Source organism: Nonomuraea sp. NPDC005501 (assembly GCF_040605905.1).
In the GTDB taxonomy this organism is placed as follows: domain Bacteria; phylum Actinomycetota; class Actinomycetes; order Streptosporangiales; family Streptosporangiaceae; genus Nonomuraea.
Genome location: NZ_JBEXDT010000043.1, coordinates 1 through 55,713 on the forward strand (window position 1 = coordinate 1; position 55,713 = coordinate 55,713).

At 70.3% G+C, this 55,713-nt stretch carries 55 protein-coding genes and 4 pseudogenes (1 of these 59 only partly in view); 36 read left to right on the plus strand and 23 right to left on the minus strand.

The genetic code is table 11. The features are described from left to right. The 3 genes and pseudogenes from ABZS51_RS21310 to ABZS51_RS21320 all read left to right on the plus strand — a co-directional run. Window positions 1–373: pseudogene (locus ABZS51_RS21310) on the plus strand (hypothetical protein); the annotation flags it as partial. 73 nt (window positions 374–446) lie between these two features. Continuing rightward, complete coding sequence (locus ABZS51_RS21315) at window positions 447–1,001, plus strand: helix-turn-helix domain-containing protein (protein WP_355443578.1); 555 nt, start codon at window positions 447–449, stop codon at window positions 999–1,001. 11 nt (window positions 1,002–1,012) lie between these two features. Then, a complete protein-coding gene (locus ABZS51_RS21320; RefSeq protein ID WP_355443581.1) occupies window positions 1,013–2,302 on the plus strand; it encodes an MFS transporter in 1,290 nt (429 codons plus the stop codon). Window positions 2,303–2,330: 28 nt separating this feature from the next. Here ABZS51_RS21320 and ABZS51_RS21325 read toward each other — a convergent pair whose 3' ends face one another. The 6 genes and pseudogenes from ABZS51_RS21325 to ABZS51_RS21350 form a co-directional block, all read right to left on the minus strand. Further along, complete coding sequence (locus ABZS51_RS21325) at window positions 2,331–2,645, minus strand: hypothetical protein (RefSeq protein ID WP_355443584.1); 315 nt, start codon at window positions 2,643–2,645, stop codon at window positions 2,331–2,333. Between the two features lie 227 nt (window positions 2,646–2,872). Continuing rightward, window positions 2,873–4,459: pseudogene (locus ABZS51_RS21330) on the minus strand (FAD-dependent monooxygenase). A gap of 154 nt (window positions 4,460–4,613) precedes the next feature. Next, window positions 4,614–5,507, minus strand: coding sequence for an RNA polymerase sigma factor SigJ (gene sigJ / locus ABZS51_RS21335; RefSeq protein ID WP_355443587.1), 894 nt, complete (start codon window positions 5,505–5,507; stop codon window positions 4,614–4,616). Beyond that, entirely contained in the window at window positions 5,504–6,703 is a 1,200-nt protein-coding gene (locus tag ABZS51_RS21340) for an FAD-dependent oxidoreductase (protein WP_355443590.1), read from the minus strand. Before ABZS51_RS21340 ends, sigJ begins: the two co-directional genes overlap by 4 nt. A gap of 104 nt (window positions 6,704–6,807) precedes the next feature. Continuing rightward, complete coding sequence (locus ABZS51_RS21345) at window positions 6,808–7,767, minus strand: acyltransferase domain-containing protein (protein ID WP_355443594.1); 960 nt, start codon at window positions 7,765–7,767, stop codon at window positions 6,808–6,810. 160 nt (window positions 7,768–7,927) lie between these two features. Next, the gene (locus ABZS51_RS21350; RefSeq protein WP_355443597.1) at window positions 7,928–8,653 is read right to left on the minus strand and encodes an alpha/beta fold hydrolase; all 726 of its coding nucleotides are present in this window, start codon (window positions 8,651–8,653) and stop codon (window positions 7,928–7,930) included. A 161-nt stretch (window positions 8,654–8,814) separates the two neighbouring features. On the opposite strand from ABZS51_RS21350, the gene ABZS51_RS21355 reads away from it, so the two are divergent. The 6 genes from ABZS51_RS21355 to ABZS51_RS21380 all read left to right on the plus strand — a co-directional run bounded on the left by ABZS51_RS21355 (window position 8,815) and on the right by ABZS51_RS21380 (window position 17,824). Then, the gene (locus tag ABZS51_RS21355; RefSeq protein ID WP_355443600.1) at window positions 8,815–9,633 is read left to right on the plus strand and encodes a helix-turn-helix transcriptional regulator; all 819 of its coding nucleotides are present in this window, start codon (window positions 8,815–8,817) and stop codon (window positions 9,631–9,633) included. A 288-nt stretch (window positions 9,634–9,921) separates the two neighbouring features. Further along, the gene (locus tag ABZS51_RS21360; RefSeq protein ID WP_355443766.1) at window positions 9,922–13,119 is read left to right on the plus strand and encodes a Tn3 family transposase; all 3,198 of its coding nucleotides are present in this window, start codon (window positions 9,922–9,924) and stop codon (window positions 13,117–13,119) included. Window positions 13,120–13,702: 583 nt separating this feature from the next. Beyond that, entirely contained in the window at window positions 13,703–15,124 is a 1,422-nt protein-coding gene (locus tag ABZS51_RS21365) for an MFS transporter (protein ID WP_355443602.1), read from the plus strand. Between the two features lie 72 nt (window positions 15,125–15,196). Continuing rightward, window positions 15,197–16,411: a cytochrome P450 gene (locus tag ABZS51_RS21370; protein ID WP_355443605.1), complete on the plus strand. Its 1,215-nt coding sequence runs from the start codon at window positions 15,197–15,199 to the stop codon at window positions 16,409–16,411. Between the two features lie 19 nt (window positions 16,412–16,430). Beyond that, on the plus strand, window positions 16,431–16,628 hold the full coding sequence (locus tag ABZS51_RS21375; RefSeq protein WP_355443608.1) for a ferredoxin: 198 nt from the start codon (window positions 16,431–16,433) through the stop codon (window positions 16,626–16,628). After that, a complete protein-coding gene (locus ABZS51_RS21380; RefSeq protein WP_355443611.1) occupies window positions 16,625–17,824 on the plus strand; it encodes an FAD-dependent oxidoreductase in 1,200 nt (399 codons plus the stop codon). The genes ABZS51_RS21375 and ABZS51_RS21380 overlap by 4 nt, the downstream gene beginning before the upstream one ends. 410 nt (window positions 17,825–18,234) lie before the next feature. Here the strand turns inward: ABZS51_RS21380 and ABZS51_RS21385 are convergent, their stop codons facing one another. After that, window positions 18,235–18,699, minus strand: coding sequence for a MarR family transcriptional regulator (locus ABZS51_RS21385; protein ID WP_355443614.1), 465 nt, complete (start codon window positions 18,697–18,699; stop codon window positions 18,235–18,237). 58 nt (window positions 18,700–18,757) lie between these two features. Between ABZS51_RS21385 and ABZS51_RS21390 the strand changes: the two genes are divergently transcribed. The 3 genes from ABZS51_RS21390 to ABZS51_RS21400 all read left to right on the plus strand — a co-directional run bounded on the left by ABZS51_RS21390 (window position 18,758) and on the right by ABZS51_RS21400 (window position 21,769). Then, window positions 18,758–19,102 carry a VOC family protein gene (locus ABZS51_RS21390; protein WP_355443617.1) on the plus strand — a complete coding sequence of 115 codons (345 nt, stop codon included), beginning with the start codon at window positions 18,758–18,760 and terminating at the stop codon, window positions 19,100–19,102. Beyond that, entirely contained in the window at window positions 19,099–20,319 is a 1,221-nt protein-coding gene (locus ABZS51_RS21395; protein WP_355443620.1) for an MFS transporter, read from the plus strand. The genes ABZS51_RS21390 and ABZS51_RS21395 overlap by 4 nt, the downstream gene beginning before the upstream one ends. A gap of 508 nt (window positions 20,320–20,827) precedes the next feature. Continuing rightward, a complete protein-coding gene (locus ABZS51_RS21400) occupies window positions 20,828–21,769 on the plus strand; it encodes a site-specific integrase (protein WP_355443622.1) in 942 nt (313 codons plus the stop codon). 669 nt (window positions 21,770–22,438) lie between these two features. Here ABZS51_RS21400 and ABZS51_RS21405 read toward each other — a convergent pair. Beyond that, the gene (locus tag ABZS51_RS21405) at window positions 22,439–23,641 is read right to left on the minus strand and encodes a helix-turn-helix domain-containing protein (RefSeq protein ID WP_355443624.1); all 1,203 of its coding nucleotides are present in this window, start codon (window positions 23,639–23,641) and stop codon (window positions 22,439–22,441) included. Between the two features lie 236 nt (window positions 23,642–23,877). On the opposite strand from ABZS51_RS21405, the gene ABZS51_RS21410 reads away from it, so the two are divergent. Both ABZS51_RS21410 and ABZS51_RS21415 read left to right on the plus strand, forming a co-directional pair. Further along, entirely contained in the window at window positions 23,878–25,398 is a 1,521-nt protein-coding gene (locus ABZS51_RS21410) for a serine hydrolase domain-containing protein (protein WP_355443626.1), read from the plus strand. A gap of 34 nt (window positions 25,399–25,432) precedes the next feature. Beyond that, window positions 25,433–26,674 (plus strand): serine hydrolase domain-containing protein, encoded by a 1,242-nt coding sequence (locus tag ABZS51_RS21415; protein WP_355443629.1) that lies wholly within the window; start codon window positions 25,433–25,435, stop codon window positions 26,672–26,674. Window positions 26,675–26,855: 181 nt separating this feature from the next. Here the strand turns inward: ABZS51_RS21415 and ABZS51_RS21420 are convergent, their stop codons facing one another. After that, the gene (locus ABZS51_RS21420) at window positions 26,856–28,001 is read right to left on the minus strand and encodes an epoxide hydrolase family protein (RefSeq protein WP_355443632.1); all 1,146 of its coding nucleotides are present in this window, start codon (window positions 27,999–28,001) and stop codon (window positions 26,856–26,858) included. 52 nt (window positions 28,002–28,053) lie between these two features. Between ABZS51_RS21420 and ABZS51_RS21425 the strand changes: the two genes are divergently transcribed. Continuing rightward, window positions 28,054–29,019, plus strand: a complete 966-nt coding sequence (locus tag ABZS51_RS21425) for a WYL domain-containing protein (RefSeq protein ID WP_355443635.1) — start codon at window positions 28,054–28,056, stop codon at window positions 29,017–29,019. Window positions 29,020–29,034: 15 nt separating this feature from the next. Here ABZS51_RS21425 and ABZS51_RS21430 read toward each other — a convergent pair whose 3' ends face one another. After that, entirely contained in the window at window positions 29,035–29,895 is an 861-nt protein-coding gene (locus ABZS51_RS21430) for an NAD(P)H-binding protein (protein ID WP_355443638.1), read from the minus strand. Window positions 29,896–30,001: 106 nt separating this feature from the next. Between ABZS51_RS21430 and ABZS51_RS21435 the strand changes: the two genes are divergently transcribed. Continuing rightward, window positions 30,002–30,445 carry a MarR family transcriptional regulator gene (locus ABZS51_RS21435; protein WP_355443641.1) on the plus strand — a complete coding sequence of 148 codons (444 nt, stop codon included), beginning with the start codon at window positions 30,002–30,004 and terminating at the stop codon, window positions 30,443–30,445. A gap of 42 nt (window positions 30,446–30,487) precedes the next feature. Next, entirely contained in the window at window positions 30,488–31,069 is a 582-nt protein-coding gene (locus ABZS51_RS21440) for a DinB family protein (RefSeq protein ID WP_355443644.1), read from the plus strand. A gap of 64 nt (window positions 31,070–31,133) precedes the next feature. Here ABZS51_RS21440 and ABZS51_RS21445 read toward each other — a convergent pair whose 3' ends face one another. Then, window positions 31,134–32,081 (minus strand): zinc-binding alcohol dehydrogenase family protein, encoded by a 948-nt coding sequence (locus ABZS51_RS21445; RefSeq protein ID WP_355443647.1) that lies wholly within the window; start codon window positions 32,079–32,081, stop codon window positions 31,134–31,136. Between the two features lie 91 nt (window positions 32,082–32,172). Between ABZS51_RS21445 and ABZS51_RS21450 the strand changes: the two genes are divergently transcribed. The 3 genes from ABZS51_RS21450 to ABZS51_RS21460 are packed head-to-tail and all read left to right on the plus strand — an operon-like array spanning window position 32,173 to window position 34,974. Next, a complete protein-coding gene (locus ABZS51_RS21450; RefSeq protein ID WP_355443650.1) occupies window positions 32,173–32,637 on the plus strand; it encodes a MarR family transcriptional regulator in 465 nt (154 codons plus the stop codon). A 35-nt stretch (window positions 32,638–32,672) separates the two neighbouring features. Continuing rightward, a complete protein-coding gene (locus ABZS51_RS21455; RefSeq protein ID WP_355443653.1) occupies window positions 32,673–34,058 on the plus strand; it encodes a serine hydrolase domain-containing protein in 1,386 nt (461 codons plus the stop codon). A gap of 10 nt (window positions 34,059–34,068) precedes the next feature. Continuing rightward, complete coding sequence (locus tag ABZS51_RS21460; RefSeq protein ID WP_355443657.1) at window positions 34,069–34,974, plus strand: MerR family transcriptional regulator; 906 nt, start codon at window positions 34,069–34,071, stop codon at window positions 34,972–34,974. On the opposite strand, the gene ABZS51_RS21465 is transcribed toward ABZS51_RS21460, so the two are convergent. The 3 genes from ABZS51_RS21465 to ABZS51_RS21475 form a co-directional block, all read right to left on the minus strand. Then, a complete protein-coding gene (locus tag ABZS51_RS21465; protein ID WP_355443660.1) occupies window positions 34,962–35,867 on the minus strand; it encodes an NmrA family NAD(P)-binding protein in 906 nt (301 codons plus the stop codon). The two genes, ABZS51_RS21460 and ABZS51_RS21465, sit on opposite strands and share 13 nt — an antisense overlap. 130 nt (window positions 35,868–35,997) lie before the next feature. Beyond that, a complete protein-coding gene (locus tag ABZS51_RS21470; protein ID WP_355443768.1) occupies window positions 35,998–36,237 on the minus strand; it encodes a hypothetical protein in 240 nt (79 codons plus the stop codon). Further along, window positions 36,234–37,073 (minus strand): SDR family oxidoreductase, encoded by an 840-nt coding sequence (locus ABZS51_RS21475; protein WP_355443663.1) that lies wholly within the window; start codon window positions 37,071–37,073, stop codon window positions 36,234–36,236. Before ABZS51_RS21475 ends, ABZS51_RS21470 begins: the two co-directional genes overlap by 4 nt. 115 nt (window positions 37,074–37,188) lie before the next feature. On the opposite strand from ABZS51_RS21475, the gene ABZS51_RS21480 reads away from it, so the two are divergent. Both ABZS51_RS21480 and ABZS51_RS21485 read left to right on the plus strand, forming a co-directional pair. Continuing rightward, complete coding sequence (locus ABZS51_RS21480; RefSeq protein ID WP_355443666.1) at window positions 37,189–37,737, plus strand: helix-turn-helix domain-containing protein; 549 nt, start codon at window positions 37,189–37,191, stop codon at window positions 37,735–37,737. A 154-nt stretch (window positions 37,738–37,891) separates the two neighbouring features. Continuing rightward, window positions 37,892–38,191: a hypothetical protein gene (locus ABZS51_RS21485; protein ID WP_355443771.1), complete on the plus strand. Its 300-nt coding sequence runs from the start codon at window positions 37,892–37,894 to the stop codon at window positions 38,189–38,191. 21 nt (window positions 38,192–38,212) lie between these two features. Here the strand turns inward: ABZS51_RS21485 and ABZS51_RS21490 are convergent. After that, window positions 38,213–38,383 (minus strand): annotated as a pseudogene (locus ABZS51_RS21490) (hypothetical protein); the annotation flags it as partial. A gap of 278 nt (window positions 38,384–38,661) precedes the next feature. Here ABZS51_RS21490 and ABZS51_RS21495 point away from each other — a divergent pair. Genes ABZS51_RS21495 through ABZS51_RS21505 form a run of 3 tightly spaced genes read left to right on the plus strand, consistent with a single transcriptional unit; the run spans window position 38,662 to window position 40,902 of the window. After that, complete coding sequence (locus tag ABZS51_RS21495) at window positions 38,662–39,591, plus strand: alpha/beta fold hydrolase (RefSeq protein ID WP_355443669.1); 930 nt, start codon at window positions 38,662–38,664, stop codon at window positions 39,589–39,591. 33 nt (window positions 39,592–39,624) lie between these two features. After that, entirely contained in the window at window positions 39,625–40,080 is a 456-nt protein-coding gene (locus ABZS51_RS21500; protein ID WP_355443672.1) for a transcriptional regulator, read from the plus strand. A 9-nt stretch (window positions 40,081–40,089) separates the two neighbouring features. Further along, a complete protein-coding gene (locus ABZS51_RS21505) occupies window positions 40,090–40,902 on the plus strand; it encodes a class I SAM-dependent methyltransferase (protein ID WP_355443675.1) in 813 nt (270 codons plus the stop codon). A gap of 196 nt (window positions 40,903–41,098) precedes the next feature. Here the strand turns inward: ABZS51_RS21505 and ABZS51_RS21510 are convergent, their stop codons facing one another. Beyond that, a complete protein-coding gene (locus tag ABZS51_RS21510) occupies window positions 41,099–41,395 on the minus strand; it encodes a Tn3 family transposase (protein WP_355443678.1) in 297 nt (98 codons plus the stop codon). A gap of 26 nt (window positions 41,396–41,421) precedes the next feature. Between ABZS51_RS21510 and ABZS51_RS21515 the strand changes: the two genes are divergently transcribed. Both ABZS51_RS21515 and ABZS51_RS21520 read left to right on the plus strand, forming a co-directional pair. Next, window positions 41,422–41,745 carry a metalloregulator ArsR/SmtB family transcription factor gene (locus ABZS51_RS21515; RefSeq protein WP_355443681.1) on the plus strand — a complete coding sequence of 108 codons (324 nt, stop codon included), beginning with the start codon at window positions 41,422–41,424 and terminating at the stop codon, window positions 41,743–41,745. Next, entirely contained in the window at window positions 41,711–42,097 is a 387-nt protein-coding gene (locus ABZS51_RS21520) for a VOC family protein (protein ID WP_355443684.1), read from the plus strand. Before ABZS51_RS21515 ends, ABZS51_RS21520 begins: the two co-directional genes overlap by 35 nt. Window positions 42,098–42,292: 195 nt before the next feature. Here the strand turns inward: ABZS51_RS21520 and ABZS51_RS21525 are convergent, their stop codons facing one another. After that, window positions 42,293–42,964 carry an enoyl-CoA hydratase-related protein gene (locus ABZS51_RS21525; RefSeq protein WP_355443687.1) on the minus strand — a complete coding sequence of 224 codons (672 nt, stop codon included), beginning with the start codon at window positions 42,962–42,964 and terminating at the stop codon, window positions 42,293–42,295. A gap of 324 nt (window positions 42,965–43,288) precedes the next feature. On the opposite strand from ABZS51_RS21525, the gene ABZS51_RS21530 reads away from it, so the two are divergent. From ABZS51_RS21530 to ABZS51_RS21540, 3 genes are all read left to right on the plus strand, one after another. Then, window positions 43,289–44,005 (plus strand): alpha/beta hydrolase, encoded by a 717-nt coding sequence (locus ABZS51_RS21530; RefSeq protein ID WP_355443691.1) that lies wholly within the window; start codon window positions 43,289–43,291, stop codon window positions 44,003–44,005. A gap of 122 nt (window positions 44,006–44,127) precedes the next feature. After that, a complete protein-coding gene (locus tag ABZS51_RS21535) occupies window positions 44,128–44,520 on the plus strand; it encodes a VOC family protein (RefSeq protein ID WP_355443695.1) in 393 nt (130 codons plus the stop codon). Further along, window positions 44,517–45,392 (plus strand): sigma-70 family RNA polymerase sigma factor, encoded by an 876-nt coding sequence (locus ABZS51_RS21540; protein WP_355443698.1) that lies wholly within the window; start codon window positions 44,517–44,519, stop codon window positions 45,390–45,392. The genes ABZS51_RS21535 and ABZS51_RS21540 overlap by 4 nt, the downstream gene beginning before the upstream one ends. An 83-nt stretch (window positions 45,393–45,475) precedes the next feature. Here the strand turns inward: ABZS51_RS21540 and ABZS51_RS21545 are convergent, their stop codons facing one another. Next, entirely contained in the window at window positions 45,476–46,177 is a 702-nt protein-coding gene (locus ABZS51_RS21545; protein WP_355443701.1) for a 2-phosphosulfolactate phosphatase, read from the minus strand. Window positions 46,178–46,381: 204 nt separating this feature from the next. Between ABZS51_RS21545 and ABZS51_RS21550 the strand changes: the two genes are divergently transcribed. The 4 genes from ABZS51_RS21550 to ABZS51_RS21565 are packed head-to-tail and all read left to right on the plus strand — an operon-like array spanning window position 46,382 to window position 49,899. Then, window positions 46,382–47,296: an ATP-binding cassette domain-containing protein gene (locus ABZS51_RS21550; protein ID WP_355443704.1), complete on the plus strand. Its 915-nt coding sequence runs from the start codon at window positions 46,382–46,384 to the stop codon at window positions 47,294–47,296. Beyond that, window positions 47,293–48,105: an ABC transporter permease gene (locus ABZS51_RS21555; protein ID WP_355443707.1), complete on the plus strand. Its 813-nt coding sequence runs from the start codon at window positions 47,293–47,295 to the stop codon at window positions 48,103–48,105. The genes ABZS51_RS21550 and ABZS51_RS21555 overlap by 4 nt, the downstream gene beginning before the upstream one ends. 10 nt (window positions 48,106–48,115) lie before the next feature. After that, window positions 48,116–49,264 (plus strand): histidine kinase, encoded by a 1,149-nt coding sequence (locus ABZS51_RS21560; RefSeq protein ID WP_355443710.1) that lies wholly within the window; start codon window positions 48,116–48,118, stop codon window positions 49,262–49,264. Next, window positions 49,255–49,899 carry a response regulator transcription factor gene (locus ABZS51_RS21565; RefSeq protein WP_355443714.1) on the plus strand — a complete coding sequence of 215 codons (645 nt, stop codon included), beginning with the start codon at window positions 49,255–49,257 and terminating at the stop codon, window positions 49,897–49,899. Before ABZS51_RS21560 ends, ABZS51_RS21565 begins: the two co-directional genes overlap by 10 nt. Window positions 49,900–49,984: 85 nt before the next feature. On the opposite strand, the gene ABZS51_RS21570 is transcribed toward ABZS51_RS21565, so the two are convergent. Beyond that, entirely contained in the window at window positions 49,985–50,614 is a 630-nt protein-coding gene (locus ABZS51_RS21570) for a response regulator transcription factor (protein ID WP_310711291.1), read from the minus strand. Next, window positions 50,554–51,672, minus strand: a complete 1,119-nt coding sequence (locus ABZS51_RS21575) for a hypothetical protein (protein WP_355443718.1) — start codon at window positions 51,670–51,672, stop codon at window positions 50,554–50,556. Before ABZS51_RS21575 ends, ABZS51_RS21570 begins: the two co-directional genes overlap by 61 nt. A gap of 120 nt (window positions 51,673–51,792) precedes the next feature. Here ABZS51_RS21575 and ABZS51_RS21580 point away from each other — a divergent pair, with 120 nt between their 5' ends. Beyond that, complete coding sequence (locus tag ABZS51_RS21580; protein WP_355443721.1) at window positions 51,793–52,815, plus strand: hypothetical protein; 1,023 nt, start codon at window positions 51,793–51,795, stop codon at window positions 52,813–52,815. Window positions 52,816–52,867: 52 nt separating this feature from the next. On the opposite strand, the gene ABZS51_RS21585 is transcribed toward ABZS51_RS21580, so the two are convergent. Together ABZS51_RS21585 and ABZS51_RS21590 are read right to left on the minus strand one after the other, a co-directional pair. After that, complete coding sequence (locus ABZS51_RS21585; protein ID WP_355443724.1) at window positions 52,868–53,257, minus strand: zinc-binding dehydrogenase; 390 nt, start codon at window positions 53,255–53,257, stop codon at window positions 52,868–52,870. 332 nt (window positions 53,258–53,589) lie between these two features. Next, window positions 53,590–53,826, minus strand: a pseudogene (locus tag ABZS51_RS21590) (alcohol dehydrogenase catalytic domain-containing protein); the annotation flags it as partial. A gap of 116 nt (window positions 53,827–53,942) precedes the next feature. On the opposite strand from ABZS51_RS21590, the gene ABZS51_RS21595 reads away from it, so the two are divergent. Beyond that, window positions 53,943–54,308, plus strand: a complete 366-nt coding sequence (locus ABZS51_RS21595) for a helix-turn-helix domain-containing protein (protein ID WP_355443726.1) — start codon at window positions 53,943–53,945, stop codon at window positions 54,306–54,308. Between the two features lie 24 nt (window positions 54,309–54,332). Here ABZS51_RS21595 and ABZS51_RS21600 read toward each other — a convergent pair whose 3' ends face one another. Continuing rightward, window positions 54,333–55,713 carry the 3' portion of an NACHT domain-containing protein gene (locus ABZS51_RS21600; protein ID WP_355443729.1) on the minus strand. The gene runs 587 nt beyond the window's last position, so only the last 1,381 of its 1,968 coding nucleotides appear in the window; the start codon falls outside the window, past its right edge — the gene reads right to left on this strand; its stop codon occupies window positions 54,333–54,335.

Consider the following 55,713-nt stretch of genomic DNA (forward strand, 5'->3'; position numbering starts at 1 on the left):
CGTGGGTGGTCTGGGAGACGCCGCCCGGCAGCATCCGCAGGTCGGAACCGGAGCGCTCCGGTGGGAGGCGGCGGAGGCCCGGCGGGAGCGCGAGCGGGCCGAGAGCGAGCTCGCCGCCGTGACCGAGAGCCTGGAGGCGGCACGTCGGGAGGCGTCCGCGGTGGCCGAGAGGGAGTCGGCGCGGCGCGCCGAGGCTGTGGCGGCCGAGCGGGAACGGGTCGACACCCTGGCCGGCGAGCGTGACGAGTTGCGGGTGGAGCTGCGGCTGGAGCGGGCGCGGTTGGACGACGTACGGGCGCAGTTGGAGGCTGTCCGGGCCGAGGCGGCGGAGCTGCGGGAGCGGGCGGTGGCGGCGGAGCTGCGCGGCAGGTGAGGGCGACCCCCCGGCGCGGGGGAAAGCGCCATATTGCTCGGCCCAGAACCCTTGCGCAAATGGTCAAGAATCGTTGACCATTGTTCGCGTGTCTACCGATGATCTCCCCGAGACGTTTCACGTCACCACTGACGAGCAACTACGCGCCGTCTCCAATCTCACGCGTCACCGGATCATGGCCATGCTCCGCTTCGAGCCGGCGACGATCACGCAGATCGCCCAACGGGTGGGCCTTGCGAAGGGGAGTTCCAGCTATCACGTGCGGCTGCTGGAGCGGGCCGGCCTGGTGAAGGTGGTACGGACGCGGAAGGTGAGAGGGGTCACCGAGCGGTACTACGCGATGGCCGCGCGGTCGATCGAGCTGCCGGATCCAGGGCCGGGGCAGCCGGACGTGCTGCTGCGGAACGCGGTGGCGGACCTGGAGGCGTCGCCGGCGGATGGTGAGCGGCACGTACGCATGGCACATCTGCGACTCACCGCGGAGCAGTTCACGGAGCTGGGGGCGCGCCTGGAGGCACTGGCGGATGAGTACCGGGCGCTGTCTGATCCATCGCTTCCTGACGTGTCGTTGATCTTCGCGCTGTTCCGGCCGGCTCCGCGCCAGCAGGTCGAGGAGGACGCCGAATGACCCCAGATCCAGTGAACGATGTAGCGAAGCTGCCGGCCGGCTTCGGGCGAGTGTGGACCGCGCAGACGGTGTCCTCGCTCGGCGACGGCGTGACGCATGCCGCGCTGCCGCTGCTGGCATTGACGTTGACCCGGGATCCGATGGCGCTGGCCGTCGTCACGGCTGCCGGGACGCTGCCCTGGCTGCTGTTCGGAGTGCTCGGCGGTGCGCTGGTGGACCGCTGGGACCGCCGCCGCACGATGTGGGTCACGGACGCCGCGCGTGCGGTGCTGCTCGCCATACCCGCTGTGGCGGCGGCGCTCGACGTGCTGAGCATCCCGCTGCTGGCGGCCCTCGCGTTCCTGCTCGCCCTCGGCGGGCTGTTCTTCGACACGGCCGCCACGGCGTACCTGCCGGATCTGCTCGGCCGCGACCCCGCCCAGCTGGAGCGCGCCAACGCTCGCCTGCGCGGCGCCCAGACCGCAGCGTCCGGCTTCGCCGGGCCACCTGCGGGCAGTGCGCTGCTCGCGCTCGGACGTTCGGTTCCGCTGCTCGCCGACGCGGTGTCGTTCGCGCTGTCCGCGCTGCTCGTCCGGTCGCTGCCCGCCGTGCCGCGCCCGGCCGCGAGCGCCCGCGAGTCGCTGCTCCGGCAGGCGCGGGCCGGGGCCTCCTACGTCTTCCGGGACCGGCTGCTGCTCGGGCTCGCGCTCCGTCCGGCGGTCGGGAACGTCGCCTTCATCGCCGTGGAGACCGTCCTGGCCCTGTTCGCCCGCGAACGTCTCGGCGTCGGCGCCTTCGGCTTCGGCCTGCTCCTCACCGCCGAGGCCACCGGCGGCCTGCTCGGCGCGGGCATCGCCTCCCTCCTGGGCCGGCGCCTGGGCACCGGCGCCGCGCTGACCTGCACCGCCACAATCGAGGGCCTCGCCATCCTGGGACTCGCCTCCGCCGCGAACCCGTACGTGGCCGGGCTCGCGCTCGCCGTCTGCGGGGCGGGCATGGGCGCCACGATGGTGCTCGGCCCCTCCCTCCGGCAGGCCATCGTCCCGGCCCACCTGATGGGCCGCGTCGCCTCCACCTCCCGCATGCTCGCCATGTGCGCCGCCCCCTTCGGCGCCTTCGTCGGCGGCTGGCTGGCCACCACCTACGACCTGCGCACCCCGCTCTACGCCGCCGCCGGCCTCCTGCTCACGATGACCGCCGTCACCGCGACCATGACCAGCAACCGCCGCGTCGAGACCGCACTGCGCAGCGCGCGCCTGCAAGCCGACCCGGCCGACCAGGACCCCGCCAAAGAGATCGTTGCGCGAACCACACCCAGCTGACGGTCATCGCTTGCAGGTCACAACACCTCTACCCGCATCGGGACGGTGAAGGCCGTTGCCCCGCCGGGCGACGGCCTTCACCGTCGTCGGCGAACGGCCGGCCGTCCCAGATGCGTTGGTAGAGGTCCAGCGCACGGGTGGCCTTGGCGGCGACGTCGGGATCACGGATGAAGACCCACGACCGGTATTGCCAGGGTTTGAGCGCGTCGGCGGCCAGGATCTGGTGGAGCGCCTGCGCAGCCTCGGCCACCCGGTACTTGCCACGCGCGGCGCCGCCGTACGCGTGATCGAGGAGTTCAACGACACCCGCCGCCGGGACGGCGACGAGTTCGCAACCCCGCAACAGCCGGCGACGTGGTCGCGCACCCGAGGTCTCATGCGGCCGACACGGTGGTGAACGCCGAGCAGCCCGACCGTGCCGAACGGATCCGTGAGGGACTACGCGCGCTGATCGCCGAGAACAACGCCGAGCCGGTCTCCAGCCCGCACCCTGACGGCCTCAACCCCGCCGCTCGCGCCGAACTCGCCGACCTCACCTGCGACTTCCCGCTGATGCTCGACGTGACCGTCTCACCGCCCCGGCTGGTCGCCCGCGCCCCGGAGCCGGTGGAGGCGGCGCTGGCGAGCCTGCTCGCCGTCGTGGCCGAGGCCGTCGCGGGAGGCACGTGGACGCGGCTGAAGGCCGGCCGGGCCGAGCCACGTCGTGAGGGCGGTCCGGAGCGCGTCGAGGTCTGGCCGCTCGCCGACGCGGGTGACCCAGGCGACATGTCCGTCGGGACGGATGAGTACGGCGTCCGCGCCCAGATCGGAGCCCTCGGCGGGACGGGCGCGAACGACATCGACTCAGTCCGCCCAGCCGGTCACGACGGTGTCGAGCGATGGGAGACCGCCGAGATCCAGCAGAACCGCTTGGGCGCGGTGCAGGAGTTCGTAGACGCGGCCGCGGCCGCGGTCGAGGTCGAGATCCGGGATCCGGCGGCCGAGAAGGTCATCGGTCCCCTCCATCGGGTACCGGAGGTCGGTTGCCGTGATCATGCCCGCCAGGCGCAGTCGTACCTCGTCGATGCCGATGAGGTCGTCCAGCGTCTGGCGTAGAGCAGAGGTGTGGTCGTCCACCCGCCAGAGGGCGGTCTGGGCGCGGGTGTTGTGCAGGACGCGGGCGGCGACCGGGTGGCGTTCGGCGTGGTAGGTGTCGAGCAGCGGTTCCGGGGCGTGGCCGCGGACGACGGCGGCGAGCTTCCAGCCGAGGTTTACCGCGTCCTGCACGCCGGTGTTCAGGCCCTGGCCGCCCGCCGGGAAATGGATGTGGGCGGCGTCGCCGGCCAGGAGAACCCGGCCCACGCGGTAACGGTCGGCCTGGCGGGCCGCGTCGCCGTGCCGGGAGAGCCAGCGCGGTGAGTGCATGCCGTAGTCCGTACCGGCGATCTTGAGCATGGCCTTGCGGAGGGTCTCCAGGGTCATCGGTTCGTCCCGGCCGGCGACGTGATCGAACTCGTTGGTCAGCACCCGGTACCAGCCCGGACCGTACGACAGCACCGAGAATCTGCCGTGCTCGCGCCGCTCCTGGAAGATGTCGGCCGCGGGCGGCTCGGCGAGCTCGACGTCGCCGAGCATCGCGGTCATCGTGGCCGGGGTGCCGGGGAACCCGATGCCGGCGAGCCCGCGCACGGTGCTGCGGCCCCCGTCGCAGCCGACGAGGTAGTCCGCCCGGACGCGCGACCCGTCCGCGAGCTCCACCGTGACACCCGTTCCGTCCTGGGTGAGCCCCGTCACCTCGGCGTCGCGGCGCAGCCGTACCCCCAACTGCGCCGCGCGCTCCTCCAGCAGCCGTTCCACCTCGGCCTGCAAGATGAGAAGAGCGTACGGATATCGCGTCGCCATGTCGGACAGGTCGATACCGAGCCCGGAGAAGTGCACGTCCTGCCGCGGCCGTCCGCGCTCGAGGAACCCGTCGAGCAGACCCCGCTGGTCGAGCACCTCCATCGTGCGGATGTGCAGGCCTCCGGCCCGCGATTCCACCGTTCGAGGCTCCGGGAGACGCTCGAGCACCAGCACATCGATCCCGGCGAGCCCCAGCTCGCACGCGAGCATCAGCCCGGTCGGCCCCGCTCCGGCGATCACTACCTGTGTATCGGTCATGGTCAACTCCTTGGTCATCCTTCAGTCGAATGGGTCGACACACGCAAAGGGGCGGAGACGCGTTCGTCGATCGCCACAGGACGTGTCACCTGCCGCGCCGCATCTGCAGCGGCGACTCCGCTTGCGCCAGACACGCGCGATCGCGACCTGCTGCGCTGCGGCTTGCCGGCTCCTACCGGCTGATCCGACGCGGAACCGTCAGCGCGAGGAGTTTGTCCGGGTTGCGGATGACGTAGAAGTTGGTGATCTTCCCGTCGCCGACCTCGAACAGGCAGACGCCTACCAGGTGATCGCCGTCGTAGGCGGCCATCGCGGGCGCGTTGTTGCAGTTGACCATCTCGATCCGCGAGTCCGGCAACCGCCCCACGCGGAACAGTTCCATGACAAGGGCGGCCACCTTCTCCGCGCCCACCACCGGCTGGCGCGCCGCGGTGACCTTGCCGCCGCTGTCGGCGGTCCACGTGGCGTCCGGCGCGAGCAGCGAGAGCAGCCCCGCCATGTCACCGGTCGCCGCCGCGGACATGAACTGCTCGGTGACCCGTGTGGTCGTCCCAGCGTCGACGGGGTCGAAACGTCTACGCCGCGCCTGTACGTGCCCGCGGGCGCGGTGCGCCATCTGGCGCACCGTCACCACGGACCTGCTCACCGCTGCAGCGATCTCGTCGTAGTCGAACCCGAACACCTCGCGCAGCACGAACACCGCGCGCTCATCGGGGGTGAGCGTTTCGAGCAGCACGAGCATCGCCATCGACACCGACTCGGCGAGCACCACATCGGCCGACGCGTCGTTCTCCTCCAGCAGCAGCGGCTCGGGCAGCCAGGAGCCGATGTACTCCTCGCGACGGCGCGTGCTCGCCCGCAAGGCGTTGAGCGCCTGACGGGTCACCAGCCGCGCCAGATACGACTTGGTGTCCCGCACCGCCGCGAGATCCACCTTGGCCCACCGCAGATAGCTCTCCTGCAGCACGTCGTCGGATTCGGTCGCCGAGCCGAGGATCTCGTACACGATGGTGAACAGCAGCGGCCGCAACACGGTGAATCGCTCGGCATGCTCGTCGGCGCTCACGGGGAGGTGGCCGCCCGCGCGGCGGAGGCCGGCTGTCCGGGGCGCGGACCACCCTTGGGCCAGCTCATGGAACCGGGCTTGCGCGCCTCGCCGCGGATCCTCTTCGACACCACGAATTTGCAGGTCACTTCCTTGATTATCGCGCCCATGCGGCCGGGGATGTAGATGTTCACCGCGGTGTCATCCTTACCGGCTATCTGTCTGATGCCGGCGTGCCGGCCGAGGCTGACGCACGCGCCCGTGAAGGCCAGGTTGATCACCGCCGGTTCGGTCCCCGCGATGCGGCTCAGCACGGTGTCGGCGGCCTGCGCCCCGAGCGGCCCCGCGGCGTAGCCGCTCATCCGCAGCGGCTGGCCCGACGGTGCGGCGGCGTCGCCGGCCGCGACGATGCGGTTGTCGTCGATGCTGGTCAGCGTCTCGTCGGTGAGCAGCCGGCCGAGCGTGTCGGTGCGCAGTCCGCTCGCCGCCGCCAGCTCCGGCAGGCCGAACCCGGCCGTCCAGACAGTCAGTGCGCTCGGACGTACCACGCTGTCGGCAGAACCGTCGGCCAGGACGACCGCGTCCGGCCGGACCTCGGTCACCGCGCCGCCCTCGAGCACGGCGACACCATGGCGGGTCAGCCATGTGGCGACGTATCGGCGCCCCCCTGCGCTCAGGTAGGGCGCCAGGGTCCGGCCACACACCAACGTGACCTTGCGCCCTTGTTCGGCCAGCTCGGCGGCCGTCTCGACGCCGGTCAGCCCGCCGCCGACCACGGTGACCGGAGCGTCGAGGGGCAGCTCCTCCAGCCTGGCGCGCAGCCGCTGCGCGGACTCCCATTCCGCGATGGACCAAGCGAATTCGGCCGCGCCCGGCACCGAGGGGACCGCGCCGGTGCTGCCGACGGCGTAGACGAGGTAGTCGTAGTCCAGCGCGCGGCCCGACGCCAGCCGCACGGTGCGGGCGGCGGTGTCGATGCGAGTTGCGCTGTCGACGACCAGGTGGATGCCCTCGCCGAGCAGCGTGGCGTAGTCAATCGTGACGTCGCCGGTACGGGCCACGAACTGGTGCAGCCGGATGCGTTCGACGAACTCCGGGCGCGGATTGACCAGAGTGACGTCGACGTCGTCGCGCATCCGCAGACGGTTGGCCGCCAGCGTTCCGGCGTAACCGCCACCGATGACCACGACCTTGTGGAATGTGTTGTGTTCGGTCATGCCCTCAGGACACCGGGGATCGCAGCGGTGTGACAGGACGCGACGTGAGGTGCGTCACTTCACTCAGGAGCGCGGAGCACGTGCACGCGGCAGAGCCGGGCCGGCTAGGTCGGGAAGCGGCCGCGGCGCCAGTGCCAGTGGCGGCCGGCCTTCAGGTGGTCGATGATCGCGCGCTGGAGCACGGTGCGGCGCGGGAGCTGGTCGAGCGGCGTGGTCAGGGTGCGGAACACGAACCGCAGCACCTCCACGTCGGCGTCCAGCCCTTCCGGCTCCTCGTAGGGCTCCAGCTCGAACCTCCGCTGGAACCGGACGATGTTGGAGTGATCGGGCAGGTACTCCAGCAGCTGCGGGTCGAGCAGCCACGAGCCGCAGGAGAACGCCGTGTAGCGCTCGTCGGGAAAGTGGCGCGGGAAGAACGCGCGGGCCTCGTCGAGCGACGCCGCGACCGCCTCCGGGGTCATCGGCCCCGACTCGGGGATGTGCAGGTCGATGGCGGTGCCGCCGCGCTGATACTGCAGCCGGCCCAGCTCGTAGACGCCGCCGCGCGCGTGCAGCGTCAGCCAGCTCTGCATGACCGGCCAGCCTTCGCGGCGCATCCGCCGGTCGATCGCGAGGTTGCGGCCCAGGTCCGCGAGGGTCGCCCACGACGCGGCATCGGCGATGCCGTGGTCGCGGTGGTACCCCGTGACGACGTCGACCAGGGCCAGGTACGCGTACACGTAGAGATGCCGCCAGGCGGGGCCACGTTCGCGCGGCAGCTCCGGACCGGGTGACAGCCAGCCGTGACCCCCGAGATCGGCGCGGACCAGGGCGATCGAGCGGTCGAGCAGCCAGCGCAACTCCGGAGTCCACAGGGGGGAGCCGGGGTCGGGCCAGCCCGCCATGATCTCGGCGGCGTCGTTGGGCCGCACCGCGAGCCGGTCGAGGATCGCGGGCGCGTCGGCCTTGGCGGGCAGCGGAGCGGACGGCCGGTCGCCGGCGAGCCGGTGCACGCGGTCGACGTCCTCGACGGGTACCCCGAGCCGGGCGGCGGTGTCGTCCAGATCCACGTCATCCAGATCCACGCGGACGATCCTACTCACCTCGGGTCCTCGTTGATCTCCTGCTCTCTTCGGCGCGATCCACGACGGGTGAGATCACCGCTCCGGCGTTGCGAGATCGCAGGAACCGGGAGCTGCGCCCCGGGACGCCCCTCGACCGAGCGGGTCAGCTCGACCGAGCAGGTCAGCCGAGCTTGAGCAGCAGCTCCGTGAGCTCCGCCGGCATGGTGATCATGCAGTCGTGGCCCGTCTCCAGTTCCCACACCTGTGCCGGGCTGCCGTTGGGCTGTATCGCCGGGACGGGCCGCCGCTCGATGCCCTCCGGTACGCCGGCGACGCAGTGAATGTGCGTCCGCGGAATCGTGCGCACGAGCGGGTTGTCCAGTCGGACCGGTTGCCGGAGGCAGAGCACCGGCTGATCCGACAACATCGCCCGCAGCCACGCCACGTCCGCCGGGTCGGTGACCCCGAACAGGCCCAGGGGCGGGGGCAACTCGGGCATCGGCGGGATCCGCCAGGCGATCTCGGACTCGGCGGCGCGGTCGATGAGGGCCTGGGTCACGGGATGCACATCCACCGCGCTCTCGCCGTCCTCCGGGACCATCGCGTCGAGATAGACCAGCTGGGCGATCCGATCCGGGATGCGGTTGGCGGCGGACGAGATGACCAGCCCGGCGTAGCTGTGGCCCACCAGGATCACGTCGGTGAGGTCCTCGTCGGTGATCAGCCTGACGATGTCGTCGACGTGCGTGTCCAGCCCTACTTCGGGGCCGAGCAGATGCGCCTTGTCGCCGAAGCCGGTCAGCGACGGCGCGACCCCCCGATGCCCCGCCGATGCCAGCAACGGGACCACCCGCTCCCAGCAGTGCCCGCTGTGCCAGGCCCCGTGTACCAGCAAATATGTCGACATGGTGTAGCTCCTTGCTCGCGGAAGGGAACCACCGGCCGATTTCGACGGTGTTCGTCCCCGAAGTGAGGTTTCCGCTCACCCGCTGACGGAGCCAGAGCCCCCGCGATCCTGGGGGTCACAGGACCAGGCACGCACGAAGGTCCGCGAATTACAGTGGGGACATGAGCGACGAAGTCAACCTGCTGGGCGAATACGTACGCGCCCGCCGGGAGCTCGTCACTCCTGACCAGGCCGGCATCCCCTCCGTCGGCGTACGGCGCGTGCCGGGCCTGCGCCGCGAGGAGGTCGCGATGCTCGCCGGCATCAGCGCCGACTACTACCTGCGCCTGGAGCAGGGCCGCGACCGCAACCCCTCCGCGCAGGTCCTCGATTCCCTCGCCCGCGTGCTGCAGCTCGACGACGACGCGACGGCCTACCTGCTGCGCCTCGGCGCGGGAAGACCCCGGCGGAGACGGCGGCCCCGGAAGCAGACCGTCCCTCCGGGCGTCGCCAAGCTCGTCGCCACGCTTCCGCTGCCCGCGTACGTGGAGGGCCGCTACTTCGACGTCCTCGCCGCGAACGCGCTGGCGACCGCTCTGTCGCCGCGACTCGTGGCGGGGGGCAACCGCCTGCGGGACGTGTTCCTCGACCCCGCCGAGCAGGCCCTTTACCCGGACTGGGAGGACGCCGCCCAGGGCATGGTCGCCGGCTTCCGCGAGTCCGTCGGCATCGACACGGACGACCCCCGCTTCATCGAACTCGTCGGCGAGCTCGCCCTCGCCAGCCCTCGATTCAGCAGGCTCTGGGCCCGCCACGACGTGAACACGTGCGAAGGCACACCCAAGCGCATCGACCACCCCCAGGTCGGCGGCCTGTGGCTGAACCGGGAGAGACTGGGCGTCAGCGGCGCGACCGGCCAGACGCTCGTCGTCCTCCACCCGGACCCCGGCACCGACAGTGCCGACAAGGTGGCGCTCCTCGCGTCCATCGTGCGGACATGACCCCGCCCGTGCTGAGCCACCCGGCCGGTGGCCCAGCACGGGGAACGGCCGAGGAATGCGTGGGAGCTGGAGGACCTCATCGGGTGCTGGACGCTCGATGAGGCCGAGGTCGATCTGCTGGCGAACAAGGGGGTCAGCCCACATAAGCCCGAAACCCACATTGAGATGATCTTGAAAGGTGAGCGGGTGGGTTTGATGAAGCTGTGATCTTCTTCGTCTGTTGTGTGCGTGTTCGTCTCGCTACGGTGTGTCTCGTCCGTTGGCGGGTTGAGCCGGGAGGCACGTGCGGTGACGTCGGTCGAGCGGACCGCGTATCGGGTGTTCCCGCGCTTGATGATGACGCGCGAGTTGTACCTCTTCTACTCCCCCTCGCAGGAGGAGATGGCGTGGGCGCGGGAGAAGACCGACACCGATGAGCACCTGCTGGCGTTGACGCTCGCGCTGAAGTGTTTTCAGCGGCTGGGTCGTTTCGCCAAGGCCCGCGAGGTGCCGCCTGTGGTGGTGGAGCACGTACGACGGTGCCTGGAGCTGGGCGAGGACGTGGCCCCGGTGTATGCCTCGCCGCGTACGGCGGAGTCGCATCGGGTGCTGGTGCGGCGCCGGGAGGGCGTGGCGTACGCGCCGGGCAAGGCTCGAAAGCTCGCGGCCAAGGCGATGACCCGGGCGGCGTGGGTGAAGAACCATCCGCCGGATCTGATCAACGTGGCGTTGGAGCGGCTGGCGCAGGCGCGGTTGGAGCTGCCGGCGTTCTCGACGCTGGATGCCATGGAGTCGACGATCCGCGGTCAGGTCAACGGGCAGATCTTCCAGACCATCTGGCGGCGGCTGGGCGCCCAGGACCGTGCCCGGATCGAGGCGTTGCTGGTGGTCGGGCCTGGCGGTAAGAGTGATCTGGACCGGTTGAAGAAGCCGGCGCGGCGGGCGAGCTGGTCGAAGTTCAAGGAGCAGGCCGCTCACCTGGCGTGGGTGGAGGGATTGTGCGACACCGAGGCGGTGCTGGAGGGCATCGCCGCCTCGAAGATCGCCGATTTCGCCGGGGAGGCCGACGCGGCCGACGCCGACGTGCTGGCCCGGACCTATACCGTCGACGCCAAGCGGGTCGCGTTGCTGGTGTGCCTGGTGCACACCGCCCAGGCACGGGCGCGTGATGATCTCGCCGAGATGTTGTGCAAGCGCATGTCGGCCACCGCCAAGAAGGCCAAGGCCAAACTGGAGGAGATCCACCTGCGGCAGCGGCAGGTGGTGGAGAGCTTGATCTTCACCTACAGGGGGGTGCTGCAGGGCCTGGTGCCGGGCGGGCCGGTGGAGGCCGCCGAGTCCGCGGCCGCGCAGATGGTGATGATGGCCCTGACCGCGCTTACCGGCTCCGCTGGTGACGCGGGCACCGAGGCCACCAGTACGGCGGGCGGGGATACCACGCAGCCGGATCAGCGGGCCGGTCTGGAGGCCGCGGTCGAGGTGCTGGTCAAGGCCGTGCGGATGCAGGCGGCGGGGATGGGATCGGTCCGCCAGGTGGTGGAGCGGGCCGGCGGTGCGAGCGCGCAGTTGGCCGACATCGAGGAGGTGACGGCCTATCAGCACGACAACTACGAGCTGCTCATCCAGCAGTTCTTCAAGGCTGACCGGCCCACCATGCTCGCCCTTGCCGCCGTGTTGAGGTTCAAGGCAACCTCCGCCGACCGCAGCGTGCTGGATGCCTTGGATCATGCCCTCGCCTACTGGGGCAAGACCCGCGACTTCATCCCCGCTCGCGGCGCGGATGGCCGCGGCCTGGATCTGGGGTTCGCCTCGGCCAACTGGCTGCGCGCGATCCGGGACCGCAAGCATCCGGGCATGCTGGTCAAACGGCACTTCGAGGCCATGGTGTTCGCCTACCTGGCCGAGGAGCTACGCACCGGCGACATCGCGGTGGCCGGGGCGGCGGAGTACGGCGACTGGAGCTCCCATCTGCTGACCTTCGATCAGTGCCGGCCCCTGCTGGCGGCCTACTGCGCCGAGGCGGGCCTGCCGGCGAGCGCGGCTGAGTTCGTGGCCGAGCTGAAGGAGCGCCACCGCCAGGCCGCCGAGCACGTGGACGCCGGCTATGCCGACAACGAGGACCTGACGTTCGCCAAGGACGGCACCCCGACGCTCAAGCGGCTGGCCGGCGTCGGCACCACCGCGACCGCGGCCAAGCTGGGGGCGGAGATCAAGGCGCGGATGCCCGAGCGCACGCTGATCGAGATCGTCTCGCGCACCGCGTACTGGCTGGGCTGGCACCGGCATTTCGGGCCCGCGTCCGGCCATGACCCGAAGCTGAAGAAGCCGCAGGACCGCTACGTGCTGACGACGTTCGCGTGCGGGTCGAACATGGGCCCGGCCGAGGCGGCCCGTCATATCGAGGGGATCACCGCGCATGAGATCTCGCTGGCCAAGAACCGGCACATCAGCCTGGCCAAGCTGAACAAGGCGATCACCGACGTGGTCAACGCCTTCGCTCAGCTGGACGTAGTCAAGGCATGGGGCGATGGCAGCAGCGTGGGCACCGACGGCACGCAGGTCGACACCTACATCGACAACCTGCTGGCCGAGACCTCGATCCGATATGGGGGTTTTGGTGGCATTGCCTACCATTATGTATCGGATAACTATATTGCGCTTTTCTCCCGATTTGTTCCCTGTGGGGCGTGGGAGGCGATCTACATCATCGACGGGCTGCTCGCCAACGCCTCCGAGGTCCAGCCCAAGACCGTGCACGCCGATACGCAGGGCCAGTCCTTCCCCGTCTTCACCCTCGCGCACCTGTTCGGGTTCGATCTGATGCCGCGCATCCGCAACTGGAAGGGCCTGACCTTCTTCCAGCACGCCGACCAGGTCGTCTATCACCACATCGACTCCTTGTTCCGCAGCGAGAGCGGCGCCCGGAACGTGATCGACTGGGAGCTGGTGAAGAAGATGTGGCCCGACCTTATGCGGGTGGCGATCTCCATCCGCGAGGGCAAGCTCAACTCCGTGACGCTGCTGCGCCGGCTCGGCTCCCACTCGCGCAAGAACGAGATCTATAAGGCGTTCCGGGAGGTCGGCCGGAGTGTGCGCACCGTGGCGCTGCTGCGTTTCTTGGCCGACCCGGCGCTGCGCAGGCGTATCACTGCGGTCACCAACAAGGTCGAGGGGTTCAACGGGTTCTCTGCCTGGCTGCGGTTCGGCAACGACGGCGTCATAGCCGACAACGACCCGGCTGAGCAGGAGAAGATGATCAAATTCAACTCTCTCCTGGCGAACTGTGTGATCTTCCATACGGCGCTGGACATGATGGCGGTGATGCGCCGGCTCCTTGTCGAGGGCTGGGAGATCAGCGCCGAGGACGTCGCGCAGCTGTCGCCCTACCTGACGACGCACATCAGCCGGTTCGGCCTGTACGCCACCGACGTGCTGCGGCTGCGCCCCGACGACTTCGACCCCGACCTGCCCGAGATCGACTTCACCACCCTGGCCGAGGCGGCGTAGTAAGACCACGTTGCGGGCTGGAAGGGTTCCATCTCGATGGTCTTGTCGATCGGTGTGGGGCGACGCCAGACAAGGTGTTGGTAGCGGCTGATATGACCGGCGGACGGAGCGCTGGGCAGGCCGGTGAGGATCTCGTTGGCCTCGGCCATGTTGCGGGCGAACCGGTCGAACCTGGTCACGGTGAAGACGCCGCCCTCCCACGCGGCGGCGAGGGACCTAGTTGGCTGTGCCGGTGCCGCACGACACCAAATGCCGATCACTTCGACCCGCCCGAATCCCCCGGTACTCCAGCGACCCCGAGTGGGGGCAAGCTTCCACCGAGGCTTGAGGCTTTCCCAGCTATCGGCCCAGCTCCGTCCGCGACAGGTGGTGGAAAGTCTCCGGGAACAGGTTAACGACAGCCTTGAAGTCATGAGTTCTTACGACCACGAACAGCCCGGCGGTGCGGATCCCGCCAACAAGGCCTTCGTCCCGATGCTGCGCCGGGACCCGATCGACACGCAGGCCGGCTCCCGGCCATGGCGGGCGACTCCGAACCCAGGGAGCCCGCAATGCGCCCTCAACGAATCGTGGAGGTGAGCGCATGAGCGCCACCACGCCCTCCGCCCCGCCCGCGTGGCGGGAGTTGCTGGGCCGTGAGCATCTCGGCGCGGCGATCGTGCTGGCCGGCGGGGTGCTCGTCGGTGCGATCAACATCTATTTGGCGGCGAGCCTGCTGCCGACCGCAGTGTCCGAGCTCGGCGGCACGAGTTTCTACGCCTGGAACATGACGGTCTACCTCGTCGCCATGGTGATCGCGACAATGCTCACCGGCCGGTTCCTGTCCCGATGGGGGAACGTTGGCGCCTACCTCTTCGGCTTTGCCACGTTCACCGTGGGCTCGCTGGTCTGCGCGGTAAGCCCGGCGATGGCGGTGCTCCTGGTCTCCCGGGGCGTCCAGGGACTCGGGGCCGGACTGCTGTCCGGGCTCGGGTTCGCCGTCATCCGATCGGCGCTGCCAGCCCGGCTCTGGACGCGCGGCACCGCGCTGATGTCGGCGATGTACGGCGTCGGCAACTTCGCTGGTCCGGCGATCGGTGGCCTGTTCGCCCAGTTCGGCTCGTGGCGGCTGGCGTTCGCGGCGATGGCGGTGATCGGGGCGGTGTGCGGCGCGATGGTGCCTCGTGTGCTTCCGCGTAGCGAACGCAGCAGCGGTCGGGTGCCGATCCCGGCCGGGTCGCTGCTGCTGCTGACGGCCGCTGCCGGGGCGGTGAGCGTGGCGGGCGTCGTGGCCGGCACGTCGGCCAAGGCTGCCGGCATCGGGATGGCGCTGCTGCTGGCGGCGGGGTTCGTCGTCCATGAGCGGCGCAGCGCGTTGCGGGTTTTCCCGCGTACGACGTACCAAAGGGGTTCGTCGTTGAAGTGGGTCTACCTGACGCTGGGACTGCTGTCCTTCGGCGTCGCCGTCGAGTCGTTCCTTCCGCTGTTCGGCCAGCGGCTGGCCGGGCTGCCACCTCTGGTGGCGGGATTCTTCGCCGCGGCCATCTCGCTCGGCTGGTCGGTGACCCAGATCGGCAGTTCCTCGGTGAGCGGGGACCGCGCGGTGCACCGGCTCCGTGTGCTCGGGCCGGCGCTGCTTGCTCTCGGCCTGCTCGTCCAGGGGCTGCTGCAACGTGAGAACACGCCGATCTTGCTGGTGATCGTCTGGGTGCCGGTGCTGTTCGCCGCAGGGGCGGGGATCGGCCTCGCCTACCCGCACCTGTCCGTGGCCGCGATGTCCAGCACGCAGGACCCCGAGGAGGGCGGACGGGCAGCGGCGGGGATCGCCACCGTGACGAGCCTGTCGATCGCGTTCGGCACGGCGGTGGCCGGGGCCCTGGTCAACATGGCCGGCGCCTCGATGCTCGACGCGGCACGCCACGTGCTGTTCGGAATCGCGATCATCTGCGGACTCGGCGCCCTCACCGCCTATGCCGCGAACCGCACGAGCCGTGACGGTCAGACTCCGTTCCCCTCAGGCCAATGACCGGCTGCCTGGCTCGGGACCGCACGAAATATACGCCCGGCTTCCCTCACCCATTCGACGCAAGGAGATCCCATGACCGACGCCCTGTCAGAGCCCAACCTGTTCCCTATGGCCCGTGCGGCGCGCTGTCCGTTCGATCCGGCGCCGGAGTTGGGCCACCGCATGGAGGAAGCGCCGATCTCGCGCGTGAGGCTGTGGGACGGCAGCACCCCATGGATGATCACCCGCTACGCGGATGCCCGCGCTGTGCTCGCCGACCCGCGTGTCAGCGTCGACGTCTCCCAGCCCGGCTTCCCGCACACCAACGCGGTGAGCAAGGCCCGCGATGCGCAGATGAAGACGCTGATGCAGATGGACGCCCCCGAGCACACCGCACATAGGCGGCTCATGACCTCTGATTTCATGATCAAAAAGATGGAGGTGCTGCGGCCCCGGATCCAGCAGATCGTCGATGAGCTCATCGACGATCTGCTGGCCGGCCCGAATCCGGCCGACCTGGTCGAGGCGCTCGCGCTTCCCGTTCCGACGCTGGTGATCTGCGAGCTGCTGGGTGTGCCCTACGTCGATCGTGCCTTCTTCCAGCGCGTGGCCGGCGCGCTCGTCATGGACGAGGGCGACCCGGCACAGGCCATGACCGCCAGCGAGGAGCTGAACGTCTACCTGGACGACCTCGTCGAAAGGAAGAACGCCGAGCCCGGCGACGACGTGCTCAGCAGGCTGGCCGTCGAGCAGTACAGGACCGGCGCGATGACCCGGCGGGAGATCTCCACGATGGGCCAGCTCCTGCTGGTGGCCGGGCACGACACCACCGCCAACATGATCGCCCTGGGCACGGCCGCGCTGCTCGCGCACCCCGGCCAACTCGCCGCCGTCCGCGACGGCGATCCTGCCCTGGTCGCCAACGCCGTCGAAGAACTCCTGCGCTACCTGTCCATCACCCACACCGAAGCGCGCCGCGTCGCGCGGGAGGATCTCCAAATCGGCGGGCACCTGATCCGCAAGGGCGAAGGCATCATCGTCGTCAAAAGCATCGCCAACCGGGACCCGTCGGCCTTCCCCGCCCCCGACCGTCTCGACGTCCGCCGCCAGGCCCGCCACCACGTCGCCTTCGGCTACGGCGCCCACCAATGCCTGGGCCAGCCCCTGGCCCGGGTCGAACTGCAGGTCGTCTTCGGCACCCTCTTCCGGCGCATCCCCACGCTGGCCCTGGCCGTACCGCTGGAAGATCTGACGTTCAAGCACCAGGCCGTCTTCTACGGCGTTCGCGAACTGCCCGTCACCTGGTAGACCACCGAAGGAGAACCGCATGAAAGTCACCGTTGACCAGGACGCCTGCACCGGTTCGGGGCAATGCGTCCTCATCGCCCCCGGCGTGTTCGACCAGCGCGACACCGACGGCATCGTCCTGCTGCTTCATGACCACCCGGAACCCGGGCTGCAGGACGACGTCCGAGAGGCCGCACGTATCTGCCCTGCCCTGGCGATCAGGCTGACCACACCGTGAGCCGGCTGTCCCGCATCGTGGTCGTGGGGGCCTCGGCGGCCGGTCTGACCGCCGCCGAGACCTTGCGCTGGCACGGGTTCACTGGCTCGTTGACCTTGGTCGGCGAGGAGCGGCGGCCGCCCTACGATCGGCCGCCGCTGTCCAAACAGAGCTTGCGCGGCGCATGGGGTGCCGACCGTGTGGCGCTGCGCCGCCACGACGCGCTCACCACCCTGACAGCGGACTGGCGGCTGGGCGTCACCGCCATGGCCCTCGATACCGCGGCGCGCACCATCACCCTCTCGGACGGCAGCGCGCTCGCCTACGACGGGTTGGTGATCGCCACAGGGGTCACGCCGCGCCGCCTGCCCGCCGGGCACGAGCTCATCGGCGTGCATGTGCTCCGCACCCTCGACGACGCCCTTGCCCTGCGGGCAGGGCTGCGCACCGCCGGCTCAGTGGTCATCGTCGGTGCCGGCCTCCTCGGTTCGGAGGTCGCCGCCGTGGCCCAGCAGTCCGGCCGGAACGTCACCTTGGTCGATCCGTCGCCGGCGCCGATGACCCGCCAGTTCGGCGAGCACGTGGCGCGGCGGTGCGGCGAACTGCACACCCGGCAAGGCGTGGATCTGCGCTGTGGCGCCGCGGTCACCGCGCTGACCGGCCGCGACGGGCGGGTCACCGGCGTGGACCTGGACGACGGGGCTCACGTCCCGGCCGACCTGGTGGTCCTCGCCATCGGCGCGATGCCCTCAGTCGGCTGGCTGGCCGACAGCGGACTGGTTGTGAGCGATGGTGTGGAATGCGATCACACGTGCCAGGCCGTCCCCGGCGTCGTTGCCGCGGGTGACGTCGCCTCCTGGCACCATCCTCACCTCGGGCGCATGCGCGTCGAGCATCGGATGAATGCCACCGAGCAGGCCATCGCCGCCGCCGGAACACTCCTGGGGGCAGACACTCCGTTCGCGCCCGTTCCCTATTTCTGGACCGACCAATACGACGTGAGGATCCAAGCCTACGGCGTGACCGGCCCTGACGCCCAGTTCCAGATCGTCACCGACGATCCTGCCACCGGCCGCTTCGCCGCCCTGTACGGCGCCGACGGCCATGTCATCGGTGCCGTGACCTGGAACCTCCCGCGGCAGGCCCGGCTCTTGCGCCGCTACGTCGCCGAGCGGGCCCCCTGGCGGCAGACCCTCCGACAAGCTTCGACCACATAACCACGGCCGCCACCGAGCACCTCTGCCCGGCTGGGTTTGAAAGGCGGGATACGGCGCGTCCTGTCACCGGCTCCGTCTCGCAGAAATCAACGGGACAATCCTGGATGACATCGAGGACTGTCCCGTTTCCAGCGGGCAGCGGTGTCACGGATCGAGCGGAAAGGATCATTATCGCGGGCCACGGCGCCCACTCATCCTCTTGTTACTCGCGGTGGCGCTGTTGGCTATACCGCTGTCCTCCGAAGCCGACCTTGGTCACAGGGAAGATGCTGCGGCCCACGCGGCGGCGAGGGCCTGGTTGGCTGTGTCGGTGCCGTGCGACACCGAATGCCGGTCGGCTTCGACACCCCCGAGATCCGGGGCGGGGCGTGTCGGCGAGTTTCGACACCGGGTGCGTGACGTTCTGGTTCTCAGGGCTGTGTGACGGGCTGGTTTGCGATCGCAGAGGCTGCGCAGGAGGCGAGGTCCTCGCGTAGCCGGCGCTGCCGCTCCTGCGACAACGGCGCGAAGATCTGCCGTTCGACGGCGCGCACGGCGGCACTGGCCTCGCGCAGCGTCGATTGTCCGGCTCGGGTGAGCTCGGTTGGCAGTGCACGCCCGTGAGCGGCGTGAGCAGGCCGGGTGAGCAGGCCCCGCTCTTGTAGCCGGCGAAGGACGACGTTCATCGACTGGCGCGTGACGAAGGCGCGGCGGGCGAGTTCGGAGTTGGACAGTCCCGGATGCTGGCCGAGCAGTTCGAGGCATGCGTATTGGGCAACGGTGAGACCCAGTGGACGCAGCACTTCATCCATCGCGGTGTGCAGTGAGGCTTGCACCTGCTTGAGGACGTAGCCCACCGACTGGTCAAGGTCGCCAACGGCCTCTTCTTGCGTCATGTCAGGAGTATGACATAGCTTGTATGTCAGAAGCACTGACATACAGAAGGGATAGGCTATGAGTGGGCAGGTCACCTACTTTGAGCTGCCGAGCAGGGACATCGAAGCAACCCAGCGGTTCTGGGGCTCGCTGTTCGGCTGGACGTTCTATGAGGGCAACTTCCCGGGTTACTCGATGATCCAGGGGCCCGAGCCTATGGGCGGAGCGCCGCACGATGACTCGTCACGACACCCGCGCATCTTCTTCGCCGTCGACGACATCACCGCCGCTGTCGCCCGGGTGCGCGAACTCGGTGGCACGGCAGAAGATCCGGTCAATATCCCGTCTGGTGCCTACGCCCACTGCAAGGATGATCAGGGTGTGGAGTTCAGCCTGTCCCAGCAGGCAGGTAACCCCGGTTGAATCGCACCGAGATCACCGGGTCAGGGCAGAAGGGGTCCGGTCCCCGCCTGGGTCCGCTACTTCCGCTGGCGCTGGCCGCCTTCGCGGTCGGCACCGACGCGTTCGTGATAGCCGGTCTGCTGCCGGCCATCGCCGCCGACCTTGAGGTAGGTCTGCCGGCCGCTGGCCAGCTGGTGACCGTGTTCGCGCTGACGCTGGCTGTCGCCGCGCCGGTACTGGGCTGGCTGCTGAGCCCACTGGATCGTCGCAAGGCCTTGCAACTGGCGCTGATCGTGTTCGTCGTCGGCAACGTCATGACCGCACTCAGCCCGACCTACCTGCTGGCGTGGCTGGCCCGGATTCTCACCGCAGTCGGGGCGGCCACCATCACGGCCACCGCGTCGAGCGCGGCTGTCGCGATCACGCCTGCCGAACGGCGGGGACGTGCCATGGCGCTGGTCATCGGTGGGCTGACCTTGTCAACCGCGCTGGGCATGCCTCTCGGCAACTTGATCGGCAGCGTCGACTGGCGCCTCACGCTCTGGGCCGTCGCGGCCCTGGGCGTCGTCGCCGCGATCGGCATCTCGGTAGCGTTGCCCAAGGTTGCGCTCCCGGCGACAAGTCTGACGGCCCGCCTGGCACCGCTGCGCCAGCCCAAGGTGCTCACCATTCTGGTCGTGACCCTGCTGGTGATGGCCGGACATTACACCGTCTACACCTACATCGGAGCCGTGACCGCGGGCGCCACGGCCGGATCCTTTCCCCAGGCCATGACCATGATCCTGTTCGTCTGGGGCGTCGGGGTCCTGGCCGGCAACTTCCTCGCCGGCCATCTCGCCGACAACCTTCCGGGACGCGGGATCGCGCTCGCAGCACTCGCCGGCGGCACTGCGCTGCTCGCAATCAGCCCACTCGCAGTCAGCCACCTGGTTGTCGCGTGCGTATGGGCCGCGATCTGGGGCACAACCGACGGAATGGTCTCCGTCGTGCAGCAACACCGGCTGGTGACCCTTGCACCCGCCTCGGCACCAGTTCTCCTTGGCCTCAACTCCTCCGCGATCTACCTCGGAGTTGCGATGGGTGGTGGACTTGGCGGTCTGGCTCAAGACTGGCTGTCGGTCACCGTGCTCGGCGTTCCCGCTGCCGTCCTGGCATTGCTCGCCACCACCATCACCCTCGCCGAGGGGAGAACCGACACGGCGAAGGCCTCGCTCAGGGCAGCCGAGAGCCGCCGCTGACGCAGCCAATGGGCTGTCCAAAACGCCAATGGATAAGACCACCAGGGTGGAACTGCTCGCCGCGATCCGGCGCGATGCCCGGTCAGGTCTGTCGAACCATGCACTACAACGCAAGCGCGGCATCGGGTATCACACGGTCCCCGCCGCGTTGAACTCGGAGTGACCCGAGCCAGGTTGCGCGGGGGCTGGTGTTCCGATTGAGGATCCACTCGCGGAACACCAGCTCATTCCCTCCACCCTTCACGCCCGTCTCCCTCATGAGATCACGGCGCTCGTGATGCTCGCACTCCCGAAAGCCGCAGTCGAGCACACCGAGTAGAAAACCCATGCCGCCTCACGCGTCGGCGAGCCCGTCCGTGGAATTCCCTTCATGTACGTGATAATCGTCTAATATCACGTACATGAGCGATCATCGCGACGCGGCGACCAGGACAACCCTCCGCCGGGGCGGTGCGCGACTCCGGCACGTTATCCGGTACATCGCCACAGCCGTCCCGCAGCGGCCGGCATGAGCGCCGCCCCGAAGGTCACCGCGCTACGGGGTGGGGGCGTCACGCTCGCCGCGGCGGCCGACGCCTTCCTGGCCACTTCGCGCACGGCCAACGCCAACACCCACCGCGCCTACGCCTCGGCCATCGACCGCGTCATCGCCCTGCTCGGCCGCGACCGGCCGCTCGCCGAGATCTCCGACGCCGAGATCGGCACCGCGCTCACCGAGCTGTGGGGCGCCAGCGCGCCGGCGACCTGGAATCGCAACCGCGCCGCCATCGCCTCCTGGCTGTCCTGGTGCCACGCCAAGAAGCACTGGGCCGCCCCGTCGGTCCCGGCTGACGCCGAACGCCGCAAGGAGAGCGCCGACGAGACCCGCGCGGTCGCGAAAACCACCATCCACCGGCTGCTGTCGCGCCGCGACATCCCCCTGCGGGAGCGGGCGCTGTGGCGGATACTCTATGAGACCGCCGCCCGGGCCTCCGAGATCCTGGCGCTGAACGTCGAGGACCTCGACCTGGAGCACAGCCGCGCCCCCGTCCGCTCGAAAGGCGGCGCCACCGAGTGGGTGTACTGGGACCGCGGCACCGCCCACCTGCTGCCCCGGCTACTGCGCCTACCGGACGGCAGCACGCGCACGCACGGTCCGCTATTCCTGTCCGAACGCCGCCCGGTCCCCGCTCGCCGCCCGGCGGCCGCCGACATCTGCCCGCACACCGGCCGCGCCCGCCTCGGCTACGACCGCGCCCGCGTCCTGCTGGACAAGTACGCCGGGCTCGACCTGCACCAGCTGCGCCACAGCGCCGCCACCCACCTCGGCGACGCCGAGATCCCGCTACAGCTCATCATGGGCAAGACCCGGCACAAGAACCCCCGTACCGCCCTGCGCTACGTCAAACCCGGCGCCGAAGCCATCGCCAAGGTCACCGAGGTCCTGGCACCCCGCCGCCGTACCCACTGATCAGCGACTTCTCCTAGGCGAGCCGAGGACACTGCCCCTTTCTCTCGTACTTGGTCTAGCCTCCACTTGGTCTGCCTCCCTGCATCAACCCCTTGCCGCGCCAATGCCGTCTCCTCCGACGAGCGAGCCGCTCGCCTCAAGATCATCCCAGTGTGGGTTTTGGGCTTATGTGGGCTGGCCCCCAACAAGAGCGGTGCCACCCGGCTGGGGTTCGTTGTCTGGAGCGCTTGAGTCTCTGTCCTTGACGTGGATGACGTGAGCTGAACCTTGCCCGATCATGGTGGTGGATGCGGCCATCTCGTCACCACCGAGCTCGGCGCCGTGAGCATGGCCCCGACCTGCGGTGGCGCCTATTGACACGGAAACGGCCCCTTCGCGTCGTGCGAAGGGGCCGACTGTGGACGTGGTCCTGGCCTCGGTAAGAATCGCGCCACACGGCCCAAACGAGCGGCATCGCCGCAGGCCACGGTCTGCGACTGTGCGACCCGCCGAGGGCGGTTTCGGTCCGGGCATTCGGGGATGAGTCAGGCGCCGGCGGCTCGACAACGCTGGATCGGGCGTTCTCGCAGGTCGCGTTCCTCGCTGACTGCTTTCATGTCAAGCCGCCCGGGAGCTCCCGGATACGCACCGTCCACTTTGGGCCGTGTGGCTTGATCCTTACCAGCACCCCTACTTGGTCAGGGATTCGGCGACGAGTCGCCAGATGTCCGCGGCCAGGTCCATGTTGCCGCCCTGCTGGGCCTGCTCGGCGAGCTTGCGCAGCCCGGCGAGCGCCGTGTCCTGCTCGCCCTCCAGGAGCAGGACACGGTTGCGCAGGACGTCGAGCCGCATCCGCTCCTGGTAGGTGAGCAGGTCGTCGAAGCCGGTCAGCCGGTCCAGGACCGTGCGGGCCTCGTCGAGGTCGCCGGTGAGGACGGCGATCCGGGCGCGCACGGCCAGCAGTTGCTGCTCGATGGTGGGGGCGCCCGCGAACGGCAACGCGGCCTGGACTTCTGTGACACGCCGCCGGGCGGACTCCGTTCTGGGCGGATCGGCCCTGAGGTCGAGCCGGGCCGCGCCGAGGCGCAGGCGCATCCAGAGCGTCAGGTCGTCACGGCCGTCGAAGCCGTCGATGGCCTGGTTCATCAGCTCCGCGCCGGTGTCGAGGTCGCCTTGGCGGACCCGGATGTTGGCCACGGTCCACACGGCTTGGGCCCGCAGCGCTCCCGAGACCTGGTCCGCCAGCGTGAGCAGTTCGTCGGCGTGCCGGGCGGCGTCGGGCAGTCGTCCGGCCTCGGCCAGCGCCGACACCAGGGCCAGCAGTGTGGAGGCACGCACGCGGGCGGGCAGGGCTTCGCGTTCGGCCAGCTCGTAGGCGTGTGTTGCGGCATCGACGGCGCCGACGATCTCTCCGGTGCTGCGCATGCAGCGCGACAGTGCGGCCAGCACTCTGGACTGCAGCTCGGGTAGCCCGATCTGCGCGCTGAGCGCGGCCAGCTCGTCGAGGCATTTCCGCTGCTCGGCGTACTCCTGACGCCACTGACGCCATTCGGCGACTTGCCAGAGGGCCTGCCAGCGCAGCAGGGGGTCCTCCCCGCCGGAGGTTTTCAGGGCGTCGCTGAGGGTCTGGCCGCCTTCGTCCTGGCTCAGGCCGGTGGCCAGGGTCAGGCTCTGGGCCAGAGAGGTGGCGGTGGACTGGGTGAGTTCGGTGGGGCTGATGCCGAGCTGTGTGGCCAGGTGCGTGATGGCCCGTTCGGTGGGCTGACGCGCCCCTGACTCCAGCCGGGACAGGTATCCGGTGGACATGCCCTCGCCCGCGAGGGCGGCGAGCGTCAGGCCGCGTTCGGTCCTCAGCTGCCTGAGTCGGCGGCCGAAGACTGGTTGTTCGAGCATGTCCGAACTCCCGGGTAGCGGTTGACGTCGTCCGACGTCCGGAGGGTCACGCCCGAGGCTAGCTCATTTGCCTCCCTCTAGACAAGTTATTGCCAGTGCAGATGCCCGTACGCCACAGATCTGGCAATTTCATTTGGCAAATACTTGCCAAAGCTTTGGCAACGGCCGTAACGTTCCTGTCGTCGCCAACGGACCTCGTCGCCGACAAGCCAGAAGCAACCCGAAGGAGCACCGCCATGTCCCTCACCCTCGCCCTCACCGACCAGGACCAGCTCACCCTGCGCACCGCCGCCTGGGGCGCCGTCTCGCTGATGTCGGCAGCCGGTGCCGCCGGTTCGGCGCACAAGGCCGCCACCGAGGGCTCCATCGCCCTGACCTCCGCGACCGGCCTGGTCGGGCACGTGCTGGCCAAGGCGCCCAAGGGCGTGAAGTACGGCAAGACCGTGGCCGAACTGGCCGACCAGGTGCTGCCTGCCCTGACCGCCTCCATGAGCCTGCTGGGGCAGCAGGCCCCGGCCGAGGCCGACAACTTCCGCCGCACCGTCCTGGTCGCCATCGAAGCGTCCACCCAGAAGGAGCCCAGCCCCACCATGACCGAGATGGCCCGCAAGATCAGCGCAGCCCTCGACGCCGCCTCGGCCACGCCCGAGGTGAGCGCGGCGAACACCGTAGCCGGGCAGGTTCGCCCGGAGCTGCAGAAGATCATCGAGGAGATCGTGGACTCCGGTATCACGGGAATGCAGCTGCGGGTGAACGACGAGCGCGGTGAGTGGGTCGGCACCGCCGGGGTGCGCGAGCTGGGTTCGTCGGAGCGGCCGCCGGCGGATGGGCGGTTCCGGGTCGGCAGCGCCACCAAGGCGTTCGTCGCGACGCTGGTGCTGCAGTTGGTGGCCGAGGGCAAGATCGGGCTGGACAGCCCGGTGGACGGCTATCTGCCCGAGTTCGGGCTGGACGAGCGGATCACCGTACGGATGGTGCTGCAGCACACCAGCGGGGTCTTCAACTTCACCGGCGAGTACTACGAGGACGGGACGTTCGCGCCGGGGATCGCGTGGTCGGGCAAGGAATGGGTGGACGGCCGGTTCCGCACCCACCAGCCCGAAGAGCTGGTCCGGCTGGCGCTGTCCAAGCCGGCGCGGTTCGAGCCGGGCACGGACTGGAGCTACTCCAACACCAACTACGTGCTGGCCAGGCTGGTGATCGAGCGGGTCACGGGCCGCTCGTTCGCCGAGGAGCTGCGGCGGCTGATCCTGAACCCGCTCGGGATGACGGGCACCGAGGCGCCGGGCACCTCGACGGAGATCACCGGGCCGCACGCCCACGCCTACTACCGGTATGAGGACGGTGGCCGGGAGCACACGGTGGACGTCACCAGCCAGAATCCCTCGTGGATCTCCGCCGGCGGCGACATGATCTCGACCACCCAGGACCTGCACACGTTCTTCGCCGCGCTGAACGGCGGCCGGCTGCTGCCCGCCGAACTGCTGGCCGAGATGCGCAAGCCGGACCCGAAGATCGGCTACGGCCTGGGGATCTTCGAGCAGGACCTGGGCGACAACAGCGGCTACATCTACCACCACAACGGCGGCATGGCGGGCTCCGCGGCGCTGATGTACAGCACGCCCGATGGCGGCAAGACGATGACGGCCTCGGTGACCTACGTGGACGACGCCGACCTGTCCAAGGCGGCGGCGTTCCAGCAGGCGACGCAGCGGCTCGTCGACGCGGTGTTCCGCGACGGCCGGACCACGAACTGACAACAGCGACCAAGACCCCAGAGACGAGGAAACCATGAAGACAACGATCAGCCGGCGCACGGCCGTCGCGGCGCTCGCAGCGGCGGTGCTGGCGGGGACTGCCACCCCCGCCATGGCCACCCCCACCGGGCAGGATCGCCCGGAGCTGCGCAAGGCGATGCAGGCCTTCGTCGACGCCGGTTTCACCGGGATCCAGCTACGCGTACGCGATCAGCAGGGCGACTGGGCCGCCAGCGCCGGGGTGCGCAAGCTGGGAGCGGCCGCCAAGCCCCCGACCGACGGCAGCTTCTGGACGGGCAGCGTCATCAAGACCTTCACCGCGACCATGGTGTTGCAACTGGTGGCAGAGGGCAGGATCGAGCTGGACAGCCCCGCCGCCGACTACCTGCCCGGCTACGGGCTGGACGAGCGGATCACCGTACGGATGCTGCTGCGGCACACCAGCGGGATCTTCAACTACACCGGCGAGTACAAGCCCGACGGGACGATCGACGAGCCGGGGATCCCCGCCAACGGAGACGGGTGGGTGCCCCACCGGTTCAAGAGCTACGAGCCCGAGGAGCTGGTACGGCTGGCGCTGTCCAAAGGGCCGCGGTTCGAGCCCGGGACGCAGTGGAACTACTCCAACACCAACTACACGGTGGCGCTGCTGATGATCGAGAAGGTCACCGGCCACTCCTACGCCACCGAGCTGAAGCGGCGCATCACCGGGCCGCTCGGACTGCGGGGCACCCTCGCGGCGGGCAACCGGACGACGGCACTGCCCGGGCCACACGCCCACGGCTACTACCAGTACAAGGACAAGGTGATCGACCTCTCCCACCAGAACATGTCCCTGCTGACCGGCGCCGGTGACCTGATCTCCACCACGCAGGACTTGACCACGTTCTTCTCCGCACTGAACGGCGGCAAGCTCCTGCCTGCCAAGCTGCTGGCCGAGATGCGCACGGCGATTCCCACGTCGATCCCCGAGCAGGACTACGGCCTCGGCATATGGGCGCAGGACCTGGGCCCCGGCTGCGGCACCGTCTACCAGCACAACGGCAGCCCGCCGCACGGCTACGGGGCGCTGATGTACAGCTCGCCCGACGGCAGCAAGACCCTGACCGCCTCGGTGACCTGGCTGGACTCGGCCACCAGAGGTCCGGCGAAGGACTTCCTGACGCTTGTGGACGCCCTCGTCAAGCAGGAGTTCTGCGGCACGCGGGCCGGCTCGGCCGACCAGAGTGAACCGCCCGGACAGGCACGGCCGGACGGGCCTGGCTCTGGCTTATGAGGAGCGAGTGACCCCGCGCTGCCGCCTGGCGCGGGTCACCGTGCACGCGCCGGCCGAGGTCGTCGCCGATCGGATCAGCCCCGCGGTCGGAACGGTCGAACGCGTCGACGAACGCACTTGCGCCGTCTCGCCGACAGGTACGCACGAGCGACCGCCTGACCACCTGAGGCAAGGGCCGGCGTCACCGGAGGGGGCGGAAGAAGGCCTGGATGTCTCCGACAAGCAGGTCGGGGGCCTCCATCGCGGCGAAGTGGCCGCCGCGGTCGAACTCCGACCAGTGCACGACGTGGTGTTCGCGCTCGGCGATCCGCCGGACCCCGGCGTCGCCGGGGAAGACCGCGACGCCGTGCGGCAGCGCCGAGTACTCGGCCACCGCCCCCCAGCCCTTCTGTCCTTCCTTGTAGAGGCGGGCGGCCGAGGCGGCGGTCCCGGTGAACCAGTAGATGCTCACGTCGGTGAGCAACTGGTCGACGTCCACCGCGTCCTCGGGCAGTTCGCGGGCCGGGTCGGTCCACTCCTTGAACTTCTCCACGATCCATGCCAGCTGCGCCGCGGGCGAGTCGTGCAGCCCGAACGCGAGAGTCTGCGGCCGGGTCGCCTGGATGATGGCGTAGCCGGCCCGGTCCTGGTCCTGGTACTGGCCGAGGCGGGCCAGCTCCGCATGGGTGAGCCCCTCGAACTCGGCCGGGTCTCCGGTAGGGAACCCGAGCGCGCCGTTGACGTGCACGCCAGCGACGTTCCGGGGTGCGGCGCGGCCGAGCATCGGTGAGATGACCGAGCCGCTGTCGCCGCCCTGCGCGCCGTATCGCCGGTAGCCGAGCCGGTCCATCAGCTCCGCCCACGCCCGCGCGACGCGCTCCAGGTCCCAGCCGGTCTCGATGGTGGGACCGGAGAAGCCGAACCCGGGTATCGACGGGGCGACGACATGGAAGGCGTCGGCCGGGTCGCCACCGTGCGCCGCGGGGTCGGTGAGCGGGCCGATGATGTGCAGGAACTCGGCGACCGAGCCCGGCCAGCCGTGCGTGATGATCAGCGGCAGCGCGTCGGGTTCGGGGGAGCGGACGTGCAGGAAGTGGACGTCCTGCCCGTCGATCCGGGTCGTGAACTGCGGGAAGGCGTTCAGCCGGGCTTCGGCGGCACGCCAGTCGAAGCCGGTGCGCCAGTACTCCGCCAGTTTCTTCGCGTAGCCGACGGGGACCCCGTAGGACCAGCCCACGCCCGGCAGCTCGTCCGGCCAGCGGGTCGCGGCCAGCCGATCGTGCAGGTCGTCGAGCTGCGCCTGCGGAATGTCGATCCGGAACGGGTGGATCTGCAGTTCGTCGTTCATGTCTGCCACTGTAGGAACCGGTTAGGACAGGTTCAGTCCTAGGATGGGCGTCATGCTGGAGACATCGGCACGGCTCTTGCGGCTCCTGTCGCTGCTGCAGACCCCCAGGGACTGGCCGGGCGCCGAGCTGGCCGAACGGCTCGGCGTCTCGCACCGCACGATCCGCCGCGACATCGACCGGCTACGCGAACTCGGATACGCCGTGCACGCCACCGCGGGCACACCCGGCTACCGGCTCGGCGCCGGCACCGGGCTCCCGCCGCTGCTGCTCGACGACGACGAGGCGGTCGCGGTCGCCATCGGGCTCGGCACCGCCGCCGTCTCCGGCGTGGCGGGCATCGAGGAGACCTCGGTCCGCGCCCTCGCCAAGCTGGAGCGGGTCCTTCCGTCCCGGCTCCGGAACCGCGTCGGAGACCTGCGGTCGGTCACGGTGCCGCTGTCGGGCCCGGCCGCGGCCGTGGACCCGGCCGTGCTCACCGCGATCGCCGCGGCCGTCCGCAACCGGGAGAGCCTGCGGTTCTCCTACCGCTCCCACGACGGCACCGGGGATCGCCGCATCGCCGAGCCGTACCGGCTGGTCAACTCGGGCCGCCGCTGGTACCTGGTGGCGTGGGACACCGGCCGGGGCGCCTGGCGCACGTTCCGTGTCGACCGGCTGCGCCTGCACACCCCGAACGGGCCACGCTTCACGCCCCGCGAGCCGCCCAGCGCCGACCTGGTCCGTTACGTCTCGGAGCGGATCTCCGTCGATCCGTACCGCTACCGCGGCCGGTTCACGGTGCAGGCCCCGGCCGAGGTGGTGGCCGGCCGGATGCCGCCGACGATGGCGGTGGTCGAGCCGGTCGGCGACGGCGCATGCGTCCTCAGCACCGGATCGAACTCCCTCGACGAGCTGGCCATGTGGGTCGCGCAGCTCGGCGTCCCGTTCGAGGTGCACGAACCGCCCGAGCTCGTCCGGCATATCCGCGCACTCGGCAGCCGCCTCCTCGATGCGGCGCGGGAGCACCCGACCACCTGATGAGCCCGCACCGGCTCAGCCGGCGGCGAGCCGGAAGGCGTCGGCGTTGCGTGCACACCAGCCGGCGAAGGTGCGGGGCTTGCGGCCGAGCAGTCGTTCCACGGTGTCCGTGCGGAATCCGGCGGTGTCGGCGCGCATGAGGGCGAACCCCTGGATGATGGCGTCGGCCAGCGCCGGAGGCGCCCCGTGGGGGAAGCGGGAGGTGACGGCCTCTTCCGGGGTGGCCGTCGCCCGGACCTCGATGTCCCGGCCGGCCGCCGCGGCGAGGACCTTGACCTGCTCGGCGATGGTGAACAATTCCTCGCCGGTGAGCACGTACTCCCGGCCCCGGTGGCCGTCCCGGGTCAGGGCCAGGGCGGCGACGGCGGCGATGTCGGCCGGATCGATCGGCGCGTACCGGCCGGGCCCGACCGGGTCGAGGACGTATCCTCCCTCGCGGATCGTGGGCAGCCAGTCGAAGGCGTTGGTCATGAAGCCGCCGGGCCGCAGGAACGTGGCGGGCAGGCCGGAGGCGCGGACCACCTGCTCGCGTTCGTGATGCCAGCGGCCCATGGCGGGCATCGGGTCGCCGAGGACGTTGAAGGAGGACAGGTGCACGATGTGGCTCACCCCGGCGGCCCGTGCGGCGGCGACGGCGTGAGCGGTGTGCTCCACGCCGATGCCGGGGGTGAGCAGGAACAGGCGGTCCGCGCCGGCGAAGGCGGCCGGCAGCGTCGCCGGGTCGCCCAGGTCCGCGACGACGCGTTCGGGCCGCTGGGGCAGTGCGGCGGCACGGGCGGGGTCGCGCACCAGGACGCGGAACTCCGCGCCGATGGCGTCCAGCTCGTGGACGAGCTCGCGGCCGACGTTTCCGGTCGCGCCGGTGACCAGTATCATGAGAACTCCGAAGTCGATTACCGGTTAACGATTCGAACGTTAACCGGTACACGATCAGCTGTCAATCGAACCGTGTCGTCCCCGCGATGTCACCGGAGGCCGTGCGATGCCCGAGTTCCTGGACCTGCACAGCAAGATGTCGAAGGCGCTGCGGGCGGTGGCCGACACGGCCATGCGGCGTCACGGGCTGCATCTCGGGCAGGACCACCTGCTCGCGGTGCTGTGGCGGCAGGACGGCCGCACCCCCGGCGAGATCGCCACCGCCCTCAACGTCACCACTCCCAACGTCGTCAAGGCGGCCACCCGGATGGCCGCCGCCGGCCTGCTCACCCGGCGCCGCGACGACAAGGACAACCGCCTGGTACGGCTCTGGCTCACCGAAGCCGGACGCGCCCTGCAGGAGCCCATCGAGAAGGAGCGGCGCTCGATCGAGGAACAGGTCACCGCCGACCTCACCCGGAGCGAACGTGAACACCTGCTCAGCGCGCTGACGAAGATCCACCGGTCGGCGAACGCCCTGCTGAACCGACCCGGCGACCAGAACGAGTAATTCGTTTGTCGGCCGCCGTGCAGATCACCGATGATGGCGGCCATGGCCACGACACGACGAGCCGACATGTTCACCGCGGACGGCAGGCCGTCCGACGACGACCCGCGTGAGAACGGACCGACGCTGGGCGACGAGCGCACCACGCTGGTCGAAGCCCTGCGCTCCGCACGCCTCACCTTGGAGCTGAAGTGCTCAGGTCTCGACGCGGAGGCCATGGCGCGGCGTTCCGTCGAGCCGTCGACGATGTCGCTCCTGGGGCTGGTGCGCCACCTGGCCGAGGTGGAGCGTGCGTCGTTCCGCGGGACGATGGCGGGACAGGACGCGCCCCGGCTGTTCTGCTCCGACACCGACCGTGACGGTGACTTCGACGGCGCCGTTCCCGACCCCCAGGTGGTGGCGGAGGCCTGGGAGGCATGGCGTGCTGAGGTGGACTTCGCCGAGCGGTTCGTGGCCGAGGCGCCCAGTCTCGACATCACCGCGGACGATCCGTTGAACCAGCATGGCAGCGGGGGAGGAGCGATGTCGCTGCGCGAGATGCTGGTCGGAATGATCTGGGAGTACGGCCGCCACATGGGCCACGTCGACCTGTTGCGCGAGCGGATCGACGGACGCGTAGGCCAGTAGCGGACCCACCCGTGGGCAAGGCGCCTCGGCCGTTCCGGGCCGGGGGAGGGAGTCGAGCGGCGCGTCAGGCGATGCGGACGATGCTCTTGCCGTGCGTGTCGCCCTCGGCCAGGCGCTGGATGGCGGTATCGAGGTCGGACATCTCGTACTCGGCGGTGACGTCCACGCGGACCTTGCGGTCGGCCAGCAGCCGAAGTGCCCTGGTGGCGCTGTCGGCCAGACGCTCCGGGTGGGTCTGGCCGAGCAGGTTGCTGTTGTAGGTCAGGGCCGACTTTCCGGCCATGAGCAGGTCGTTGGTGTCGATCTCGACGGGGTCGAAGGTGGCGATGTTGCCGTAGATCGCCAGGCGGCCGTGCGGCGCGAGCCGCTCCAGGCTCGCCAGACGGGCCGGTCCGCCGATGGGATCCAGGATCACGTCGAACCGCTCGTCGGCGAGCGCGCCCGGGAAGTCCTCGCGGGTCACGAGCAGGTCATAGCCGAACCGCGTGGCGTACTCGGTCTGGGCGGCGCCGCCGACCACTCCCACGAGCCGGGCGGCTCCGGCGGCCTTGGCGAACTGGGCCGCGAGCGTGCCGACGCCTCCTGCCGCCGCGTGGATGAGCACGCGGTCACCGGGACGCACCCGGCCGACGGTGTTGATCAGGTCGTAGGCGGTCGGGGTGACCCAGCCGAACCCGGCGGCCGTCCGAGGGTCCAGGCCGGCGGCGTCGAAGGTGAGGAGGTCGGGCGCCACCACGACCTCGGCATAGGCTCCGGCACTGGTCAATGCGGTGACACGCTGACCGATGCGACCCGCGTCCACGCCCTCACCGACGGCGACGACTCGACCGGCGGCCTCGAACCCGGGCACGAAGGGACGCGGAACCGGAAAGTGACCTCTGCGGACGAGCACGTCACCGTACTGGACTCCGGCGTAGTCGACCCGGATCGCGACCTGCCCCGCCGCGGGGACGGGCTCGTCGATGTCGGCGAGGGTGAACCGGTCGTCTGTGTCGAGAACTACGGCCTTCATGATTACAGCTCCCTGCGTTGACTCAGTATCCTGATACCGAGCGACTCTATGAGTATCAGGTACCTGAGTCAATACAGGGAGCTGTTGATCCTTGACCGAGATTCCCGCCGAGGAATACCTCTGCACGCGCATCCGCCGCACCGAGCAGGCGCTGATGGCCCACCATGAGGCCGTCCTGCGCGGCTACGGTCTCACCATGACGCAGTACACCGTGCTCCTGACGCTGTCGCGAGAGAACGGCATGTCCGGCGCCCAGCTCGCCCGCTCCTGCGGGGTCACCCAGCAGACCATGGCCTCCGTCCTGACCGGCCTGCAGAACAAGGAACTCATCGCCCGCGAGACCTCACCCGTGCACTCCAAGGTCCTCATCGCCTCGCTGACCGAACACGGCCGGCGCGTGCTGGACGGCGCCTACCAGGAGGTCATCGTGCTCGAACGAGCCCTCGCCGAGAGCTTCACGCCGACGGAGCGCGACGCGCTGTGCGAACTCCTCGAACGCGCCACCACGGTCCTGATCCAGCAGACACCAGATCCCGGGTCGCGTCGCGACGGTTGACCCTGACGCAGGGGCAACCGCTCAGCATGGTCGGCATGACAACGAAGAAGAGGTTCGACCGTGCTCGCTGGCAGGAGCGCCTCGATCTGCTGCGCGCCAGTCATCACGTGCCGGGCGCGGCGCTGGCGGTGCTGGTGGAGGGCGAGATCCACGAGTTGGCAAGCGGGGTGCTGCACCGAGGGACCGGCGTGGAGGTGACGACGGACTCGGTGTTCCAGTCCGGTTCGATCGCCAAGGCGTACACGGCGACGCTGGTGATGCAGCTCGTCGACTCCGGTGAGCTGCGGCTCGACAGCAAGGTCGTCGACGTGCTGCCGGGCTTCGCCGTCGCCGACGACGAGGTCACCAGGAGCGTGACGATCGGGCGGCTGCTCAGCCATACCAGCGGGATCGCCGGGGACTTCACCCACGACACCGGCCGCGGCGACGACTGCCTCGCCCGTTACGTGGAGGCGTGCGCGGACCTGGGTCAGGACTGCCCGCCGGGCACCGTCGTGTCCTACTGCAGCACCGGGTATGCGATCCTCGGCAGAATCGTGGAAGTGGTCACCGGTCAGACCTGGGACGACGCGATGCGCGACCGGTTGCTGGCGCCGCTCGGTCTGGAGCATTCGATGACCTTGCCGGAGGAGGCGCTGCGGTTCCGGACGGCGATGGGCCATATCGGGGAGCTGGGAAGCGACCCGGAGCCGGCGCCCGCGTGGGACATGTTGCCCCGCTCGGCCGGGCCGTACGGGCGCGTCCTGGTCACGGCCGCCGACGTCGTCCGCTTCGCGCGGATGCATCTCGACGGCGGCGCCGCGCCCGAGGGCACGCGCGTGCTGTCCGCCGAGTCGGCGGCGACGATGCGGCGACGCGCCGTCGACTGCCTGGACAGATGGACGTTCATGGCGCACGCATGGGGCCATGGGTGGGCGCTGTACGACTGGGACGGTGTCACCGGCTACGGTCACGACGGCGCCGCGCTCGGGCAGTTCTCCTACCTGCGTGTCGTGCCGGGCAGCGGCGTCGTCGCCGCGCTGCTGACCAACGGCGGCGGCGCGGGCGGTCTGTTCGTCGACCTGTTCCAGGAGCTGCTCGGTGAGCTCGCCGGGGTGCGGATGCCCGACGCCTTCGCTCCCGCCGCGAACCCGCGGCCGGTCGATGTCGCCGCGCTCGCGGGCACGTACGAACGCGAAGGCATGCGCCTCACGATCGGCGCGCGGGACGGAGTGCCGCGTCTGCGCCTGCAGCTGACCGGCGGGAACGCCCGCTACTCACCGCCGATCGAGACCGACCTGGTGACGGTGTCCGACACGGTGCTCGCCATGCCGGGCCTCGGCCCCGTCAGCGCGCCGTGGCTGCCACTGGTGTTCGGAACGCTCCCGCACGGCACACCGTACGTCTACTTCGGCATGCGGGCGACACCGAGGATCGACTGAAGGAGGCCGGATGCTGACCATCGGCGAGCTGGCGTCGTACGCCGGAGTGACGGTGCGCGCGGTGAGGCACTATCACGCCAAGGGGCTGCTCCCGGAGCCGGCGCGGGACCGCTCCGGCTATCGGAGGTACGACGGTGGCGCCGTGGTCGAACTGATCAGGATCCGCACCCTGGCCGAGGCCGGGGTCCCGCTGGCGCGCGTGCGGGAGCTGCTGCGGGCCGGCGAGGAGGAGTTCGCCGCGGCGGTCGCGGACATCGACAGGCGGCTGCGGGCGGAGATCCGGGAGCGGCAGCGGCACCGGGAGCGGATCGCCCGCCTCGCCGCCGGGGACAACCTGGCGCTGCCACCGGAGGTGGTCGAGTTCCTCGACCGGCTGCGGGCGCTGGGCGTCGACGAACGGATCGTCCAGGCCGAGCGCGACGGCTGGATCCCGCTGGCCGCGCACTCACCCGAGCGAGTCCCGGAGTGGATGGCACGCAAGCGGGAGCAGATCGCCGACCCGCAGCTGATCGACTTCTATCTCACCCTGGGCCAGGCTCTCGACCGGACCGACGACGACCCGCGGCTGGTCGAGCTGGCCGACAAGGTGGCCGCCTACATCACGCGGATGGCCGACGAGCAGGGCGAGGACTACGTCGACGACACCGACATCGAGCCACCGTTCGTGAAGCTGATGGACACGCTGGCGTTCGACACCGTGCCGCCGGCCCGCCGGCTGATCGAGCTGCTGAAGCAGCGCGGCTGGACCGGCTGGACCAAGCTCGAGCGCGTGGAGCCGGAGCCACGGTCCGCCGTCGACGCGCAGGACGAGCAGGACGCACGGTCACTTCGCGGCTCGCGGCGGGGACAGGAGCCCGGGGGTCGCCGGAGCGCCGGTCTCGACGCCTCCGAACAGGGCCCCAGTCAGCCGAGGTAGAAGTCCTTGCGGGCGGCGACGAACTCCTCGACGGTCAGGGGCCGCTTCCCGGTGATGCGCTCGACGTCGATGGTCGCCCTGTCGTAACGGTTCGCGCGGTGCAGCTGCGCCATGGTCGCGATGTGCTGCTCGGTGTGCTGTGGCAGGCCCGCGTTCGCGAGGACCTCTGTGCGCCACCATTGCAGGGGGACGTCCAGATAGGTCACCGTGCGGCCGAGCGCCTTGGAGAACTCCTGGGCTACTTCGGTCATGTCGAGCGCCCGCGGCCCGGTCAGCTCGTACACCTTCCCGGCGTGCTCGCCGGGATCGCGCAGGATGGCCGCGACCACCCGGGCGACGTCGTCGGCAGCGACTGGCGAGGTGCGTCCGGTCCCGAACGGCAGCGCCAGCGTGCCGTTCTCGCGGATCGACCGCGCCGCGAGGACGGTGAACAACGGATTGTCGAGGAACGTCGTCGGGCGTACGTGCACCACGGGCAGGCCCGACCAGTCCAGCACCTGCTCCGCCAGCCAGTGCAGCCGCTGCTGGTGGGATTCGGCGGTGCTGGTGGCGGTCATCTGCGACACCGTCATCTGCGACATGTCCACCAGCAGGTCGAGTTCGCCGTACGCCTTCGCGACCGTGGCCATGACGGTCGCCGCCAGCAGGTGGTCCGGGGACACACTGAGCCCGAAGTACGTCCGGCGGACGCCGTCGAGCGCGGCCGCCACCGTTTCGGCCCGGGTCAGGTCCCCGGTGACGACCTCGGCGCCCAGTGCCCGCACCTCGGCCGTGCGGTCGTCCTCGCGGCGGACCATGACGCGGACCGGCACGTTCTGCGCGCGCAGCCGCTCGGTGACGAGGCGGCCCACGCCGCCGGCGCCGGTGACGAGAACGAGGTCGTGATCAGCCATCGGTGGCTTCCTTCCGGAGGTGCTGCCTCGGCCAGGCCCTGGCCGCTGCACGGGTGGTGGTCCGTCCTGGTGCTCGACGCCGCTGCTCGGAGCGAACACCGTTTCCGCCGATGCGCCGGTGATGCCTCCTTCATCGGAGGAAGAGGTTGAGGAGAACTGCGGTGCGCTTGCCGAAGCGGGCGTACACGCGTGCTTGTACGTGACTGCTCCTGGCGTGACTGAGCGTTCGCCATCCTTCGATGCCGTGGTATCTGCCCACCCCGCCGGCGCCGACGCCGCCGAAGGGCAGGTAGGCGGCGCGCTGAGCTTGGCGGATGTGATCGAAGCGCTCCGCGTCGGTCGGCTGTGTGGTGACGTCGGTGATGGTCATGATGGCGTTCCTTGGCCGTTGGTGAGGGCGGGGGAGGGCTGCGTGTGCCGGAGGCGGGCCATCCGGCCCATGAGCCGGACCATCGGGCGGCGTGGCAGGAGCTTGCTGGCGAGGGCGAGCGGGCGGCCGTTGGTGATCACCGACGGGGGCGCGGATCGGCGGTCGAGCGTGTCGAGGGCAATCGTCACGACCTGCTCGGGGGTTGCCCGTTTCGTGCCGTAGTCGGCGGACTGGCTGCCGGCGACGTCGTAGAACTCGGTCCGGGTGGCGCCGGGGCACACGGCGAGGACGCGCAGGCCGGTGCCGCGGGTCTCTTCCCACAGCGATTCGGTGAAGCTGAGGACGAAGGCCTTGGTGGCGCCGTAGACGCTCAGGTATGGGGTCGGCTGGAAGCCCAGCAGGCTCGCGACGTTGATCAGGACGCCGGTGCCGGCGGAGGTCAGCGGGTCGATGTAGGCGCGGCTGAGGTCGACCAGCGCGCTGACGTTCAGCGCGATCATGCTCTGCAGGCGGTCGGGATCCTCGTCGGCGAACGCGTTGTGGGTGCCGAAGCCGGCGTTGTTGACCAGTCCGGTGGCGTAGATGCCGCGGGACTCGAGTTCGGCGCGCAGCGTGTGGCCGGCGTCGGGCAGGCCGAGGTCGCGGGCGACGGCGGTCACCGTGACGCCGTGGGCGCGGGTGAGTTCGGCGGCCAGGCTCTCAAGCCGGTCCGCCCGGCGGGCCACCAGTACGAGGTCCGCGCCGCGGCGGGCCAGTTGGCGGGCGAATTCGGCGCCGAGGCCGGAGCTGGCGCCGGTGACGATGACGGTCTGGCGGTGGTAGTCGATGGTGCTCATGGCATTCACTCTACGCACGCCTTTGCACTGAGTGCAAGTAGATGCATCGTGTGAGGTGACGTACCATCTGTGCATGGTTCAGAGACCGACACCTCTTCGGGAACAGACCCGCTCCGTGGTCCGCTCGCTGCTGGCCCGGACCGCTGTCGAGCTGTTCGCCGCCAAGGGCTACGACAACACGACCCTCGAAGAGGTCGCCGCCGCCGCGGGTGTCTCCCGGCGGACCCTGTTCAACTACTTCCGCAACAAGGAAGACCTCGCGCTCAGCGGCCTGGCCGAACAGGGTGAGCTGATCGCCGCGCGCCTCGCGGAGCGCCCGGCCGGCGAGGATGCCTGGGTGGCGCTGCGCGCGGCGTTCCAGGTGCTCGAGGAGATCGACATGACAGCCGAAGGGCGCCTGGAGTTCATCACGCTGCTGTTCGGCAACGACTCCCTACGCGCCGGACACGCCGAGAAGCAAGCCCGCTGGCAAGACCTGTTCGTACCGCTGATCGAGCCGCGGCTGCCCGACTCCGACCGCCGCACCCTGCAAGCCCGCGCGATCGCGGCCGCGGCGATCATCTGCCTGCAGGCAGCCAACGAGGAATGGGTGCGCCAGGGCGGACAGGTCGACCTGTTCGACCTCTACGACACCGCCGTAGAGGCCATCCGCCGCCCCGCCTGAAACCGGCCGCATCCAGGGGCCCGGTAGCAATGAGGAGCAGCTGCGCTCGTTCCCGGAGATCACCAGCGACGAGTTGATCCGGTAATTCACGCCCGCGCCGAATGGTGCGGCCGTTCACCAGGCGGGGTAGCAGGCGGGCGGTGGCGGTGGCCCAGTGCACGTAATCGATGGCGCCGCCTTTGCTGGTGACGCGGGCGCGGCGGAGGTGGGGGTCGAGGTCCTCGATGTCGAGGGAGAGGATCTTCTCTGCTCGGGCGGCGGTTTCGTGGAGCATCCGCCACAGCAGCCGTTCTCGCAGGGCGTGGCCAAGGTCGGTGAACAGCGCTTCCAGCCGGGCCTGCGGGATGGCGCGGTCCTCGCGCCGGGCGGTTTTGCGGCGTTGCAGGCGGCGGGCTGGGTTGGTGGCCAGGACGTCCTGGCGCTGGGCCCAGGTGGTGAAGGAGACCAGCGCTGACAGGTGCCGGTTCCAGGTGGCGGCGGCCGCGCCGTGCATGTGCGCCATCACCGCGGCGTAGTCGTCGGGCGCGAGCTCGGGGACCGGGCGGGGGCCGGCGAGCCCGGTGAGGCGGTTCAGGGTGCGGGCGTAGCTGGTGCGGGTGGTGGCGGTCGGCAACGATGCCGGGAAGCGCTCGACGGCCTCGGCCACGCCCGGCCCGGCGGCCGGGCTACCGTCTGATCCGCTGTCTGAGCCGGGGCCGGGCCTGGGAGTGTCGGCCCGGCTGCGGTGAGCGGTGAGCTGGGCGAACCCGCTGTGAGCCGGGTGTGCGTGACAGGGAATACCAATTCTCTGCCACTCGTAGATGCCGCCGATGCACGAGAGTGAGCGGCGGTGCGCAACCCTTTCCCCGAACAGCCATCTGCATTGACATTGCTAGTTATTTCAGTCACGATTGAAACTACTAGCAGTCTTGTAGGAAGTGACCCATGGAACATGTGACCTTCAACAGCCTCGGCACCCGCTGCGCGGGTGATCTCTACCTGCCCGAGACGAGCGATCCGGCCCCCGGGTTGGTGCTCGGGCACAGCGGGGTGATGGTCAAGGAGGCGCTGGCGTTCTTCGCGCCGTACTTCGTGAAGGCCGGCTTCGCGGTGCTGGCCATCGACTACCGTACGGTCGGTTCCAGCGAAGGCGAGCCGCGCGGCCTGGACTACCCGGAACGGCAGGTGGAGGATTTCCGCAGCGCCGTGTCCTACCTGCAGACCCGTCCCGAAGTGCAACCGGAGCGGATCGGGGTGTGGGGCGTGAGCATCGGCGGCTCGGTGGCGGCCCAGGCCGCCGTGCTCGATCGGCGCATCAAGTGCGTCGTGGTGCAGAGCCCCAGCGTGTGGAACGGATGGCGCTACCTGGAACGCCTCCTGGGCCGTACCGGTGTCCACGCGCTGCGCGACCAACTGCAGCAGGACTGGCAGCGGCGCTACGAAGGCGGGCAGAGCGCTCGCGTGCCGCACCTGACGCTGGAGGGCGACAGCGTGAAGGACACCCCGGACATGTCGACCCGCCTGTTTCCCACCTACCGCAACGAGAAGACCCTCGACTCAGCCGAGCACCTGCTCACCTTCGCACCGGAGAACCTCATCCACCGGCTCGCGCCGACGCCGCTGCTGATGATCGCCAACGGCGGCTGGGACCCGTACCACATGCTCGAGGAGGCGCAAAGTGCCTTCGCCAAGGCGGGCGAGCCCAAGCGGCTCGCGGTGCTGCCCTACGACGTGCTCGGCCTCTACACCGGCCCGGGCCTGGAGGAGGCGATGGCGCTCGCGATCGACTGGTTCGACCTTCACCTGCGCAAGACCCGGCTTGCGGACATCACCCCGACACCCACCTACGAGTCGGTGGCCGCCATGACACAGTGAACCGGCACACGATCAACAACGGAGGATCCGACGATGAGCAATGAGGAACAGCGGGACCGGCTGCTCCGCTGGGTGGAACGGGTGGCCGCCTTCTGTGTCGAGGAGTGGGGGCTGCCGCCCATCACCGGACGCATCCTCGGCTGGCTCATGATCTGCGATCCGGCCGAGCAGTCCGCCGGCCAGATCGCGGACGTCATCCAGGCCAGCCGGGCCTCCCTCACCTCGAACATGCGGTTTCTCACGGCCATCGGCCTGGTCAAGAAGGTGAGAAGGCCCGGCGATCGCACCTCCTACTACCGCATCGAAGACGACGCCTGGCAGAAAGTCATCCAGCGCAAGCTCGAAAGCCTGAGCGCGTTCGGCGAGATCGCCGACGAAGGGCTCGACATCGCGGGCGGCGAGGGGCACCGCACCGAGCGCATCAAAGCCGCCCACGACTCCCTGACGTGGCTGCAGAACCTCGCAGCCCGCCATCCGCTACGCCGGTAAGGAACCTCCATGCACCGCTGGCAACCCGAACTCGGGCTGATCCAGGAAACGCTGCTGCTCACCCTCTACGCCAGAGCCCTGGACGCCACGCAGCCCAGCCCGATCCTCGGCGACACGCTCTCCGCCGACCTGGCCGACAAAATCGACTACGACTTCCCCAGGCTGAAGGTCAAACCCAACCTCATTGCCACCACCGCCCTGCGGGCCAAGAAGCTTGACGACGTCGTCCGCGCGTACACCACCGCTCACCCCGGATGCGTAGTGCTCGACCTGGGCTGCGGCCTGGACACCAGGATGTCCCGCTGTGATCCACCGCCGAGCGTCGACTGGTACGACATCGACTTCCCAGAAGTGGTGAACCTGCGATCCGAATGTCTGCCCGGCCCTTCCCACCTGGTCGGAGCCGACCTCACCACATCCGGCTGGCTTGCAGCCATCCCCGGCGACCGGCCGGCGATGATCGTCGCCGAAGGGCTGCTTCCCTTCATGCCCGGCGACTCCTTCCAGACAATGACCCGCGAGCTGGCCGGCCATTTCCCGTCAGGCGAACTCGCGCTCAACGGCTACACCCGCTTCGCCGCCTGGGCCATGAAGTACCACCCGACCATCAAGGCCCTCGGCATCAAAGCCGCCCAGGGCTTCGACGACCCCCGCGAACCGGAGTCCTGGGGCGCCGGCCTCGAACTGATCGAGGAGCAGATCCTCACCCGCGCACCGGAAGTGGACCGGTTCCCGCAGCCGCTTCGCGCGCTGACCCGTCTCACCGCTCGCAGCACAGCCTTATCGCGACAAGGAGCGCGGATTCTCCGCTACCGGTTCTGACCCCGCGCCGGCGGCGGTGGCGACAGGCAGCGTTCCTTCAGCTCGTGAAACGTGCCGCCGAAGGCGCTGGGGCGATGGGGCGGAAACGGCCGCGAGTGCACCCGCCCAACGAGATCGCGCGCTATCAGTGAGCTGGGCGAACGAGCCTTGGCGTACGTTTCCGTTCGCGCACACTCCGACGGCCGCTCCCTTGCGGTCAAGTCGAGAACAGTACGCGAGGTTCAAGGTCGAGCCGGGTCGTCGGGTTCTGATCCGGCGGAGTCAGATCGAGCGTCCAGTTGCCGAACCGGCGCACGGTGTGGGTGAGGTACGGCGAGACGGTGGCCAGGTCATCCAGGTCGACGGGCCGGCCCTCGGCGGCGATGTTGTTGGCGGCATCGGTGATGTCGCAGGCGGTGGAGTAGATGACGCAGTTGACGATCAGCCCGGCTCGCCGCCGACCGGCTGTGGGCGCCCGTCCGACCAGGGGCAGCGAACCCGGCTTGATAGGCAAGTCGCTACTTGCCTATGGTGGGGGTCATGGCGGAGGATGTCTTCAAGGCCCTGGCCGACCCCACCCGCCGGCGCATCCTCGATGAGCTGGTCGAGCGGGACGGCCAGACCCTGTTCGAGATTTGCGCACGACTGGTGACCAAGCACGGTCTCGGCCTGTCCCGCCAGGCGATCAGTCAGCACCTGGCGGTACTGGAAACCGCGGATCTGGTCCGTTCGCGGCGCGAGGGCCGCTACAAGTTCCACGATCTGAACACCGAACCCCTTGAGCTCATCATCACCCGGTGGCTCAGGCGCGACACACCGGAGGCACCCCATGAAGATCCACCTGACCAGCGTCTTCGTCGATGACCAGGACAAGGCCCTGCGCTTCTACGCCGACGTGCTCGGCTTCGTGAAGAAGCACGACGTCCCGCTGGGCGAGGACCGCTGGCTCACCGTGGTCTCACCGGAAGACCTCGACGGGACCGAGCTGCTGCTGGAACCGGACAGCCATCCCGCCGTGAAGCCGTACAAGGAGGCGCTGGTCCAGGACGGCATCCCGGCCGCCTCCTTCGCCGTGGAAGACGTGGCGGCGGAGTTCGAACGGCTGCGCGGGCTCGGGGTCCGCTTCACCCAGGAGCCGCTGGAGATGGGCCCGGTCACCACAGCGGTCCTGGACGACACCTGCGGCAACCTGCTCCAGATCGTGCACAGCAAGTAAGGACCACGTCGGCCGATGCGACGATGATCCCTTCGGGGCCGCGGACGTGGCAGCGCCGGTAGCTCTCCTGTACCTGGCACGGAGCCGTCACCACGTTCTCGACACCGGAAGCGTGCCAGTTTCGGCTCCTGCTTCCGGCCGTCACCGCGCCCGGCACTCGGGTCCGACTCATCCGCCGCTCAGCAGGAGCCGGCTTCAGCCGAGGGGGGCGTCCCCGTCGCGCAGCGCGGCCAGGGCGGGCGCGTACATGCGTGCCTTGATGGTGCCGAGCGTCGCGCCGGCCTTGGCCGTCAGGGTGCGGGCGATCTCCACGGCGGTACGTCGCACCGCGTCCTCCTCGACCGCGCGGTCCACGATGGCGGCGGCCAGGGCGTCATGGCCGCCGTAGCGGCGGGCGGTGGCCATGGCCTCGTGCGCGGCCTGCGGGGTCAGCCGGGCCTGGATCAGCGCCGACATGCCCGGGGTGAACGGAATGTTGATGTCCGCCTCGGGCAGGCACCAGTAACCGCGGTCCGCGCGCATCACGCGGAAGTCGTGGGCCAGGGACAGCATGGCGCCGGCGGCGAAGGTGTGACCCTGCAGGGCCGCCACGGTGATCACCGGCAGGGCCAGCATCCGCGCCAGCAGCTCGTGGACGCTGACGACATAGTCCCGGTGCCGGTCGGCGTGGGCGAACAGCCAGTCCAGGTCCAGGCCGTTGGAGTAGAACTTCCCGGTGGCGGCGGTCACCAGGGCGCGGGGCCCCTCCGCCTTCTCCACCTCGTCCAGCGCGGCGTTGACGGCGTCGATCCAGTCGGGGTGGAAGCGGTTCTCGTTGTCGCCGAGGTCGAGAACGAAGACGTCGTCCTGGCGGTCGAGCATGGGCACGGCGGCTCCCTCGGGCGGAGTGGGCGGCAGGTCACGCCGTCGTCGGCGATCAGATTCTACCGCCGAGTAACTTACGCCCTCCGGCAGAGCGCCCGCAACGCGAGCCGCCGGGCTCGCCGTGGGGCGGTGGCCCGGACGGCTGGTGTTCCGGTGGGGGATCTCCGGATGGAACATGTGATCGTCGTGATAAGTTCGGTGTCGCTGTGCTTCTGTATCGAACCGGAGGAGGTGAGACCGATCAACGCTGTGACAGGTCGGGGCTCCCTCTCTCGCATGGCCTAGGGAGCGCCCGCACAAGGCATCCCGAAAGGCTCTGAAACGCGCATGCGCTTCACCTCTCAGACGTCGATCGACGGCGTCACCGAACGATCCTTCACCCTCGGCGAGACCCCCGGCGTGCTGTGGACGCCGGACGACGCCGAACCCCGCGCCCTGATCCTCATCGGACACGGCGGCGGACAGCACAAGCAGGCCCCTGGCGTGGTGGCCCGCGCCATCCGGCTGGCGGCCGAGCACAGGTTCGCGGCGGCGGCCATCGACGCCCCCGCCCACGGCGGCCGGCCCAGAACCGCCGAACACGACCGGATCATCACCGAGATGCGGGCCCGCATGGCCGGCGCGGGCGACCCGCTCCCGCTCCTGGCCGAGCTCCACGCGCTGCTGGCCGCTCAGACCGTCCCGGAATGGCGCTCGGTCCTGGACGCGCTCGGGGATCTGGGCCCGGTGGGTTACTGGGGCATGTCGCTGGGCTGCGCCCTCGGCATCCCGTTGGTCGCCGCCGAGCCGCGGATCCGCGCGGCGGTGCTGGGGCTGAGCGGGACGTCGTCGGCCTCGGCCGAGGCCGCCGCCGGGGTCACTGTGCCGGTGCAGTTCATGGTGCAGTGGGACGACGAGCTGGTGCCGCGCGAGGATGCCCTGGCCCTGTTCGACGCCCTGGCCTCCGGTGAGAAGACGCTGCACGCCAACCCCGGCAAGCACGGGGACCTGCCGGCCTTCGAGGCCGACAGCGCGTTGCGGTTCTTCGCCCGTCATCTGAGCTGACACCGCGGCCTGTCTTCCACTCCGGCGGACCGGTCCTGTTACCTTTTCCCGTCGGCACTCGTCATAGGTGCGACGACCGCATACGAACGGACGTCGCACCGACGAGTGAATCGAGAACAGGGATGCTGACCAACATCATGTACGTGACGATGTACGTCACGGATCAGGACCGTGCGCTGGAGTTCTACACCGAGGGACTCGGCCTGGAGAAGCGGATCGACGTCTCGGGGCCCGACGGACGGTTCCTCACCGTCGGCGTTCCCGGCAGCCCGGTGCAGATCCTCCTGTGGTCGCATGCGGCGGCCGCGGGACAGCCGGGCGAGGTGGACCAGGATGCCGCGCCCGGTCCGCTGATCCTCGAATCCGATGATCTGCGAAAGGATTTCGAGATCATGCGCCGGCGCGGCGTCGCCTTCCAGGAGGGGGAACCCGTGGACTATCCGTTCGGGGTCCGCGTCGAGGCGGTGGACCCGGACGGCAACCGGGTCTCGCTCCGCCAGCAGCGGAAGCCGTGACCGCCGACCCGTCCGGCCTGGTGACCGAGGCGTTCGAAGCCCAGCGCGATCGGCTGCGCGCCCTTGCGTACCGCGTGCTGGGCTCGCACGCCGACGCCGAGGACGTGGTCCAGGAAGCCTGGATGCGCCTCGTCCGCCAGGACGGGGCGACCATCGGCAACCTGGCGGGCTGGCTGACCACCGTGGTCGGCCGGATCAGCCTGGACCTGCTGAGATCGCGTCAAGCCCACCCCGAGACCGCCTACGGCCACGAGTTCGCGGATCTCGTGGTGACGCCCGCCGACGACCCCGCGCCGGACGAGCAGGCGGCGCTGGCCGATTCGGTCGGCCTCGCCCTGCTCGTCGTGCTCGACTCGCTCGCCCCGAGCGAGCGCCTGGCGTTCGTCCTGCACGACATGTTCGCGGTCCCGTTCCACGAGATCGGCCAGATCCTGGGCAAATCCGCTGACGCCACCAAGATGCTCGCCAGCCGCGCCCGCCGCAAGGTCCAAGCCAGGGACCGGCCGGCGGGCCCCGGCCGCGAGCACCACGAGGTCGTCCAGGCATTTCGCGCCGCCGCGCTCGGCGGCGACTTCGAAGCGCTCCTGCGTGTCCTCGACCCGAACGTGAAGCTGACCGTCGACACCCCCGCCGGCATGGTCGTCACCCTCGGCGCCACCGAAGTCGCCGCCGGCGCCCGCAGGTTCTCCGGCGAGGTCGCCCGCCAACGACCCGTGCTGGTCAACGGCGTTCCCGGCCACATGTCCTGGCGCCCCGACGGAACCCCTCTCTCCGTCATCGCCTTCACGGTCACCGAAGGCCGGATCACCGCCATCCACATCATCGTGGACCCGGCCAAACTCGCCTCGATCCAGCTGCCCGCCCCGGCCTGAGCCGGGGCGGGCCCCGAGCGCGGACATGTGGACGTGGACGGGGTGCCCGCTCTCCGCATGCCGAAAGCAGACCTCACCAGCGGTCAGACCGGGTCCTCGCCAGCCGGCGAAGGCATCGGGTGTGGACGCAGGACCATGAGCGAGCCTTCCGAGGTCGCCACCATGGCGAAGGGGAACCGGTCCACCTCAAGACAGAGCGCGACGTCATCGGGATGGACTCCTTGACGCACCCCCTCCGCCAGCTCGGTGGCGGCGCGCGACTCGGCGGCGCGGCGGAGGAACTCAGCAGCATCCGTCCCAGCCTCGGTGACCCTCCGAGCGATGTACTGAGCACACGCCAGATCTTCATCGGCCTGCCCGTCCTCGCCAGTGACCACGAAGGTGACACTGTCACTCCTGCGCGTCCGCAGGAGCCGAGCTGTTGCCTCCGCCACCACGAAGCCGGCGCACAGCACCAGCTCCGCATCCTTGACCGCGAGGGCGCCGACCGTCCCTGCCGTGGTCTTCTGCACGACGGTCCGTCCGCCAAGGTCGATGGACCGCAGCAAGCCGGGGGAGTTGACGATGTCGAACCCGGGCGCGGGCGGACCGTCTTTGAGCGCCACCCAATCCGGGTGGCGAGCCTTGAGCGCCAGGGCCTCTTCCAGCGACTCAGCGAGAACGATCTGCTCCGCCCCCCGGGCGAAGGCCCAGGCGGCCACCGTGTAAGCACGCATGACGTCGACCACGACCGCCACGGAAGGAACTTCGACCAGCTCAGCGATACCAAGGAAACGAGCATCCATGCCGGTCATGTTCGCGCATGCCCGACCCGAAGCACCCAACAAGTGGTACGCGTCACATGGACGGTCTCGGAACGCGTGTGGACGGCGCGACGCCGGCGATCTTCCGGGGAACCGTCCGTCGCGAGGTCTTACGGTTTTCCGCCATGGAAGTCGGAGGTTCGCCCCCATGGTGGCCGTGCCGGCGGCTGCCTAGCGTTGGCCGGCGTGATCAGTCTCAAGAATCTGACCAAGCGCTACGGCGACCGGACCGCCGTCGACGACCTGTCGCTGGAGGTGCGGCCGGGCGCCGTGACCGGGTTCCTCGGGCCGAACGGCGCCGGCAAGTCCACGACGATGCGCCTCGTCCTCGGGCTCGACCGCCCCACCGCGGGCACGGCGCTGATCGGCGGCGTGCCGTACCACGAGATCAGGAACCCGCTGCGCACGGTCGGCGCGATGCTGGACGCGCGGGCGCTGCATCCCGGACGCAGCGGGCACGCGCACCTGGCGGCGCTGGCCCGCAGCAACGGCATCGCGCACGGCCGGGTCGCGGAGGTGCTGGACCAGGTGGGGATGGCGGCGGCGGCGCGCAAGCGGGCCGGCGTGCTGTCGCTCGGCATGAGCCAGCGGCTCGGCATCGCGGCCGCGCTGCTGGGCGATCCCGAGGTGCTGATGTTCGACGAGCCCGTCAACGGGCTCGACCCCGACGGCGTGCGCTGGGTACGCCACCTGATGCGCTCGCTGGCGGGGGAGGGGCGCACGGTGTTCGTCTCCAGCCACCTGATGAGCGAGATGCAGCTGACCGCCGACCACCTGGTCGTGATCGGCAGGGGACGGCTCATCATGGACGCGCCGCTGGCAGAGGTGATCGCCGGCAGCGCCCTGACCGCCGTGGCCGTCCGCACGCCGCACGCGGACGAGCTGGCCGTACGGCTGGGCGCCGCCGGGATCACCGTGGAACGTCTCGGGGAGAACCAGCTCGTCGCCACCGGCGCCACGATCGAGCGCGTCGGCGACCTGGCGTACGAGGCGGGCATCCGCGTGCACGAGCTGCGCACGCGCGAGGCGTCGTTGGAGCAGGCCTACCAGGAGCTGACGGCGAGCAGCGTGGAGTACGGCACCGAGAAGGCGGGGGTGTGACCATCATGACCATGGGGAGCGGAGAGCTGGCCCGGGCGGTCGGCGCCGAATGGGTGAAGCTGTGGTCGGTGCGCTCCACCTGGTGGTGCCTGGCCGCGGCGACGGTGCTCATGGTGCTCAGCGCGTTGATGCTCGGCGGGGCCACGGTCACCGACATGGTGCGCGAGGGCGTCGCGGGGGCGCGCCTGACGGCGAGCGAGCCGGCGGTGTCGGCGACGTCGTTCGTGCAGTTCGCGCTGGTGGCGATGGCCATGCTGGCGGTCACCTCGGAGTACGCGTCGGGCGGCATCCGCGCCACGCTGCAGGCCACGCCGATCCGCGGCCGGGTGCTCGCCGCGAAGGCGCTGGTGGTGGCGCCGGTGATGGTCGCCGCGGGCGTGGTGTCCGGGGGCGCGGCCACGGTGGCCGTCTACGCGGTGCTGTCCGCCGACGTGTTCGGCGGGCTGGTGGAGCTGCCGCCCGCCGAGGTCGCGCTCGACCTGCTGCGCATGGGCGTCTTCTTCGCCCTGGTGGCGGTCATGGCGGTCGGCGTGGGCGCCGCGATGCGCAGCGCCGCCGGCACGCTGACGGTGATGTTCATGCTGCTGATGGGTTTGCCGCTGATGCTGCTGATGACGGGTAGCCAGGCGGCGCTGGAGGCGTCGATGCGCATGCCGCTGTTCGCGGGCCTGGCGTTCATGGGCAGCACCGACAACCTGACCGGTGGCCCGATCCCGTACACCGCCGCGGAGGGGCTGGCCTGGCTGGCGGGGTGGACGGCGGCGGCTCTGGCGGCAGGCCACGCGCTGCTGCGCCGGCGTGACGCCTAGACTGCTGGCCGTGTCGGGTAACCGGGTCGCGCGCACCCTGGTCGGGGTGCTCGCGGGCGCGGCCCTCGGCGTCGCCGAGCTGCTCTTCCTCTGCGTGGCCTGGCCGGCGTCCCTGTTCGCGTCCACGCGGCCCGCCGCCGGGCGTGGCCTGGCCCGGCTGACGGCTCTCGAACGCCGGCGGCTGTCCCGGTGGCTCGGCCACGACGCCGAGCCCGGAGGCGGCGGCTACGGCTTCCTGGCCGCCCGCGCCGCTCTGGGGGTCGTGGCGGGGTACGTCCTGGCGGCCGGCATGTTCCTCACCGGTCTGCTGCTGGCCGGAGGGCTGTGGGCCGTGGCCACGGGCCAGGGCGAGCCCGTGGCGGTCAACCTGCCCGGCGTGCGACTGGTCACCGACACCGCGATCCTCGGGCTGTCCAACGCGGCGTTCCTGCTGGTCCTGCTCGCGGCCGCGACCGCCGTCGCGGGCGCCGGCGAGCGGCGGCTGGCCGGTCGTTTCCTCGGGCCGGGACGGCAGGAGGTGATGCGCAGGCGCATCGCCGAGCTGACCGCGACCCGCTCGGGCATCGTCCGGGCCGTGGACGACGAGCGGCGCCGGATCGAGCGCGACCTGCACGACGGCGTGCAGCAGCGGGGCGTGGCGCTGGCCATGCTGCTGGGCCGCGCCCGGCACAGCGCCGACCCCGCCAGGACCGGGGAGCTCGTCGGCCAGGCGTACACCGAGTCGCGCCGGCTCCTGGACGAGCTGCGCAGCGTCGCCTGGCGGATCTACCCGACCGCGCTGGACGAGCTGGGCCTGCGCGCGGCCCTCGCGGGCGTGGCCGAGCGGTCGGGCGGGCCGGTGACCGTGCACTACGGGCTGGCCGGGCGGCCCGTGTCCGAGGTGGAGACGGCCCTGTACTTCGTCGCCCGCGAGGCGATCACCAACGCGATCAAGCACGCCGGCGCGGGTGACATCCTGGTCGTGCTGAGCGAGGACGAGGAGACGGTCAGCGTGGCGATCTCGGACGACGGCGCGGGCGGCGCGGACCCCTCGGGCGGCGGGCTGTCCGGCCTGGCCAGGCGCGTCCTGGCGCTCGACGGGTCGTTCGCCGTCGACAGCCCGCCGGGCGGCCCCACCAGGATCACGGCGACGCTGCCCAAGGAGGCGCCGTGCGGGTGATCCTGGCCGACGACTCGGTGCTGCTCCGCGAGGGCCTGGGCCGGCTGCTCGACGACGCCGGTCACCAGGTCGTCGCAGCCGTCGGTGACGCGCCGGCGCTGCTCGCCGCCGTCGAGGAGCACCGCCCCGACGTGGCCGTGGTCGACGTGCGCATGCCGCCGACGCACACCGACGAAGGGCTGCGGGCGGCACTGGAGATCCGCGAACGCCTCCCGGACGTCGCCGTGCTCGTCCTGTCGCAGTACGTGGAGAAGACGTACGCCGCCACTCTCCTGGCCGGGCACACCGAGGGGCTGGGCTACCTGCTGAAGGACCGGGTCTCGGAGGTGGCCGACTTCCTGGACTCGCTGGAGCGGGTACGCGCGGGCGGCACGGTCGTGGACCCCGAGGTGGTCCGTCAGCTGCTCGCCCGCACCACCCACGCCGACCCGCTGAGCAGGCTCAGCCCGCGCGAGACGGAGGTGCTGCGCCACCTCGCGCAGGGCTACGTCAACACGGCGATCGCCGAGCGCCTGCACGTGTCGCTGAGCACGGTGGAGAAGCACATCAACGCCATCACGGAGAAGCTGAACCTGCCGCGCGATCCCGGCTACAGCCGCAGGGTGCTGGCCATTCTGCGCTACCTCGACCATTGACCGCGCGCGGATCGTCCTGCTGCCGGTCCTGCGGCGGCCCCGTTGTCCCGTCCCTTTGCAGCGTCGCCGGCGGTGCGCCGCACGCTCAGGGCTCTGCTCTTCCGGTGGCCCAGGCCCACGCGGCGATGGCGACCCGGTTCCTGGCGCCGATCTTGTCGTGGATCGAGGCGATGTGGTTCTTCACGGTGCCCGGGGAGAGGAAGAGCTCCGCGGCGATCTCGGCGTTGGTCCTGCCGTGCGCGACCATGGCCACGATCTGGTCCTCTCGCTCGGTGAGGACGACGTGCGGCGACTCCTGCGGCACGCCGCGCCGCCGCAGCAGCCGGACGGTGAGTTGCGGGCTGATGAGCACGTCGCCGTTCATGGCCGCCCGGATCGCCTCGATGAGCAGCGTGGGTCCGGAGCGTTTCAGGATGAACCCGGCGGCGCCGTGGTGCAGGGCGGCGTGGACGTACTCGTCGAGCCCGAACGTGGTGACGACCACGACGTGGATGCCGGTCCCGGCCAGGGCGCGGGTCACCTCGATGCCGTCGGCGCGCGGCATGCGGATGTCGGCGAGCACCACGTCGGGTTTGATCGTCTTCGCGGTGTCGATCGCGGCGCGGCCGTCGGCGGCCTCGGCGACGACAGTCATGTCCGGCTGGGCGTCGAGGATCATGCGGAAGGCGGCGCGGATGCCTTCCTGGTCGTCGGCGATGAGGATTCGGGTGACCACTCCGGCGATTGTGCCAGCGGCAGGCGAGCCGTCAGCGACCACCCGTCCGGCAGCGCCCGCGTCACCAGCTCGCCGCCCTGCTCCGCCACGAGCGCGGCCAGGCCGGGCAGGCCGGACCCGCCCCGCCGGCGGCTTCTCGTGCGGGCGACGCCGTCGTTGGTCATCGTGATCTCCAGGGCCCCGGCCGAGGCGCCGACGCGCAGGCCGACATGCCCGGCCCCTGGCGCATGCCGCCGGACGTTGGTCAGCCCCTCGATCACCACCCGGTAGGCCAGCGCCGCGGTCTCCACCGGAACCGTCACGGCCGGGTCCATGCGCAGGCTGACGCGCGTGGGGCCGACGGCGGAGAACCGCTCGGCCGCCTCGGCGATGCCGCCCAGATCGCCGACGGGGCCGAGGGGCCGGTCGTGGTGCAGCATGTCGAGTGTGCGGTCCAGCATCGACAGGGCCCGCTGGCCGGCGGCCTCGACGCGTTCGAGAGCCCGCAGCGGATCGCCCGCCACGCCGCCCGCCTGGGCGTGCGCCACCATCTCGCCGATGTCGTGGGCGACGAAGTCGTGCAGGTCCCGGGCCAGTCGCAGCCGCAGAGCGGTGCGCGTGTCGGCCACCGCCCGCTCCTGCCGTACGTCGAGGGAGCGCAGGTAGGCGCCCACGGCGACGGCCGCCAACGCCCCCAGCCCCCAGAACGCGCACACGCCCACCGCCTCCAGCGGCGAGGCGGGCGTGAACACGCGCAGCAGCCAGCCGGCCGCGGCCAGACCCGCCGCCGACGAGGAGAGCACGGCCTGCCGGAGGGGGGCGTACCGGACGACCAGGCCGACCAGCACCATCAGCGCCACGCTCTCGGCCATCCCCAGCGCGCCGGCGCCCGACGGGGCCCGCGTCACGCCGCTGACGTGGGCCGCCGTGACGGCCAGGGACACGCTCGCGGCCAGGAGGGCCGGCGCGGCCAGACGCGGCCTGAGCCGGGGCCGCGACAGCCCGGCCGCGGCCACCGCGACGGCGACCAGCCCGGGCACCATCTCCGACATCAGGGCGAGGGCCCATGTCACGTCCACCCGATGAAGATACGCGCACCGGACGGTTCACCCGCGAGTGCCGAACGGCACCTCTTCCGGCCTCCAGGGGTGCCGATCGGCATCTGGTTCACCGACCGGCCCCGCCATGAGGCTGATCACATGAAGACCTTCACCTCTGCCTGGCGACAGTATGCGGCGGCGTCATGGGCGCTGGCCTACGGTGTGCTCGGCGCCGCGTGGGCGCTGGGGACGCCGGGCTTCCCCTGGGGCGCCACCGACCCCGACCCCGACGGGGCGCTGTCGATCCTGGCCGGCACGACGCCGGGCTTCGGCTGGTGGATCGCCGCCTTCTGTCTCCTCATCGCGGTGACGGCGCTGGCGCTGACCCGCCGGAGCGGCCGCCGTGCGCCGTTGTTCGTGGCCTGGCCCGTCGCCGCGCTCCTGATCCTGGTGATTCCCGACTCCCGGCTGATGATGGGCGTCGCCTACACGCCGCTGCTGCTGGCCGCCCCCGTCCTCGGGTGGGGCCTGGGCGGTGCGACCTTCGCCGACGCCTGGCCGTGGCCGGTGCTCAACCAGCTCGTGTGCGTGCTGGGCGGCCTGCTGCTGGCCGCCGCCGCGCTGGCCTACGGACGTGACCAGGGGCGCAGGAGCTGGTTCACCCCGCAGCGCGGGCGTGTCGCGGTGTACGTGGCGGTCGTGGTGCCGCTGGTGTACTGCGCCACCCGGTGGGCGTGGGCGCTGGGCGTTCCTCTCGGGGTGAGCAAGGCGTTCCTGGCCGAGGGCGAGGGCGGCCTGTGGCTGGCGGGCGCCTATCTGGCGACATTCGGCGCGTTCGGCGGCGTGCTCACCCTCGGGCTCACCCAGCGGTGGGGCGAGATCTTCCCCCGCTGGATCCCCGGACTCCGCGGCAGACGGGTGCCGCCGCTGCTCGCGGTCGTCCCGGCCGGGTTCGTCTCGATCATCATCACCGTGGCCGGGCTCACCTATCTCCGCTGGACGATCGCCGGCCGGTTCGCCCTGGAGGAATGGGGAGCCTGGCTGCCGGAGTGCTTCTGGCCGATCTGGGGCGCCGCGCTGGCCACCGCCACCGTCTCCTACCACCGGCGTCGCCGGCAGACCACAGCCGAGGTGGCCGCCGGCCACGCTCCTCCGACCGGTAGGAGTCTCAGCCGAACGTGACGACGCGGCTGCCACCTCTGTGCGGTCAGGTGCGACGGCCGGCCCGCGTCCGTCAGGCGACGCCCAGGACGAGCTTGCCGCGGGTGCGGCCCTCCTCGCCGCGCCGGTGCGCATCGGCGGCCTGTTCGAGCGGGAGGACGGCCTCCACCTCGATCGCCGCCTCGCCCCGGTCGATGAGGCCGGCGATGTGGGCCAGCCCCGGCCCGTCGGGCTCGACCAGGAACGGGGTCGCGCGGACACCCGCCGCATGAGCCCGCTCCACCAGCTCGGGGGAGACCCCCGACGGGACCACCACCAGCAGGCCGCCGGGGCGCAGCACGCCAAGCGACCGCGTGCTGGTGTGGTCGTGCCCGTCGCCCACCAGGTCGATGACCACGTCCACGTCGGCCACCGCGTCCTCGAAGCGGGTGGTGGTGTAGTCGCCTCGGCGCCGAGCTTGCACAGCCACTCGTGCTTGGCGGCGCTCGCGGTCGTGATGACGTGCGCGCCCAGGTGGCGGGCGAACTGCACGGCCAGGTGGCCGACGCCGCCCGCGCCGGCGTGGACGAGCACCCGCTGCCCCGCCTGGACGCCGGCGGTGTCGGTCAGGGTCTGCCAGGCGGTCAGAGCAGCCAGCGGTACGGCGGCCGCCCGCAGGTGGTCCAGCGTCGCGGGCTTGCGGGCGAACTGGCGGGCCGGGGCGGTGACGTACTCGGCGTAGGCGCCGGCCGCGCGCGGGAACCACGGCATCCCGTACACCTCGTCGCCCGGCTTCCAGACGGTCACGCCGAACCCGACCTCCTCGACCACCCCGGAGACGTCCCAGCCCAGGATGAACGGCGGCTGGCCGAGCACCCCCGCCATGCCGCCGCCGGAGCGGGTCTTCCAGTCCACCGGGTTGACCCCGGCGGCGTGCACCCGTACCAGCACCTCGGTGGGCAGCGGTTCGGGGCGGGGGACGCGGACCGGCTCCAGCACCTCGGGACCGCCGAACGCGGACTGGCTGATCGCTCGCATGGTGGGCGTCGACATGCTGCTTCTCCTCGCTTGTTGTGCTTGGTGCGACGATCCCGGAAGCTATCCGTCAGGCGGTAGTAACCCGCAAGGGGGATTACTATCTGTTGGGTAGTACGAGAGGAGCCCCAGCCGTGATCCTGAGATGCCCCACCGGGGAGCACGACCGCCACGATGTCTACTCCGCGCTCTGCCCCTGCCGCGACGTGCTGGATCTGCTGTCCAACAAGTGGTCCACGCTGGCGATCGGCGCCCTGGAGGACGGGCCGCAGCGCTTCGGCGAGCTGCAACGGCAGCTTCAGGGCGTCAGCCCCAAGGTGCTGACCCAGACGCTGCGGCGGCTGGAGGAGGCGGGCTTCGTGGACCGCACCGTGTACCCCGCCGTGCCGCTGCACGTGGAGTACGCGCTGACCGAGCTGGGCCGCAGCGTGACCGTGCCGATCGGGATGCTGCGCTCCTGGGTGGAGGAGCACCTGCACGAGATCCCCGCCCTGTCGTAGGGATGCCGCGCTTGGCGCGAGAGGCTATTCCTTCTGGGTCAGCTGTTGTCGTAGGAGATCGTGACGGAAGTAGTACAGGTCGCCGACCTGTCTGAGCACGCCGCGCCGGTGGCCGTCCTCGATGAACGTGGCCACTCGCCAGGGCAGGCGGCCGGATGCGGCGAGCAGGGCACGGGCCAGGAAGAGGCGGAGCCGGAAGGCGGACAGGACGGACAGAGCGAGTACGGTCATGAGGGAGGCCAGAGCCAGCGCGTCCGAGGAGATGGACGGCCGGGTGACGGCGGTGTACACGACGGCGATGTCAAGCAGCCCCACCTGTAAGGCGATCAAGCCGCGGGAAAGCGTCACTTGGAGCCAGAGCGCTGCCCCCAGCGCAATGACGACCCCCTGATCGGCTCGCAGGCCGGCGCCCATCGTGAGAAGCCCGAGGACGAAGGCGAAGAAGGCCGATGCCGCGATCCACGACCTCATCAGGCTCGAGGGGGGCGGCTCTTGACAGTCTTTGACGAAGACGTAGACGAAGGTGGCCATGGCCATGGCCGTTCCGAGGAGAGCGCCCCCGACGGGGCCTGCCGCCACGTCGAAGGCCGTGCCGACGCACAACCCTGACAGAAGACCGAGGATCAGGCCGTAGACCCAAGAGGGGACGAGGTCGATCAGCCCTGGCCATGAGATGCCCCGCCGACCGCAGTGCCGGGCCAGGAAGCACAGCCAGTGACGCGCGGCGTCCGGGTGCCAGGCGGCGCTGGGCTGCTCATACGCGCTGGAGCGGCTCGGGCTGCCGGATCGGCTGCGCCCGTGGTGGCCGGCGGAGCTGGAGTAGAGGGCCGGCACAAGCTCTCTGAGGAGATGGACCTCAAGATCGCGTCTGGTCGTGAAGGTGAGCAAGTGGTCGGGATTCGCCGCCCGTTCGGCGTAGGCCACGCGGGCCAGGGACAGGGCCAGCGGAGTCGACAAGCCGCGGGCGAGTTCGCCTTCCGGGTCAGCGGTCAGTTCGGCGAACACGTTGGACCATCCTGGCAGCCGGGCGGGTTTCGTGGTGATGGTCAGGTAGTCACGGATGGCGGCGACGTCGAGCGGCTTGATCTCGATGGCGGCCGCTGCCGTCAGGACATCCGCCTGCTGGGAGTCGATCGTGGCCAGGTATTCTGCGGTACGGCTGGTCAGGACAAGGGGATGCCTGGCGCTGAAGGCAGCGTTGATCTGGGTGAGAGCCAGCTCCCGTTCGGAGGCGGGCATCTCGTCAAGGCCGTCCAGGATGAGCAGGAGCCGGTCCAGGGACAGCGGCTCGGCGGGGTCGTAGTCGTAGTCCTTCACCAGACGGGCGTAGATCCAGCCAACGATGGGCCGGCTGGAGGGGGTCCACGTCGAGAGCCGCAGGATGACGGGGACGGGGCCGCCCTGT

Excerpts from the sequence above, each read along its gene's own strand:
- ABZS51_RS21470 (WP_355443768.1), bottom strand. The coding sequence starts at position 36,237 with ATGACCATCACCGACGTCACCACACAGCCGACCGACGCGGAGCGCTTC.
- ABZS51_RS21515 (WP_355443681.1), top strand. The coding sequence starts at position 41,422 with ATGGCGGAGGATGTCTTCAAGGCCCTGGCCGACCCCACCCGCCGGCGC.
- ABZS51_RS21445 (WP_355443647.1), bottom strand. The coding sequence starts at position 32,081 with ATGAAGGCCGTAGTTCTCGACACAGACGACCGGTTCACCCTCGCCGAC.
- ABZS51_RS21390 (WP_355443617.1), top strand. The coding sequence starts at position 18,758 with ATGAGTGGGCAGGTCACCTACTTTGAGCTGCCGAGCAGGGACATCGAA.
- ABZS51_RS21420 (WP_355443632.1), bottom strand. The coding sequence starts at position 28,001 with ATGAACGACGAACTGCAGATCCACCCGTTCCGGATCGACATTCCGCAG.
- ABZS51_RS21430 (WP_355443638.1), bottom strand. The coding sequence starts at position 29,895 with ATGATACTGGTCACCGGCGCGACCGGAAACGTCGGCCGCGAGCTCGTC.
- ABZS51_RS21455 (WP_355443653.1), top strand. The coding sequence starts at position 32,673 with ATGACAACGAAGAAGAGGTTCGACCGTGCTCGCTGGCAGGAGCGCCTC.
- ABZS51_RS21460 (WP_355443657.1), top strand. The coding sequence starts at position 34,069 with ATGCTGACCATCGGCGAGCTGGCGTCGTACGCCGGAGTGACGGTGCGC.
- ABZS51_RS21415 (WP_355443629.1), top strand. The coding sequence starts at position 25,433 with ATGAAGACAACGATCAGCCGGCGCACGGCCGTCGCGGCGCTCGCAGCG.
- ABZS51_RS21385 (WP_355443614.1), bottom strand. The coding sequence starts at position 18,699 with ATGACGCAAGAAGAGGCCGTTGGCGACCTTGACCAGTCGGTGGGCTAC.
- ABZS51_RS21435 (WP_355443641.1), top strand. The coding sequence starts at position 30,002 with ATGCCCGAGTTCCTGGACCTGCACAGCAAGATGTCGAAGGCGCTGCGG.
- ABZS51_RS21545 (WP_355443701.1), bottom strand. The coding sequence starts at position 46,177 with ATGGATGCTCGTTTCCTTGGTATCGCTGAGCTGGTCGAAGTTCCTTCC.
- ABZS51_RS21505 (WP_355443675.1), top strand. The coding sequence starts at position 40,090 with ATGCACCGCTGGCAACCCGAACTCGGGCTGATCCAGGAAACGCTGCTG.
- ABZS51_RS21375 (WP_355443608.1), top strand. The coding sequence starts at position 16,431 with ATGAAAGTCACCGTTGACCAGGACGCCTGCACCGGTTCGGGGCAATGC.
- ABZS51_RS21400 (WP_355443622.1), top strand. The coding sequence starts at position 20,828 with ATGAGCGCCGCCCCGAAGGTCACCGCGCTACGGGGTGGGGGCGTCACG.
- ABZS51_RS21425 (WP_355443635.1), top strand. The coding sequence starts at position 28,054 with ATGCTGGAGACATCGGCACGGCTCTTGCGGCTCCTGTCGCTGCTGCAG.
- ABZS51_RS21535 (WP_355443695.1), top strand. The coding sequence starts at position 44,128 with ATGCTGACCAACATCATGTACGTGACGATGTACGTCACGGATCAGGAC.
- ABZS51_RS21405 (WP_355443624.1), bottom strand. The coding sequence starts at position 23,641 with ATGCTCGAACAACCAGTCTTCGGCCGCCGACTCAGGCAGCTGAGGACC.
- ABZS51_RS21530 (WP_355443691.1), top strand. The coding sequence starts at position 43,289 with ATGCGCTTCACCTCTCAGACGTCGATCGACGGCGTCACCGAACGATCC.
- ABZS51_RS21440 (WP_355443644.1), top strand. The coding sequence starts at position 30,488 with ATGGCCACGACACGACGAGCCGACATGTTCACCGCGGACGGCAGGCCG.
- ABZS51_RS21370 (WP_355443605.1), top strand. The coding sequence starts at position 15,197 with ATGACCGACGCCCTGTCAGAGCCCAACCTGTTCCCTATGGCCCGTGCG.
- ABZS51_RS21495 (WP_355443669.1), top strand. The coding sequence starts at position 38,662 with ATGGAACATGTGACCTTCAACAGCCTCGGCACCCGCTGCGCGGGTGAT.
- ABZS51_RS21355 (WP_355443600.1), top strand. The coding sequence starts at position 8,815 with ATGAGCGACGAAGTCAACCTGCTGGGCGAATACGTACGCGCCCGCCGG.
- ABZS51_RS21500 (WP_355443672.1), top strand. The coding sequence starts at position 39,625 with ATGAGCAATGAGGAACAGCGGGACCGGCTGCTCCGCTGGGTGGAACGG.
- ABZS51_RS21365 (WP_355443602.1), top strand. The coding sequence starts at position 13,703 with ATGAGCGCCACCACGCCCTCCGCCCCGCCCGCGTGGCGGGAGTTGCTG.
- ABZS51_RS21580 (WP_355443721.1), top strand. The coding sequence starts at position 51,793 with ATGAAGACCTTCACCTCTGCCTGGCGACAGTATGCGGCGGCGTCATGG.
- ABZS51_RS21475 (WP_355443663.1), bottom strand. The coding sequence starts at position 37,073 with ATGAGCACCATCGACTACCACCGCCAGACCGTCATCGTCACCGGCGCC.
- ABZS51_RS21520 (WP_355443684.1), top strand. The coding sequence starts at position 41,711 with ATGAAGATCCACCTGACCAGCGTCTTCGTCGATGACCAGGACAAGGCC.
- ABZS51_RS21410 (WP_355443626.1), top strand. The coding sequence starts at position 23,878 with ATGTCCCTCACCCTCGCCCTCACCGACCAGGACCAGCTCACCCTGCGC.
- ABZS51_RS21350 (WP_355443597.1), bottom strand. The coding sequence starts at position 8,653 with ATGTCGACATATTTGCTGGTACACGGGGCCTGGCACAGCGGGCACTGC.
- ABZS51_RS21340 (WP_355443590.1), bottom strand. The coding sequence starts at position 6,703 with ATGACCGAACACAACACATTCCACAAGGTCGTGGTCATCGGTGGCGGT.
- ABZS51_RS21465 (WP_355443660.1), bottom strand. The coding sequence starts at position 35,867 with ATGGCTGATCACGACCTCGTTCTCGTCACCGGCGCCGGCGGCGTGGGC.